The 57,671-nt window shown below is 61.5% G+C and carries 52 protein-coding genes and 1 tRNA gene (1 of these 53 running past the window's edge); 33 read left to right on the top strand and 20 right to left on the bottom strand.

What is annotated here, in order from left to right; all coding sequences use genetic code 11:
• Positions 1-284, bottom strand: partial view of a hypothetical protein gene (locus tag JO015_12365; protein ID MBV9999891.1) — the 5' portion only. Its footprint begins 604 nt before the window's first position; 284 of the gene's 888 nt are visible here — the first part of the coding sequence; its start codon is at positions 282-284; its stop codon lies beyond the left edge, outside the window.
• A 404-nt stretch (positions 285-688) separates the two neighbouring features.
• A complete protein-coding gene (locus JO015_12360) occupies positions 689-2,062 on the bottom strand; it encodes an acyl--CoA ligase (GenBank protein ID MBV9999890.1) in 1,374 nt (457 codons plus the stop codon).
• Positions 2,063-2,128: 66 nt separating this feature from the next.
• Between JO015_12360 and proB the strand changes: the two genes are divergently transcribed.
• The 6 genes from proB to JO015_12330 all read left to right on the top strand — a co-directional run bounded on the left by proB (position 2,129) and on the right by JO015_12330 (position 9,169).
• Entirely contained in the window at positions 2,129-2,890 is a 762-nt protein-coding gene (proB, locus tag JO015_12355; protein ID MBV9999889.1) for a glutamate 5-kinase, read from the top strand.
• A gap of 23 nt (positions 2,891-2,913) precedes the next feature.
• The gene (locus JO015_12350; protein MBV9999888.1) at positions 2,914-4,179 is read left to right on the top strand and encodes a glutamate-5-semialdehyde dehydrogenase; all 1,266 of its coding nucleotides are present in this window, start codon (positions 2,914-2,916) and stop codon (positions 4,177-4,179) included.
• 192 nt (positions 4,180-4,371) lie between these two features.
• Positions 4,372-5,340, top strand: coding sequence for an NAD-dependent epimerase/dehydratase family protein (locus JO015_12345; GenBank protein MBV9999887.1), 969 nt, complete (start codon positions 4,372-4,374; stop codon positions 5,338-5,340).
• A gap of 351 nt (positions 5,341-5,691) precedes the next feature.
• Positions 5,692-6,396, top strand: coding sequence for an SPFH domain-containing protein (locus JO015_12340; protein ID MBV9999886.1), 705 nt, complete (start codon positions 5,692-5,694; stop codon positions 6,394-6,396).
• Positions 6,397-6,460: 64 nt separating this feature from the next.
• Entirely contained in the window at positions 6,461-7,540 is a 1,080-nt protein-coding gene (gene trpD / locus JO015_12335) for an anthranilate phosphoribosyltransferase (GenBank protein MBV9999885.1), read from the top strand.
• 1,113 nt (positions 7,541-8,653) lie between these two features.
• Positions 8,654-9,169: a helix-turn-helix domain-containing protein gene (locus JO015_12330; GenBank protein ID MBV9999884.1), complete on the top strand. Its 516-nt coding sequence runs from the start codon at positions 8,654-8,656 to the stop codon at positions 9,167-9,169.
• A gap of 15 nt (positions 9,170-9,184) precedes the next feature.
• On the opposite strand, the gene JO015_12325 is transcribed toward JO015_12330, so the two are convergent.
• The 3 genes from JO015_12325 to aroB all read right to left on the bottom strand — a co-directional run bounded on the left by JO015_12325 (position 9,185) and on the right by aroB (position 13,944).
• Entirely contained in the window at positions 9,185-11,653 is a 2,469-nt protein-coding gene (locus JO015_12325; GenBank protein ID MBV9999883.1) for a DNA topoisomerase III, read from the bottom strand.
• A 100-nt stretch (positions 11,654-11,753) separates the two neighbouring features.
• Positions 11,754-12,824, bottom strand: coding sequence for a DNA-protecting protein DprA (dprA, locus tag JO015_12320; GenBank protein MBV9999882.1), 1,071 nt, complete (start codon positions 12,822-12,824; stop codon positions 11,754-11,756).
• Between the two features lie 25 nt (positions 12,825-12,849).
• Positions 12,850-13,944, bottom strand: a complete 1,095-nt coding sequence (gene aroB, locus JO015_12315) for a 3-dehydroquinate synthase (protein ID MBV9999881.1) — start codon at positions 13,942-13,944, stop codon at positions 12,850-12,852.
• Between the two features lie 187 nt (positions 13,945-14,131).
• Between aroB and JO015_12310 the strand changes: the two genes are divergently transcribed.
• The 4 genes from JO015_12310 (at position 14,132) to JO015_12295 (ending at position 17,416) form a co-directional block, all read left to right on the top strand.
• Positions 14,132-14,887: a nitroreductase family protein gene (locus JO015_12310; protein ID MBV9999880.1), complete on the top strand. Its 756-nt coding sequence runs from the start codon at positions 14,132-14,134 to the stop codon at positions 14,885-14,887.
• Between the two features lie 95 nt (positions 14,888-14,982).
• Positions 14,983-15,624 (top strand): DUF1211 domain-containing protein, encoded by a 642-nt coding sequence (locus JO015_12305; GenBank protein MBV9999879.1) that lies wholly within the window; start codon positions 14,983-14,985, stop codon positions 15,622-15,624.
• A gap of 93 nt (positions 15,625-15,717) precedes the next feature.
• Positions 15,718-16,143, top strand: a complete 426-nt coding sequence (locus tag JO015_12300; GenBank protein MBV9999878.1) for a universal stress protein — start codon at positions 15,718-15,720, stop codon at positions 16,141-16,143.
• A 115-nt stretch (positions 16,144-16,258) separates the two neighbouring features.
• A complete protein-coding gene (locus tag JO015_12295) occupies positions 16,259-17,416 on the top strand; it encodes an iron-containing alcohol dehydrogenase (protein MBV9999877.1) in 1,158 nt (385 codons plus the stop codon).
• Positions 17,417-17,823: 407 nt separating this feature from the next.
• On the opposite strand, the gene tatA (JO015_12290) is transcribed toward JO015_12295, so the two are convergent.
• Positions 17,824-18,090 carry a twin-arginine translocase TatA/TatE family subunit gene (gene tatA, locus JO015_12290; protein MBV9999876.1) on the bottom strand — a complete coding sequence of 89 codons (267 nt, stop codon included), beginning with the start codon at positions 18,088-18,090 and terminating at the stop codon, positions 17,824-17,826.
• 43 nt (positions 18,091-18,133) lie between these two features.
• Between tatA (JO015_12290) and JO015_12285 the strand changes: the two genes are divergently transcribed.
• The 9 genes from JO015_12285 (at position 18,134) to JO015_12245 (ending at position 24,139) form a co-directional block, all read left to right on the top strand.
• Positions 18,134-18,337, top strand: a complete 204-nt coding sequence (locus JO015_12285; protein MBV9999875.1) for a hypothetical protein — start codon at positions 18,134-18,136, stop codon at positions 18,335-18,337.
• A gap of 186 nt (positions 18,338-18,523) precedes the next feature.
• A complete protein-coding gene (locus tag JO015_12280; protein ID MBV9999874.1) occupies positions 18,524-19,216 on the top strand; it encodes a glycoside hydrolase family 16 protein in 693 nt (230 codons plus the stop codon).
• A gap of 283 nt (positions 19,217-19,499) precedes the next feature.
• Complete coding sequence (locus JO015_12275; GenBank protein ID MBV9999873.1) at positions 19,500-20,705, top strand: twin-arginine translocation signal domain-containing protein; 1,206 nt, start codon at positions 19,500-19,502, stop codon at positions 20,703-20,705.
• Positions 20,706-20,896: 191 nt separating this feature from the next.
• Positions 20,897-21,178: a twin-arginine translocase TatA/TatE family subunit gene (tatA, locus tag JO015_12270; protein ID MBV9999872.1), complete on the top strand. Its 282-nt coding sequence runs from the start codon at positions 20,897-20,899 to the stop codon at positions 21,176-21,178.
• Between the two features lie 175 nt (positions 21,179-21,353).
• Entirely contained in the window at positions 21,354-21,923 is a 570-nt protein-coding gene (locus JO015_12265) for a sigma-70 family RNA polymerase sigma factor (protein MBV9999871.1), read from the top strand.
• A complete protein-coding gene (locus JO015_12260) occupies positions 21,913-22,686 on the top strand; it encodes an anti-sigma factor (protein ID MBV9999870.1) in 774 nt (257 codons plus the stop codon). The genes JO015_12265 and JO015_12260 overlap by 11 nt, the downstream gene beginning before the upstream one ends.
• Positions 22,687-22,771: 85 nt before the next feature.
• Complete coding sequence (locus JO015_12255) at positions 22,772-23,236, top strand: chromate resistance protein (GenBank protein MBV9999869.1); 465 nt, start codon at positions 22,772-22,774, stop codon at positions 23,234-23,236.
• Positions 23,229-23,405 (top strand): chromate resistance protein, encoded by a 177-nt coding sequence (locus JO015_12250; protein ID MBV9999868.1) that lies wholly within the window; start codon positions 23,229-23,231, stop codon positions 23,403-23,405. The genes JO015_12255 and JO015_12250 overlap by 8 nt, the downstream gene beginning before the upstream one ends.
• Before the next feature lie 476 nt (positions 23,406-23,881).
• Positions 23,882-24,139, top strand: a complete 258-nt coding sequence (locus JO015_12245) for a hypothetical protein (GenBank protein MBV9999867.1) — start codon at positions 23,882-23,884, stop codon at positions 24,137-24,139.
• A gap of 66 nt (positions 24,140-24,205) precedes the next feature.
• Here the strand turns inward: JO015_12245 and JO015_12240 are convergent, their stop codons facing one another.
• Genes JO015_12240 through JO015_12225 form a run of 4 tightly spaced genes read right to left on the bottom strand, consistent with a single transcriptional unit; the run spans position 24,206 to position 30,128 of the window.
• The gene (locus tag JO015_12240) at positions 24,206-26,158 is read right to left on the bottom strand and encodes a hypothetical protein (GenBank protein MBV9999866.1); all 1,953 of its coding nucleotides are present in this window, start codon (positions 26,156-26,158) and stop codon (positions 24,206-24,208) included.
• A gap of 32 nt (positions 26,159-26,190) precedes the next feature.
• Positions 26,191-27,159 carry an ABC transporter permease gene (locus JO015_12235; GenBank protein ID MBV9999865.1) on the bottom strand — a complete coding sequence of 323 codons (969 nt, stop codon included), beginning with the start codon at positions 27,157-27,159 and terminating at the stop codon, positions 26,191-26,193.
• On the bottom strand, positions 27,159-29,114 hold the full coding sequence (locus JO015_12230; protein ID MBV9999864.1) for a sugar ABC transporter ATP-binding protein: 1,956 nt from the start codon (positions 29,112-29,114) through the stop codon (positions 27,159-27,161). The genes JO015_12235 and JO015_12230 overlap by 1 nt, the downstream gene beginning before the upstream one ends.
• 45 nt (positions 29,115-29,159) lie before the next feature.
• Positions 29,160-30,128 (bottom strand): substrate-binding domain-containing protein, encoded by a 969-nt coding sequence (locus JO015_12225; GenBank protein ID MBV9999863.1) that lies wholly within the window; start codon positions 30,126-30,128, stop codon positions 29,160-29,162.
• Positions 30,129-30,459: 331 nt separating this feature from the next.
• Here JO015_12225 and JO015_12220 point away from each other — a divergent pair, with 331 nt between their 5' ends.
• A complete protein-coding gene (locus tag JO015_12220) occupies positions 30,460-31,431 on the top strand; it encodes an SDR family oxidoreductase (GenBank protein ID MBV9999862.1) in 972 nt (323 codons plus the stop codon).
• A gap of 75 nt (positions 31,432-31,506) precedes the next feature.
• Complete coding sequence (locus JO015_12215; protein ID MBV9999861.1) at positions 31,507-32,859, top strand: MFS transporter; 1,353 nt, start codon at positions 31,507-31,509, stop codon at positions 32,857-32,859.
• 45 nt (positions 32,860-32,904) lie between these two features.
• On the opposite strand, the gene JO015_12210 is transcribed toward JO015_12215, so the two are convergent.
• Entirely contained in the window at positions 32,905-33,828 is a 924-nt protein-coding gene (locus JO015_12210) for a sugar phosphate isomerase/epimerase (protein MBV9999860.1), read from the bottom strand.
• Between the two features lie 304 nt (positions 33,829-34,132).
• Here JO015_12210 and JO015_12205 point away from each other — a divergent pair, with 304 nt between their 5' ends.
• Positions 34,133-34,612: an NUDIX domain-containing protein gene (locus JO015_12205; protein MBV9999859.1), complete on the top strand. Its 480-nt coding sequence runs from the start codon at positions 34,133-34,135 to the stop codon at positions 34,610-34,612.
• 35 nt (positions 34,613-34,647) lie between these two features.
• Here the strand turns inward: JO015_12205 and JO015_12200 are convergent, their stop codons facing one another.
• Positions 34,648-34,845, bottom strand: a complete 198-nt coding sequence (locus tag JO015_12200) for a hypothetical protein (GenBank protein MBV9999858.1) — start codon at positions 34,843-34,845, stop codon at positions 34,648-34,650.
• 98 nt (positions 34,846-34,943) lie between these two features.
• Between JO015_12200 and JO015_12195 the strand changes: the two genes are divergently transcribed.
• From JO015_12195 to JO015_12165, 7 genes are all read left to right on the top strand, one after another.
• The gene (locus tag JO015_12195) at positions 34,944-36,737 is read left to right on the top strand and encodes a HAMP domain-containing protein (protein MBV9999857.1); all 1,794 of its coding nucleotides are present in this window, start codon (positions 34,944-34,946) and stop codon (positions 36,735-36,737) included.
• Between the two features lie 5 nt (positions 36,738-36,742).
• On the top strand, positions 36,743-37,426 hold the full coding sequence (locus tag JO015_12190; protein MBV9999856.1) for a response regulator: 684 nt from the start codon (positions 36,743-36,745) through the stop codon (positions 37,424-37,426).
• Positions 37,427-37,693: 267 nt separating this feature from the next.
• Positions 37,694-37,789 carry a potassium-transporting ATPase subunit F gene (locus tag JO015_12185; protein MBV9999855.1) on the top strand — a complete coding sequence of 32 codons (96 nt, stop codon included), beginning with the start codon at positions 37,694-37,696 and terminating at the stop codon, positions 37,787-37,789.
• A gap of 29 nt (positions 37,790-37,818) precedes the next feature.
• The gene (gene kdpA, locus JO015_12180; protein ID MBV9999854.1) at positions 37,819-39,633 is read left to right on the top strand and encodes a potassium-transporting ATPase subunit KdpA; all 1,815 of its coding nucleotides are present in this window, start codon (positions 37,819-37,821) and stop codon (positions 39,631-39,633) included.
• Positions 39,634-39,693: 60 nt separating this feature from the next.
• Entirely contained in the window at positions 39,694-41,712 is a 2,019-nt protein-coding gene (kdpB, locus tag JO015_12175) for a potassium-transporting ATPase subunit KdpB (protein MBV9999853.1), read from the top strand.
• Between the two features lie 23 nt (positions 41,713-41,735).
• Positions 41,736-42,326: a K(+)-transporting ATPase subunit C gene (kdpC, locus tag JO015_12170; GenBank protein ID MBV9999852.1), complete on the top strand. Its 591-nt coding sequence runs from the start codon at positions 41,736-41,738 to the stop codon at positions 42,324-42,326.
• A gap of 326 nt (positions 42,327-42,652) precedes the next feature.
• Positions 42,653-43,780 carry a universal stress protein gene (locus JO015_12165; protein ID MBV9999851.1) on the top strand — a complete coding sequence of 376 codons (1,128 nt, stop codon included), beginning with the start codon at positions 42,653-42,655 and terminating at the stop codon, positions 43,778-43,780.
• Between the two features lie 160 nt (positions 43,781-43,940).
• Here JO015_12165 and JO015_12160 read toward each other — a convergent pair whose 3' ends face one another.
• The 3 genes from JO015_12160 to JO015_12150 form a co-directional block, all read right to left on the bottom strand.
• On the bottom strand, positions 43,941-44,327 hold the full coding sequence (locus JO015_12160; protein ID MBV9999850.1) for an XRE family transcriptional regulator: 387 nt from the start codon (positions 44,325-44,327) through the stop codon (positions 43,941-43,943).
• A gap of 6 nt (positions 44,328-44,333) precedes the next feature.
• Positions 44,334-44,705, bottom strand: coding sequence for a type II toxin-antitoxin system RelE/ParE family toxin (locus tag JO015_12155; GenBank protein MBV9999849.1), 372 nt, complete (start codon positions 44,703-44,705; stop codon positions 44,334-44,336).
• Positions 44,706-44,865: 160 nt separating this feature from the next.
• Positions 44,866-47,136, bottom strand: coding sequence for an FUSC family protein (locus tag JO015_12150; GenBank protein MBV9999848.1), 2,271 nt, complete (start codon positions 47,134-47,136; stop codon positions 44,866-44,868).
• 123 nt (positions 47,137-47,259) lie between these two features.
• On the opposite strand from JO015_12150, the gene JO015_12145 reads away from it, so the two are divergent.
• On the top strand, positions 47,260-48,201 hold the full coding sequence (locus JO015_12145) for a glutathione S-transferase family protein (GenBank protein ID MBV9999847.1): 942 nt from the start codon (positions 47,260-47,262) through the stop codon (positions 48,199-48,201).
• 96 nt (positions 48,202-48,297) lie between these two features.
• Positions 48,298-50,013, top strand: coding sequence for an MFS transporter (locus tag JO015_12140; GenBank protein MBV9999846.1), 1,716 nt, complete (start codon positions 48,298-48,300; stop codon positions 50,011-50,013).
• 168 nt (positions 50,014-50,181) lie between these two features.
• On the opposite strand, the gene JO015_12135 is transcribed toward JO015_12140, so the two are convergent.
• The 3 genes from JO015_12135 to JO015_12125 all read right to left on the bottom strand — a co-directional run bounded on the left by JO015_12135 (position 50,182) and on the right by JO015_12125 (position 52,326).
• Positions 50,182-51,300 carry a DUF4126 domain-containing protein gene (locus JO015_12135; protein ID MBV9999845.1) on the bottom strand — a complete coding sequence of 373 codons (1,119 nt, stop codon included), beginning with the start codon at positions 51,298-51,300 and terminating at the stop codon, positions 50,182-50,184.
• Positions 51,301-51,345: 45 nt separating this feature from the next.
• Positions 51,346-51,966, bottom strand: a complete 621-nt coding sequence (locus JO015_12130; GenBank protein MBV9999844.1) for a hypothetical protein — start codon at positions 51,964-51,966, stop codon at positions 51,346-51,348.
• Positions 51,967-52,252: 286 nt separating this feature from the next.
• Positions 52,253-52,326: transfer RNA gene (locus tag JO015_12125), tRNA-Gly, on the bottom strand.
• Between the two features lie 462 nt (positions 52,327-52,788).
• Here JO015_12125 and JO015_12120 point away from each other — a divergent pair.
• Entirely contained in the window at positions 52,789-53,685 is an 897-nt protein-coding gene (locus tag JO015_12120; GenBank protein ID MBV9999843.1) for a tyrosine recombinase XerD, read from the top strand.
• Positions 53,686-53,733: 48 nt separating this feature from the next.
• Positions 53,734-55,671 carry a lipopolysaccharide heptosyltransferase II gene (waaF, locus tag JO015_12115; protein MBV9999842.1) on the top strand — a complete coding sequence of 646 codons (1,938 nt, stop codon included), beginning with the start codon at positions 53,734-53,736 and terminating at the stop codon, positions 55,669-55,671.
• A 1,047-nt stretch (positions 55,672-56,718) separates the two neighbouring features.
• On the opposite strand, the gene JO015_12110 is transcribed toward waaF, so the two are convergent.
• Both JO015_12110 and JO015_12105 read right to left on the bottom strand, forming a co-directional pair.
• The gene (locus JO015_12110; GenBank protein MBV9999841.1) at positions 56,719-57,282 is read right to left on the bottom strand and encodes a Uma2 family endonuclease; all 564 of its coding nucleotides are present in this window, start codon (positions 57,280-57,282) and stop codon (positions 56,719-56,721) included.
• Between the two features lie 29 nt (positions 57,283-57,311).
• The coding region (locus JO015_12105) for a TRIC cation channel family protein (protein ID MBV9999840.1) at positions 57,312-57,671 on the bottom strand (360 nt) is incomplete at its 5' end.

Genomic DNA, 57,671 nt, shown 5'->3' with positions numbered 1-57,671 from the left:
AGCAACCGGTCAGATTCGCGAAACGGTGTAAACTCAGGATTTTCCCGGTGCACCGCCAACAGATCGAGCACCACGTTGGTGGCTTCGAGCGTATGGTTTAGATCGTGAAAAGCCGTATCGCAGGGTAAGAAACCGTCGACACACCCTTGAAAAAGGTTTGTAATGAAGTCGAGCAGCGCATCAGCCAGGCGTACGGTTTCCGCAGGGGCATACTGGAACAGCCGCTGCGAGCGGCCGCGAGTCTCGAAATAACCCTGCAGGTGGAACATTAGAGGGAGATCCAAGAGTCTCCAGCTTCAGGCGGGATGGCAACCAAAATCTACTTACGGCGTCGCCGGCCTCAATACCCGTTCCCGTTTCGCAAGTGGATTCGCGGTCCCTTTTGCGTCCGATCGTCAAGCAGAAAAACGGTTATACGTCTCAGCCAACCAAAAATCCGTCTTTTTGAAACGATTTTTGTTGCTGAGCGGCTACCTTGCTTCTATGATCTTAAATACCAGCTCGATCGGCCCCCAGAACGTGTTCCCCCTCTGGTCGAGCTGGTTTTTTGTTTTATATCCCCTGCCTTCTTTCGTCTGCTGTTCGCATCGGAAATTCCGATGTCCGTTTCCTGATCTTTCGACCAGAAGTGTCCTGACTTTAGCGGACGGGAATGACCGTAGCCCGCGAAACGATAAATCCTTACCCTTTATTCCGCTCGCGACACCTTACCGTTCGTCGTGCGTGGTAACGAATTTACCACGGTAAAAAGGACCGGCGCCATGCGCGGATCGGGAAACAGCGAGGGTTCAACCTGCCGCAAGCCGGCTGCAGCGGTTTCAACGACCAGCTGTGCACCCAGTTTGCCGGAGGTTTTATCGACGTAAACACGGCTTTCCACGATCCCCGGCAGCGCGTCCAGAATCGCTTCCACTTCTTCACAGAAAAAAACGAGGCCATCAATTGTCACCCGGCTGCGCCCTCGTCCGGCAAGGTACAGGTTGCGTTCGGGATCGAGCCGGGCGAAGTCTCCGGTCGGAAAACCGTGTTCGCGCAACAGGCAGCGGCGGGGCCGCCAGGGGTTGAGGTAGCCATCGAGCAGGCCCGGGCCGGCGACGTGCAGTTCGCCCAGTTCGCCGGCGGGAACAGGCCGGCCATCAGCTCCCACGATCGTCACTTGGTAAGCAGGCATGACCTTTCCGACCGAACCGGGCCTGTCGTGCGTTTGATCCAGCGTCAGCAAACCCGCTTCGATGATGCCGAGCGCCACATTCAATGAACGGCCAAAGCGGCTCTGGAAACCGTGCTGCACCTTTTGAGGCAGCAGTGAGGTGGTTGAAATCGCCAGGCGTACTTCGGGCAGGGCGGAAACCGTTGACGCGTTCAGATCCCGGTAAAATGCCGGGGATCCGTAGATCAGGGTTGGGGCATGCGTCTTAGCCAGCATCCGCCAGGTTTCATCGGCTTGCGGGGCCGTCGTCAGGATGGTGGCGCCCCGCGAAAGGTAAAGCAGGACTGAAACGACAAAATGGTCCGCCATTGGAAGTTGAAACCAGACCCGGTCACGCGGGGTGATCCGGAGGATCTGATCGGCTGCCGCGAGGCGATCGAAGATGGTCTGGTGGCTGAGCAGCACGCCTTTGCGCTGGCCTGTCGTCCCGGAGGTGAACCGGATATAAGCGGGGAACGCGGCTCGAAAATCCTCGTCGCGACGGTCGTCGATGGCAGGCACGTGCGCGTTCCGAAAGCCTGCCTTGCGGGCTGCGTGGAGTGCATGCAGCCCGGCTGCCCCCGCGATGTAATCGACCTCTTTGCCGGGAAGAAAGGTGCCCATGGGTACCATGCAAACACCGGCCGCGAGCAGGCCGAGGGCAGTTACCAGAAAACCCGAACCCTCGTCCAGGTACAGTCCATGCCGTTCGCCGGAGCGCACACCCTCGGCGCGAAGCTGCCGAGCGAAAACCTCAGCGTTTGCCACGAGTTCTCGATAGGTCAGCGGACCGGCCGGGTCAGTGAAATTATGGTAAGCGATCTGGTCAGGTTGTGACTCCGCTTGTTTACGGATAAGGGAGAAAATATTCACGAACGGGGTTACCTATGCGCCAAGGCTGGCATTCCGGTCAACGCGTGACAATAGTGTTGCTCTTCCATGTCTGATAAGCGCAAACGGGTGGTGATCAAGTTCGGTACCGGTATTCTCACGGCACCGGCCAGCAATACGCTTGCCACAGCGCAATTTGAACGTTTGACGACCGAAGTTGCGGAACTCATCATCGAAGGTAACGAGTGCATCCTGGTGAGCAGCGGAGCGGTCGGCGCCGGGCTCATGCTGCTGGGTTTGCCCGAAAGGCCCAAGGACCTGAGTTCCATCCAGGCGTGCGCCGCGGTGGGCCAATCCCGGTTGATGCTCCTTTACGAGACGCTTTTTGCACGGCACCAGCTGCGGGTCGCGCAGCTGCTCCTTACGCATCAGGACCTGGACAGTCGTACGCGCTACCGGAACGCCCGCAACACCCTCGAACGGCTGCTGCGGTTCCGCTCGGTGGTGCCCATCATTAATGAGAACGACTCGGTTGCGGTGGAGGAACTGCGGTTCGGCGACAATGACCGGCTTTCTGCGGAAGTGGCGGTGCTTTGCCGGGCGGACCTGCTCATCCTGCTCACCAGCGTGGAAGGGTTGCTCGACCGGGAGGGCCATTGCCTTACTGAGGTGCGCGACGTCGACAGCGTCAGCAACCTTGCTACCCGCGATACCGGTGTTTATTCCAGCGGGGGCATGGTCACGAAGCTGCAGGCGGTCAAACTCGCGGTGCACGCCGGGATCCCAAGCGTGATTGCCAGCGGGTTCCGCCCAGGGGCGCTCAGTGATATCGTGGACGGAAAACCGGTAGGAACTAAATTCACCCCGTAAGTCGTCAAACGTAGTCAAAGAAGATGGTCACTCAAATTTACCACGACTTAGACCAGATCGGATTCAGGGCTCGCCAGGCATCCCGCCTGTTGGCGCGGGTGACGGCGGAACAGAAAACCGCCGCTTTGCTCGCCATGGCTGACGCACTTGAGCAGTCGGTGCCCCAAATCCTGGATGCAAACGGCCAGGACCTGCAGGCTGCCCAGCTTGCCGGGCTGGGGCCGGCCGCCGTCGACCGCCTGCGTTTGAATGAGAAGCGGCTTCACGTCATGGCGAACAGCGTGCGTGACATCGCCGATTTGCACGATCCGGTAGGCGAAACCATCCGGCAATGGGAACGCCCGAACGGCCTGCAGATCAGTAAAGTGCGCGTGCCGATCGGCGTCGTCGGCTTCATCTATGAATCGCGGCCGAACGTCACCAGCGATGCGGCCGCGCTTTGCCTGAAGACGGGCAACGCCATTATCCTGCGCGGCGGCTCTGAGGCCATCCACTCCAACGTGGCGATTGCCCGGGCGCTGCGGGAAGGCTGCGGCCAGGCGGGTTTGCCGGTCGACAGCCTTCAACTGGTGTCCATCACCGATCGCGCCGCGGTGCAGGCAATGGCTGAGATGGACCGGTACATCGACCTGATCATCCCGCGCGGAGGCCGTTCCCTGATCGAGACGGTCACGTCCCTGGCCCGCATGCCCGTGATCAAACACTATGACGGGATCTGCCACGTGTACGTCGATCGCGCCGCCAACCTCGCCATGGCCGAGCGGATCATCGTAAACGCCAAGGCCCAACGCCCCGGGGTTTGCAACGCCGCGGAAACGTTGCTGGTCCACGAAGCGATCGCCGCCGCCTTTCTGCCATCCTGCGCGGAAGCGCTTGCCGCCAAGGGCGTTGAGTTGCGCGGGGATGAGCGGACCCGGCAGATCCTGGGAGAAAACGTCACGCCGGCCACTGAAGACGATTGGCGAACCGAATACCTCGATCTGATTCTCTCCGTGCGCGTGGTGCCGGACATTGCCGCAGCGATCGAACACATCGAGCGCTTTGGTTCTCATCACACCGACACCGTGGTGACGGAGGACCCGGAAGCCGCGGACAAGTTTCTTCGCGAAGTGGATTCTTCGGTCGTCCTCTGGAATGCATCAACCCGCTTCAACGACGGCGGCGAATTCGGGTTCGGGGCGGAGGTCGGCATCAGTACCAACCGGGTACACGCCCGCGGTCCGATGGGTCTGGAAGAGTTAACGATCTACAAGTACATCGTGCGCGGTTCCGGCCAGATCCGCTCATAAGAAATTCATCCACAGATTCTACAGATTTACACAGGTTAAGAGCATTCAGAGGAGTCTCCCGGCACTCGAGTTCAAGCAACGGATTCGCGAGCGGATATCCGCAGAACACGCAGAAGAACGCAGAAAAGAGGAATCATCCACAGATTACACAGATTGACACAGATTAAGCGGATCCCGGCGGCGACTCTAAGGTTGGCACGCGCACCCATCCTCCGGGATGCCGCTCCGAACTCCGAACTCCGAACCCCGAACTCCGAGCTCCATTCGGCGCCCGATACCCGACACTCACAGCACGCCTTGGTCATCGGTCCGGGATTTGTGGGCGGGCTGCTGGCGAGGCGCCTCGGCGAACTTGGGTTTCGGGTAACGGCCCTTACGAAATCGGTCGAAAGCGCCGCGCGGCTCGCTGCGACCGAACCCTTCCTTACCTGCGCCGCCGACATCAGCCGGCCGGAAGCATTCGCCGGTTTGCCGGAGCATTCCTACTCAATTGTGTTTCATTGCGCCAGTTCCGGCCGGGGCGGCGCCCCGGAATACCGGGCGGTATTCTTAGAAGGAACCAGAAACATCCTGCAATGCTTAAGCTGCGGGCATCTGGTGTTTTGCAGTTCGACCTCGGTTTACGGTCAGCAGGACGGTTTAACTGTGGATGAAGCCGCCCCGGCTGAGCCCGAACGTGAAACCGGCCGGATCTTGCTGGAAGCCGAGCGGCTCGTGCTGTCGCACGGAGGCACGGTGGCCCGCCTGGCCGGGCTGTACGGGCCGGGCCGTTGCATTCCACTGGACAAACTGTTCGACGGCACCGCCGTACTTGAGGGCGCTGGTGAACGCCTATTGAACAATCTGCATCAGGTTGACGCGGCAGGCGCACTCATTTACCTGGCGCAACGGGCCGCAGGCGGACTCTATAACGTTGTCGACAATGAGCCGGTGCGCCAACGGGAGTGGTTTGCGTGGGTCTGTGCCAGGCTTAACCGGCCACTGCCGCCCTTCGGGCCACGCGACTTCAACCGTAAACGCGCGTGGACCAATAAAGCCGTCAGTAACGGCAAGCTCCGGGCAGCGGGTTGGCAGCCGGTGTATCCGTCCTTTCGGGAAGGGTTGGCCGAGTTGATTGCGAGTGCCGGGTGCCGGGTAGAGTTTGGAGCTCGGCGTTTGTAGTTCTGTGTAATCTGCGTAATCGGTGGAGGTGTTCTCTTTTCTGCGTTCTCTGTAGATCCGCGGTGCCCGCCGGACCGCCGTGCCCGCTTTTTCCACTAGACATCCTCGGGGCCATCTCCGATCCTCTCCGGCGCAGGGGTCCGGGCCGAACTGTAACGAATTTTTTTGCCGTGCTCCGGCCGCGAATCCCGCTCTGATCTTCATGGCTGAACCATTTGGCGCCCTGGGCGTTATTCCCCGACTGAAAATGCGAGCCGACCTAACTGCAATTTGGCGAAAAGAGAAAAAAACGAAGATCTTCCGGCGGCTCGGGATGAGCCTTAAACCAGGTACAACCGTCTAAGTTCCGCCATGCCCTTCGGCCGTTTCTTTCATCAGGAGTTGATCCGGGAACTGCGGATGGATTGGTCCCGCCCGGACCTGATCTCGGTCCGCTACCCTTTCAGAGACCGGAAGATTGCTCCGGGAGCGGTTTTACACGTTCGCCCGGAGCAAATTGCCCAGTCGGTCTACCGTGGAGAATACGGGGACCAGTTTGGCCCCGGGCAGCACGTCCTCGCCAAGGAAACGCTGCCGATCCTCAACCGGCTGAGTATCTGGCCTTACGGTGCCGGGCAGCCGTTTCAATTTGATCTTTATTTTCTGAACACGGGTTTGATCTCGAATGTGCCGTTCCGGACCTATCAAGCCATCTTTTGGGGTAACGTCGTCCACGAACGGGTGCCGATCCGGTTTGCGGGTGATTTTGACGCACAGATTGTGCACCCGCGCCGTTTTCTGACCGAGGTCGCCGGCGCCGACCAGGCATTCTCGGTGGACGAGTTCAGTGATTCGGTCCGGTTGCGCATCGTTAACCTGATCATTAAATCGGCGCGCGACGCCCGGCTCGGCCTGGACCGATGGCACCGCGAGGTGGCGAACCTCGGCGCGCTTCTCCTGCCTGAGGTCACCGAAGCGGCGCGAAATGAGTATGGGTTTGACGTGCCCAGGTTGCGTCTGACGGAGCTGACGATGCCGCCCGAAATCGAAATCAAGCTCTCGGCGGCCGGTTCCTGATCCGAAGGCAGGGCCTGTGCCGGCCTGTGGCACGGTTCAGGTCGGTTCGGCTCAATTCAACGCGATGTCGACGCCCGATTCCATGCAGCATTCTCCGTTGGAGGGGCTTACCGAACGGTTGATCGCGGACCTGGACCTCACTCGCGAGGAAATCCGGGTGGCGGCACGCGAGCTCGCGGATGAGACGGTCTCGGAAGAGGATAAAGCGGTCTTTTTGGTGGCGCTCAAGACCAAAGGGGAGACCGGCGAAGAATTAGGGTATTTCGCGGAGGCCTTTACCTCGCTGGCGATCCGGCCAAGGTTCCCGCTGGGTGATCAGCCGACCATGGATCTGTGCGGAACCGGGGGCGACCGTCTTGAAATGATTAATGTGTCGACGATCGCCAGCTTCATCGTGGCTGCGGCCGGGGTGGTGGTCTTGAAACATGGGAACCGGGCCATCACTTCAAAATCGGGCGGCACCGACCTGCTGGAACAGTTAGGCATCCCGGCCAATTGCCCGATTCACGTCGTCGAACGCTGCGTGCAGGAGGCTGGACTCGGCTTTCTTTTTGCGCCGCTTTACCATCCGGCCTTCCGGATTGTCGCCCCGATTCGGCGGAAGCTTGCCGAGCAAGGGCACGCCACCATTTTCAATCTGCTCGGGCCGCTGCTCAATCCCGCGCGTCCGCAATACCAATTGGTAGGGGTATTTGCGCCCACGGTCCTGGAAAAATACGCGGTGGCGCTTTCCCGCCTGGGACGGCGCCGGGCGTGGGTCGTCCATGGCCATGTGCCGGCCGGTTCCGGGATGGATGAGATTTCCACCCTGGGTGAAACGCTCGTTTACGAAGTGAAGGGCGAAGCCGCAACGCCGTTCAGCCTGTTTCCGGATCAATTCGGGTTGTCTCCGGTAAGCCTGCACGAACTTCGGGCAGGGGGGCCGGTCGCGAGCGCCCAGGCAGCGCTGCAGATTCTCGGCAGGCAGGACCGGGGACCGCGGCGGGATCTCGTCCTGCTCAATGCGGGCGCCGCGCTGACGGTCGCGGGCCTCACGCCGCGCGTGGAGGACGGGTTGCGCCGGGCGGCTGAACTGGTCGACTCAGGCGCGGCGCTGGAACGGTTGCACACCGTCCAGCGATTTTATCGGGAGGAAATCGGCTGACGCGCGGGCGTGTACGAAACGGAAAGCATCCGGCTTAGAGCCATGCCACCCGGTGGTATGCCGGAATCAGAGCTTGAGCCGCCCTCTGGCGCCATGCCAGAACCGCGCTGCTTCTACAGTCCTCTCGGTTTCATTGAGGCGCTACACAATCAAGTACTTACCATGAACAATCCGGCGGATCCGGCCAGCACGCCGAAACCTTCCGCTTCTAAGGAGTGAATGCCTTCTTCAATGGCCGCCATCAATTCACCCGACTCCTCGATGCCGTCCTCTTCATAGGTCTCAAGCCACTGGCGCAGCTCCGCCCTTTCCTCAGAAAGCTTCTCAATGGCCTCTGGATTTCAATCAAACCGCTCACAACCGAAGCTTAAAGGCCTTGCCGCGAAAAGCCAAGCTTGCGCAACGCCGGCGCCGCGCTGACGGTCGCGGCACAACCGGTAAGCCACGCGTTCTGCCGCCCCTTCAGCAAATCCAACCCGGCGGGGCGAGCGTTTGTTGGGATGGGCGTACGGACGTGACGCCTTAGGAGGGCTCGATCATGATTTAACAGTTACCCAGGGTAAACCCCACCGCCATTTAGTTGCGGATACAAGGCCGGGTATTGCTTTGGTCCCGCAGGGACGGCCGAGGTTAGGCAGGTACTTTTAGTGCCTGTGAGGGCGTTCCCTGGGGTCGCGTCCCCTCGGGACGCCTGAAGGCGGGCGTCAAAGATTGGGGGGACGTTCGGGTTTTGGTAGCCGAGGGTCGCGCCGGGTTTGGCCGGCCGTTTGGGAGCCGGCACCCTGCGGGGCAGCGTTTCAGGCGTCCCGACGGGACGCGCTCCCTCTTAAATGCCCCGTCCAGGGACTGAAGTCCCTGGCTAACCTCAGCCGTCCCTTCGGGACGAGAGCGCCCCCATCCACCGGCCCTTAACTAAATGGCAGTGGGGTAAACCCTGGGCTAAGATCTCCCGGCCCGTTGGGCCTAAGACCGGTTCAACCGGGTACGGGGCACCCGCCGGCGCCGACATGCTTTGAGCCGACACTCCACCAAGATAACCGTCTGAATGGTATTAGATGGTTGCCTGGGTAAAAGTTTGGCTTTCTTTTTCGCCGGATGCTGTCATCCTGGGCCATGGCAAGACCACGAGGCGACCTCGATCCTCACGGCCAAGCCGCCCAGGTGCTCCAACGGCTCAAACGTGAACCGGCCGGCTGGCAGCGCGAGCGGCTCCTGGCCGTCAAACTCGGCCTGGAAGGCCAGTTAACTCTGGAAGAAATCGCCACCCACTTAGGCCGGGCCCGCTCTTGCATTCAGCGCTGGTTAGAGCGCTTTCGGGCCGACGGTCTTGACGGGCTGCTGCATCGGCCTGAAGGCGGCAAGGGGCCGGCTTCGGCGCTCTCGCCCGAGTTGGCCCGGGCGTTGAACCAAAAGGTCGAGGCGCGTGAGTTGCGCCGGGCCGCCGACGCCCAGCGCTGGCTGCGGGAAGAAGGTGGCCTCTCCGTCAAGCTGGCGACCGTCTACAAGTACCTGAAAAACAGCCGGCGCGCGGCTGAAGGTCCCGCGCCCGTGCCACGAAAAAAAGGACCGCGGGGCGGCCGAAAGCGACGGGCAGGCCTGCGTGGAGTTCCTGCACGGCGCGACGGTTGACGGTTGACCTGGACTTCAATGCGCCGGTGCCGGCTTTTTGGCTTTACGCGCCGGGCGCTTGGCGAATTCCCACGCGATCCGGCCCTTTTCCAGGCGCAGCGCGGCATCAAACGGGCGGCCCTTCTTGGAAATAAAGCCCTTGACGACGTCGCTCTTTCCTTGCACGAGCATCTTGCGCATCTGATCGGGCGGGATCTCGCGTTGCAGGATGGTCTTGCTCATCTTGAACGTGCATTTCTTCGAAGGCACGTTCGAGCAGACGTAACCGGTTCCGACGTCGCACACCTCACCGTCCGCGCACATCTGGCATTTGCCGATTACCAGGTGAACCTTCGGATCTACGGTCACGCTTTCCGCGCGGCCGTTTCCGTCGAAGGCGAACTCCGGTTTGTTTTCATCGTTTAACACCAGCACGGCGGAAAAAGGCCGTCCGGTCTTGCTGCGGAACCCTTCCAACGGACCCACCTTCCGGTTCCGGACCAATTCGGTCGCCTCTTCCGTGCTCAATTCACGGCTCGCGATGTTCTTGAAAAACCGGTAATCGCACGATTCGCAGTGGTAGGTGCGGTAATCTTCTTTCAGGTGTGCCGCGCCGCAGTTCGGGCAGCGCACCTCCAGCGTTACGTAATTGCCCGCGACGGTATCGCTCTCAAAGCTCTTGGCGCGGTTTACGATTTCGCGCGTCAGATCCTTGATGTTGGCCATGAAGGTGGAGCGCCCCAGCTTACCCTGCTCCATGAGCTTAAGCTTATATTCCCATTCCCCGGTGAGTTCGGCCGATGAGAGCAGGTCAATCCCGATACCGCGCAGCAAGGTGATCAATGAGATGCCCTTGGAGGTCGCGATGAGGTCCTTGCCTTCGCGGGCGATATAGCCGTCCTGCAGAAGTCCTTCGATGATCGCCGCGCGGGTGGCCGGCGTGCCCAGGCCTTTGGCGGACATGGCCTCGCGCAGTTCCTCATCTTCCATGAGCTTGCCGGCGCTTTCCATGGCCGACAGCAGCGTGGCTTCCGTAAAGCGGGGCGGCGGTTTGGTCTGGTTTTCCTTGACCTCGGCTGAGCGGGTCAGGACGCGTTCTCCGCGCACGATTTCGACCAGCGTCTCGGGATCGTTTTCGCCTGCCGCCTGGCGCCCGTACACGGCCATCCAGCCCGGATCCTTGATGACGCGCCCCTCAGTCTTGAAGGCTTCGCCTTCCACGCGGGTGATCCGGGTCGTCACCTCGAGCTGGGCCGGCGGGAAAAAGACGGCCACAAAACGGCGTGCGATCAAGTCAAAGAGTTTCTGCTGCGCTTCATCCAGGTTTCGCGGCGTTTGGCCGGTCGGGATGATGGCGTTATGGTCCGTGACCTTGGCGTTGTTGAAGATGCGTTTGCTCGGCTTGACCCAATGGCTCTGCAGGACCCGCTCGGCGTGCGGCTTGAGCGTGGGATCCTGGAGGCTGTGCAAAACGTCGCGGCTGGTCGACAGGTAATCTTCGGGCAGGTACCGCGAGTCAGTCCGCGGGTAGGTGATCACCTTGAGGCGTTCATACAGCTGCTGGGCGATCTGCAGGGTGCGCCGCGCGGAAAAGCCGAAGCGCGAGTTGGCTTCGCGCTGGAGCGAAGTCAGGTCGTAGAGCAGGGGAGGCGCCTGTGAAACCGGCTTTTTCTCTTCGGTGACGACGCCCGGTTTGCCCAGGACTTTGGCCCGGAGGGCGTTGGCCTTCTCAAGATCCCAGATGCGCTCGGGTTTACGATCCTCTTCCTGGTTTTTCTGAAAGTTTTCATCGAACCAGCGGCCCCGGTAACTGCCTGCGCCGACCTCGAAATCACCCAGCAACTCCCAGTACGTGCGCGGTTCAAAATCGCGGATGCGCTGCTCGCGTTCGGCCAGGATCGCCAGGGTCGGGGTCTGAACGCGCCCAACCGGCGTCAGCTGGAACCCGCCCACCTTGGAGTTGAATGCCGTCATGGCGCGGGTGGCGTTGATGCCGACCAGCCAGTCGCTTTCGGAGCGGCAGACTGCGGCCTCGGCCAGCGGAACCATTTCCTCATCGGAACGCAGCCGATCGAAGGCGGTCCGGATCGCCTCAGCCGTCATCGACTGAAGCCAGAGGCGGCGCAACGGTTTTTTCACCCCGGCCAGCTGGATGAGGTAACGAAAAATGAGTTCGCCTTCCCGGCCGGCATCGCACGCATTGATGATCAGGTCGACGTCGTCACGTTTCATCAGCCGTTTCAGCAGCTTGAAACGGGATTCGGTTTTCTCGATCGGCTTCAGCTGGAACTCAGCCGGGATGATCGGCAGGTTCTGGAAACTCCATTTGCCGCGCTTTTTGTCCAGTTCGTTGGGCAGGCAAAGTTCGACGAGGTGCCCGATGGCCGAAGAAATCACATACGAATCATTCTCGAAGAAATCGTCTTTTTTCGTAAACCGCCCCAGCGCGCGGCTCAGGTCGAGGGCGACGCTCGGTTTCTCTGCGATGACAAGGGCTTTTCCCATTTCTACTTCGATTCTCCCCAGAAAACGATAAACCAACGGCTGCCGGAGGTCGAGCCGGGATAGTAGAAGGCCGGAGGCCAACTCGCAAATGGAATCGTAATTATAACAGTTTCACGAAATGTTTGCCCGGAAGTTGCCGGACCAGGTTGCGCACCTCCAGCTGGAGCAGCGCGGCGGTGGCTTCGCCCGCGGAAAGCCCGCTTTGCCGGATGATCTGGTCAATGGCGGTTTCCTCAGAGCCGATCGCGTGGTAAACGGCCGCGAGTTCAGGGGGCAAATCGGCCGGGGCGCTCGGCTGCAGCGCCGGCGGGTTCGGGAAGAGGCTTTGCAGATCGTTCAGGATATCCTGCGCATCAATGACCAGCTTGGCGCCCTCCTGGATGAGGCGATTGGAACCCGTTGAGGTCGGGCGGTCGACCTGGCCCGGTACGGCGTAGACCGAGCGTCCCTGTTCGGCGGCCTGATGGGCGCTGATGAGCGCGCCGCTGTTCAGCCCGGCTTCCACCACGAGCACGCCGAAGCTCCAGCCGCTGATGATCCGGTTCCGCATCGGGAACGTCTGGCGGTCGGGTTGAGTTTCCATGGGAAACTCGCTGACCACCGCTCCGGACGAAGCGATCCGTTCCGCCAGGGGCAGGTTCTCCGGCGGATAGAGCTGGTTCAAGCCGCCGCCCAGCACCGCGATCGTCCGGCCCTTGGCGGCCAGCGCACCCTGGTGCGCCGCCGAATCGATGCCGCGGGCCAGACCGCTTACCACCGTGAGCCCGGCATAAGCCAACTGGTAAGCAAACCGTTTTGCACACTCCAGCCCGTAATGGGAAGTCCGGCGAGACCCGACCACCGCGATCGCATGGAAATCACGCGGTTCCAGCGTACCCCAAACGTAAAGCACCGTGGGCGGGTCGTGAATCTCCTTCAAGGAGGGCGGGTATTCCGCGTCGAGAATGGTGACGACGTTGACGCCGGCATTCTCGATCCGGCGCATTTCCGCCGCCAGATCGGTCTCAGTCTCCCACCCCAGCAACGATTCCATCGCCGGCGCGTTCAACCCTTCAACCCGGGCCAGATCAGGGCGGCGGGCGCGCAACACGCCTTGGGGGTCACCGAACCTGTGGAGCAAGCGCCGCACGCTCACCGGTCCCAGGCGCGGGAGCATGTTCAAAACCAGCATCGCTTCGGTTTGGGTCACACGCTGCCTACGATGATTGGAGATAAGCGATCGCCTCGACCAGATCGTCCCGGGTGACTTCGTCCGAGACGAAGGCATGCCCGATCCGGGACGCGAGCACAAATCGAATCTGGCCCCGCACGAACTTTTTGTCGGTAAAAGTTCGCTCGACGATTTGGTCCGGCGAAAGCTCCGGCGGAAGCTGGGTGGGCAGAGAAAACTTTTCCAGCAACACTTCGAGCCGGGTCACCTCTGCTGCGGACAGTCCGGCGCGCTTCCGCGAAATGCATGCGGCGGCGCACATGCCCAGGCTGATCGCTTCGCCGTGATAGAGGGCCCCGTACCCGGCCGCCGCCTCGATGGCATGGCCGAGGGTATGGCCGAAATTAAGCAGGGCACGCCGTCCCGAGGTTTCGAGTTCGTCCTCGGCCACGATGTCGGCCTTGATCTGAACGCACGCTTCAACGACACCGTCAACGTCCAAATCCGCGTCGGCTTCCAACGTCGAAAACAGGGACGGACTCCGGATGACGCCGTACTTGATGATTTCGGCAAAGCCTTCATTCCATTCGCGCCTGCCCAGAGAACGCAGGGTCAGCGTATCGGCCATGACCAACCGGGGTTGATAAAATGCCCCCACCAGGTTTTTGCCGGCCTGGAGGTTTACGGCCGTCTTGCCGCCGACCGCGCTGTCGACCTGAGCCATGATCGAGGTCGGGAGCTGGACCAGGGCAACGCCACGGTAATAGATGGCCGCGAGAAACCCGGCCAGATCGCCGATCACCCCTCCACCGAGCGCGACGACAATGCTCGACCGATCCATCGCATCTCGCGCCATTGACTCTGCCAGCCGTTCAACTTCAGCCAGCGATTTGGACTGCTCACCGGCCTGAACCGAATAAATCCGCGCCCGAAAACCGGCTGCGCCCAGCGAATCCAGCACGGTTTGTCCATACAGGTCGCGGACGTTATCGTCGGTAATGACGGCCACGGTCCCGTGCAGACCCAGCCTGTGCAGCTTCAAGCCCGCGGTTCCAAGCAGATCGGGCCCGATCTCAACCCAGTAGCGGCGGTTCCCGAGTAGAACCTGAACCGATCGCGGGGGGATGGGCGGGTTGATCATGTTGACGTAGATACAATGTGGAAACCGGATGTCCAAGCGACAGATTCAAGCCGGTTTGACGAGAACAGCCGGGGCGCCCTTCAATCAAGTGCGCTGCGTCACGCCGCTTGCCGCCGTGCTTGATCTTGCTCTTGATCTCACCTCTGCAACACTGCCGAAGATGGATAACTAAATCATGGACCCCGCAATGGAAATGCCACCGGATGCATCCGGCTCGCGACCACCGGCCTCCGACCGGCCCGGACCGATGTCCCTTGAGGCGTTTGAAACCCTGGCGAACCAGCGGCGCGCCACCCGCCGCTTTCGGCCCATCGCTCCGGACCGTAAAGTCGTGGAGCGGTTGCTGCGCATCGCCCAATGGGCGCCGAGCGGTTTCAACCTGCAGCCTACGCGCTTTATCGTCGTGGAGGACCGTTCCGTGCGACCCGCCTTACGCAGGGCGTGCATGGATCAACGGCAACTCGAGGAAGCCCCCTTCGTCGTGATCTTTGCCGGCGACCGCCGCGCCTACGAAACCCAGTTTGGTGCGATCCTCGACCAGGAACGGGCCGCAGGGACCATCACCGAATCGTATGCGGCGCACCTGCGTAGGATCGTGCCGCTGATGTTCAGCCAGGGGCCTGCAGGCTTCGGCTGGCTCTGGAAAGCCGTGCTGGTGCCGTTGGTGAGGCGATTCCGGCCGGTGCCTGAAATGATCGCCGTTCATAAACGGTTCTGGATTACCAAACAGGTCATGCTCAGCGCCATGAACTTCATGCTGGCCGCCCAGGCCGCAGGTTTGAATACTTCACCCATGGAAGGCTTTGACGCGGGCCGGCTGCGCAAAGTCCTTCGCCTGCCCCGTTCGCTCGAGCCGATCCTGGTCGTGGCGCTTGGCTACGGCGAACCTCTCGCTGCCGCTAAAACGCGCCTGCCGCTGGAACAGGTCACGATATGGCGGTAGGGAGGAATGCCGCAAATGCCACAAGCGGAAAAATGCCGCAATAAAGTGGTGGCCGCTGGCCGTTCTGCATTTGCGGCATTCGTGGCATTTTTTAAATGACGTCTGAAAAATCACAATCCGGGGATGTGCAGCGGCTGGCAGCGCTTAGCGACGGAATATTCGCGGTGGCCATGACGCTGCTCGCCTACAATGTCCACGTCCCAAACGCCCCGTTAAACGACCGGCAACTCGGCTTTGAGCTGGTCCGGATGCTGAACGAGGGCTCGGGCCTCCTGATGAGTTTTGCCGTCGCGGCCATGTTTTGGATGTCCCACTTCCAGCTCTTCCGCTCGATCCAACAGGCGGATTCCATTTTCGGGCTGATCAACTTCGGTCAGTTGTTTTCAATCGTGCTGCTTCCCATCTCGACCAGTTTTTATTTTTCATTCGGGTCGAACAAGGCGGCCGCCGTTACCTATGGAGCAAACCTCGCCCTGCTGTCGGCGCTTAACATACTTCTCTGGGTGTATGCGGTGAGGAAACGGTGGCTGCCCGGTTTTGATCCCCGTTTCCCGGGTATTCTTCTGGATCTCACTCCAGGCGTCTACTCGCTATTGCTTTTTTTAGGTGGACTCGCCGTGATTCCATGGAGGCCGGCGGCGGCTCAGGTGTTCTGGATTACCGCGTTCGGCGCACCGTTGGTGCGCCGCCTTGTCGATGCGCTGCGCGCCAGGCGGGGCCATCGCAACCCGGAGTAAAGCCTGATCAGCGGCCTCTGCGCGGCGAGCACGGTTTGAAACCGCCGGAGATTGGGTATTGTGGTATTACCGGGCCCGCAGCGCTACCTTCCCATGTATCGGCACATCCTTGTCCCGCTGGAAAATTCGGCCGCGGATGAGACCGTTATCCGGCACGTGACGCAGCTTGCCCGGATTTTCGGTTCCCGCCTGACCCTGATCCACGTCGCGGATGGTTACGTTGCGCGCAACTACAAGGAACTGAATCTGGCGCCATCGCAGGAGATGCTTGAGGACAAGGAATACCTTGAACGCAGGCAGCAAGCCCTTCTGGACCAGGGCATCGAAACTTCAGCCCACCTGGCCTGTGGCGAACCGGCTGCGGAAATCGTTCGTTTCGCCAGCGATATCGAATGCGATCTGATCACGATGGCAACGCATGGGCACCGGCTCCTTGGCGACGTCTTTCTGGGAAGCGTCACGCGGAGCGTCCGGCACCGGGTGAAGGTGCCGGTACTCCTCGTCCCGTCAGGCCGGTGAGGTCTGAATTCACTGCTCGCTGCCGGCTTTGCAACCCAGTCGAGAGACCGCGTATCTGCCGATTGCTTGCCGTCCCGGTCCGCGTATAACCTTTTTCCACCCCCTGATCCCCGCCATGAATGCATTTCAGTTTCAGACCGTACCCTCGATCGTTTCCGAGTTTGGCCTGAGCCGGCGCCTCGGGGCTTTCCTGCGTGAAAACAAATACCACCAACGCCGGGCGGCGGTTCTAACCGACCGTTTCCTGCACGAGGGCGGCGTGATCCGCCCGGCGCTCGACAGCCTGCGGGAACATGGATTTGAGATCGTCGTGGTCGACAACGTCATCGCTGATCCGCCCGAGCGAATCGTGCACGAAGCCGTGGATTGCCTGCGTGATGCGGGCATCGAACTGATCATCGGCCTCGGGGGCGGCTCCTCGTTGGACGTGGCGAAGCTGACGGCCGTGCTGGTGGGCTCCAGGCAGCCCTTGCACGAGATGTACGGAATCGGCAAGGTGGTTGGCTCCCGCCTTCCCATGATCCTGATCCCAACCACCGCCGGGACGGGTTCCGAAGTCACACCCATCGCGGTGATCACGACGGGCGAAACCACCAAGATGGGCGTCGTGTCGCCGGTGCTGTACGCTGACCTGGCCCTGCTGGACGCCGAACTTACGCTCGGGCTGCCGCCCAAGGCGACGGCGGCGACGGGGATCGATGCCATGGTTCATGCCATCGAAGCCTACACGAGCAGGCACAAGAAAAACCCGGTATCGGATGCGCTGGCCAAGGTGGCCTTGGGGCTGCTTGTGCCTAACCTGCTACCGGCTTGTCGCAATGGCCAGGACCGCACGGCGCGCGAAGCCATGCTGCTGGGCGCCATGCTGGCGGGCCAGGCGTTCGCCAATGCGCCTGTGGGCGCCGTGCACGCGCTCGCATACCCGATCGGCGGGATTTTCCACGTGCCGCACGGGCACTCGAATGCGTTGGTCTTGCCGCACGTCCTGCGGTTCAACCTGTCCGCCGCGATGCCGCTTTATGCCGAACTGGCCGACGTGATCGTGCCGGGCGTCCCGGGGGCGCCCGAGCGGAAAGCGGAGGCCTTGATCGATCGGTTGGAGGAATTGGCCGGGCAGGCCGGGATCGAGACCCGGCTGCGGCAGGTGGGAGTGGCGGAAACCGATCTGGAGCGGATGGCGGCGGATGCGATGAAGCAAACCCGCTTGCTGGTGAACAATCCGCGCGAGGTGTCCGAAGCGGACGCGCTCGCTATTTACCGCGCAGCTTGGTAAGCAGCCACACGGTCACACGGCGGGCACGGCGGATTGGGCGGGCACGACGTAAGAGTTCACACGGCGAACGCGGCGAGCCACGGCGACCACAGCGGGAGGAGAATGCCGCAGATGAGGGCGGGCTGGTCAGGCACGCCGGCAACTTGCGCCGTCTTTGCCCCGGAGCGGCGGCGAGAGTGATTGATCCCAAGGTTCCAGGCTACTACCAACCGCCGCTCCGGGGCAAAGACGGCGCAATCCTTGCCGTGGGGACCGAGTTCGGGGTCGAGCGTCAGGGGATCGGGTGATTTGGTCTTCCCGCCGTGGTCGCCGTGGCTCGCCGTGTGAACTCTTACGTCGTGCCGCTTTCTTCCCCCGTGCCCGCGGTGTGACCTTAATCTGCGTAATCTGTGGAGGTATTCTCTTTTTTACCTCGGCTCGGTTCCCGATGACGGCGGCCTCTGCGGCGCGCTCGGGGTGGGAGCCGCTTGCGGCGGGGGTGGTGATTGCGATTCCGGACGATTCACCTCTCGCTCGAAGTCTTCGCGCGCTTTCTTGAATTCATTCAGGCTCTGGCCCAGGCCCCGCGCCAGTTCGGGCAGCCGTTTCGCCCCGAAAAAGACGAGCACGATGAGCAGGAGAACGAACAGATCCGGGCCGCCCAGGTTTCCAAACCCAAATGCGAGGAAATTCATGCTATTCATCCGTTCATAGTACTCGATTAGCGGATCAGATCCGATGATTTTTGCTCCCGTTTTTGTATTCTCCGCACCGGGCTCTATCCACCTCGGCGGCCGGCCGGTTCTCCAGATCCGCCGGAACTCCGTCGCAAAGCCGCTTCGCGTCCTGCACCGGGGCGCGGTTCAGGCGGAAGGGCAGGATTTCCAAGGGGACCGGCTGCACCCCAGGCAAGCTGCCCTCTTGAGGATCCACGGTTCCTGAAAGTTTGCCGGCCGGACTGCGTTGTAATCAGTGAGACCCGGTATCCGGCAGCGAGAAAGCAAAGCGTTTATTATTAATATGCCAACCTTCACAGAAAAAGTTGAAATCGATGCGCCGAATCAAGTTGGGCCCGCTACTACACGCCCTGTTATCAGTATCGGAGAACGGAATAATGCAGAGGTTGCAGTGAGAACCATTTCATTCTCGGGATACGAGTGGGACGTGAGGGCGAAAGGCACAGGTGGACCCGGACCGAACACCTGGGACGACGCGAACGCCCAGGTGGACGACACGGGATGGCTGCATCTCAAGATCACAGGCAACACGGACCCGGAGGGAAGCACCGAATGGCGCTGCGTGGAACTCAGCACCCAACAGCGCCTGGGCTTTGGACGTTATCAGTTTCAGGTGATCGGCCGGATTGACCGGTTCGATCGCAACGTCGTGTTAGGATTGTTCAAGTATCCGACCCCGGACGTCGGTCCGGATGGCACGAACGAGATCGACATCGAATTTGCCCGGTGGGGGAGGGCAACCGCAAACAATGCCGATTACGTCGTTTACCCGGCGTCCGGGCCGCGTGTTCCCGGAGATAACGTCGAGTTCCGGGTCGCGCTGAACGGCGGCTACACGACCCATCGGTTTCTCTGGCAAAGCGATCAGGTGACGTTTCAGTCCCTTCATGGTCACCGCGACGATGACGCTGACGAGTTCGAGCGCTGGCAGTATGCTCCGGGCGACGGCCGCCTGATCCCGCAACAGCCTACCCCGGTACGCATCAATCTCTGGCTGTTTCGCGGCATGGCACCCTCTGATGGCGCTGAGGTTGAGATGATCATCAGCCAATTTACCTTCACCCCTCTCGATCAACTTCCATGAAACGGCGGGCACGGCGAGCGATGGGTTCTTCGAACCAGACCGCGCCTTGCGCCAGGCCGTGCCCGGCGATGTTAATTCCCCGGGGAATAAAACCAATCTCATTGAGTCCATATCGACGAGGGAGTTAGCCACCGCGATATCACGGCGGCCTGAAAATCAGGATCAACAACGGATAAAACGAGGGCAACTCCGGAAAATCGCAGACTTGAATATGGAACCAAAAAATTTTTCCGCTACGGCTGCATCTCAAACACCGTTTAATGCATCGCCAGCGCCGGAAGTTATTGCCGACGGACATAGTCGCGCCCTCCGGCGACGCTCCTTTCTCAAAGGACTGGGTATTGTCGGCGCAACGCTACTGCCGGGCAGCGCCTTATTGACGGCCAACGCGAGAGGCCAGACCTCGAGTTCAGGCACGCTTACTCCGGGTGATGCGGCCCTCCTCAGGTTCGCGGCGTGGGCCGAAATCGTAGAGAGCGATCTCTGGACGCAATACAATGAGCTGGGCGGGGCCACTAAGCCCAACGACGGGCCTGCCAATACGGGCAATCCGCTCTACAAACTTGCGCTCGTGAACCTCGATTCGGATATGCCCCAGTATATCACCGATAATAACGATGATGAACTGAGCCATGCCGCCTTCCTGAACGCCTACCTGCAGGCTCACGGCGCGCAGTCGGTTAACCTGGATCGGTTCCGAACGCTGAAGGGAAGCACCGCGACCGGGGTCGATACAAGCAAGATCGGCAAGCGGCTCACAAATCTGCTCAGCCTCAACGTGGACGCGAGTTGGTATACCCGGTACCGCAGCGAAGAAAATCCGGATCTGGGCGCAGTTTTCCAGAACCCGCCCGGACTCATCATGATGAACGAACCGGCCATTCCTCAGACCGACGCAGATGCCCCTCTAAATACTCCGACCAGCACGTTGACGCCCCCCATCACCTCACCTGCCGCCCAACGCATCCAGGCGATCGCCAATACGGCAGGATTTCACTTCGCTTTTATTGAGCAGGGCGGCACGAGCCTTTATCCGACGCTCGCACTCAAGGCGACCAGTGACGAAGTCCTGCGAATCCTGTTAAGTATCGGTGGGGTCGAGATCGACCATTTCTCACTGTGGCATGACAAAGCGGGTAATGCGGTGTCGCAACCTTTGGCCCCTTTGAGCGACCCCCAAAACCCAAACGGGGCCAGGTTTCCGGATCTGAATGCGGTTACTCCTGCGTCAGCGCTGGAGCTCACCCAGACCAACAAGATCCTTCCGGAGCCGTGCGACTTCCTTCGTCCCGAAGGCCTGCCTCCCTGTTCGGTGATCCGCCCTACCTCCACCCACCTGGGGGGTGCCGTAGCCACGGTCAATGCCTTCGTGGCGGACGGGCTTTTTGGACAAATCGGTAAGCCCAATGGGCAAACCGAGGAATTCATTGATCTTGCCATGCGGCTGGCGACGGCAGCGGATAATGCCGTGCGCGGGTCAGGGTACTAACCTGACTACTCCGCCGCCGGGCGAATTCATGGTGCAAGCGACGTTACAGGCCGCGTCTTTCGGGGCCACCCTTGGTGAAGGCAGGCCAGGCGGCCGGGCAAACCGATGCAGAGCAACCCCAGCCGCCTCCCGCCGGGCATTGCATCGACGGTTTTTGGGGAATAAATCGAGGTCGGATCAGTCATGTTGGTATGAATCTTCTCGCATTTGGGTTTGGGAATCTGGGCGGCCCGGATCTTTTTTTCATCCTCCTGATTGTGCTTATCCTTTTCGGAGCGAAAAAGTTGCCTGACCTGGCGCGGAGCCTGGGACAGAGCATGAATGAATTCAGGAAAGCTCGCGAGGACTTCGACCGGGAAGCGTGCGATTTAGGGATTCATCGACTGCAAGTGCGGCCGCAGGACGCACCGGCGCCGGACGTGGAGAAAGTGACCGTGCCACCGCAGCCGCCGAGCGATCGGATTGACAGGTGACCACCAGTTTCGGGAAGACGCTTGGTTCGTTGTGGACGAACTCGCCGCCTGCTTGCCCGGCGGCCGGAACGTTGTGCTCCGGGCAAGCGGTAACCCGGGATAAAGTGACGTACCTATGTAGAGCGCAGGTCCCTTCACATCATCCGCTTCAGCTCCACCGCAGCCGTGTCGCGAGATGAACCTCGATGGCAAATCCGATTCCCAGTCGTTTGCGCAGACGGGAGACAAGCAGGCGCTCTTCGAAACTCTTTTCCTGCCTCATTTAGACGCGGCGTACAACCTCGCGCGCTGGATGGTCCAACGGGATCAGGATGCGCACGACGTTGTGCAGGAGGCTTACATCCGTGCGTTGAAGGGATTTGCAGGATTTCACGGGGGCAACGCGCGTGCCTGGTTGCTAACGATTGTCCGGAACACCGCGCGGACTTGGCTCAGGCAGCAGTCGCGTTTTGCCAACATTGTCCCGTTTGACGAAAGCGTTCATGCTCTGCCGGTGGTCGATCCGGCATCCGAATCCTTCCAGGAAGGGCGAATCGAGCAGCTGCACACGGCGCTGACTAAATTACCGGTCGAGTTTCGAGAGGTCTTGCTGCTCTACGAAATAGAGGGATGGTCTTACAAGCAGATTGCATCGGCACTGGCTCTGCCGGTAGGTACAGTTATGTCCCGGCTAAACCGGGCGCGCCGGCGCCTGCAAAGAGAAATCGCGTTCGCCCAGGACGAGGAGGTACAAAATGGATTGTAAGGAGTCCGGCGACTTGTTGGATGCCTACCTGGACGGCGAGCTTGCCTGCGGGCAACGCTTTGAAGTAGAGCGGCACCTGGCGTGCTGCCCCGTCTGCCGGTCCCGCGTGCGCGACGCTGACGCATTCCGGTCCTTTTTCAAGGCCGGTGCACCCCGGTACAGGGCACCCGAACAGCTGCGCGCCAGCATCGCGGCCGCGCTGCGCTCAGAACGTACCTTGCCCGGCCACGGCCGGAAATTCTGGCGGACGACCTGGCTGTATGCAGCGGCGGTGCTGATCGTGAGCCTGTGTCTGTATCTACCTTTATCCTTGACAATCTTTTTACCTGACCGGGACAAACCTTTGTGCGATGCCGCGGTACTGGATCATGCCCGCTCTGTTGCCGGCGATCATCCGGTGGACGTTGCCTCCGGAGACCACCAGTTAGTGAAACGCTGGCTCGGCGCAAGGCTGCCCTTCTCGCCGCCGGTATTTGACCTCCCGGTCTCCGGCTACCACCTCATCGGGGGACGGGTAGGCGCCATCGAAAAGCAGCCCGTGGCGGTGGTCGTGTATAGACGTGAAAAAGAGGTCGTAAGTTTGTTCTGCTGGCCATTGGGTGACGGGACGGTGGCGGATCGCGACCGGCAAACCGGCGGGTATCGCGTCGATACCTGGAGCAACGCCCAATGCAATTACATTCTGGTCTCGAAGTTGAACGAAGACGAACACGACGCGCTGTTGGACGCGGTTCGTGACCGTCTGCCGTTGGGAACTTACTGACTCTGGCGCGATTTTCCGCCGAGAGGCCGTCATTGCGCTGTTCAATGAGGCGCGAGCCTTTCAGTACGAAAAACTACTGCCTCCCTTGAGGCAGCTCATTGCCGGCCGGAAACGTCCGAAAGGGACCTCCGGGCGGTGTGGCCGGCAGTTGAACGCCCTTCGGCAGCGATTTGAGGAAATCCGAGCAATAGATTACTTCGAATGTTCACGCGGCGAAGACGTGCAGCGGCTCCTGGAGGAAGGTGAAGCGCTGCAGCAGCCGAAGCGGGCGCCGGAGAGCAGGCTGCGTCTCCGCCCGGAAGCTTACCAGGGCAGGACGTGGGTCACCTGGCCGCGGCCGCAGATCGACCGGGTCGGTTCGGCTTGGCTGATCCGGAATTTTATCGACCCCGGCGCCCGGTTCGTTTTCGCGGCGCGAGCGGAGGTTTATCCGGACGCTCTGCCGTACGGGATCGCGGGGGCCGAGTCGGGTCGCCGGCATGACTTGTGCACCTTTCAAACCTTTGGAACGATTCGGCCTTCGCGATCGCGTCGTGCAGCGTTTGGCTGAGATCGTTCACGATGCGGACCTCGAGGATTATGCGTTTGATACAGTCGAGGGGGTTGGCATTGACCAGCTGTTTAAAGGCTGGGCCAAGCGCGGGCTGAGCGATGAAGAGGTTCTCCGGCGGGGATTTGACTGCTTTGATGGCCTGCAGGCCCAATTCGAACGGGCCTAGCCCGCAAAAATCACATGGCTTCGCCCTCGCCGATTCCCTCGTAGTCGCTCACGAAATCCGGCTGCTCGGACGTTATTCCCGCTCACCTCGATTTTTCGAATAAGGGCGATGAATCGCGTCTAAGCCTTTAGGGGTAGAGATGGGCGGCCGGAAATGTGCAAAGGTCAGGTCAGTGAGCCAATTCCGCGTTGTCCCGAAGCAGGAATAAAGATTCCGTCGTAAATATCTTAAATGTGAGGAGGCGGTTATGTTGCTGAAGACCCGGTCATTGTACTCTCGTGAACGAGCCATCGCGCTCGCGCGGAGCGGTCTGGAGGGCCAGGCAGGCGTGCTGGTTGAAAGCGTGGCAAGTCAACCCTCACTTAACTTCCTGCACCGGTTGCAACCGGGACAGCACCCGTTCATCATTATACGGCCTTTTCGGCCGCATGTTGCGGTTTAACGAGGGGAATCGGTCCTGCCGATATCCGAATGCCATGAATGTGAACGCATCCCCTTATCCACGTTGGGAGCGCCAGGGTGCGGTGAGCCGATTCCTGCTGGACCCGAATCGTTCCGTTTACGAGATTGAAGAAATGGAGCTTATCGGAGGCTCGCTCTTCGTCGCCCTGGCTTTGGACCCGGCGGATCTGGTCGGCCAGTTTGAATCTGAGCAAAATGCGAAACAGGCGTGCGCGCGCGACTTTACCAAGCGGCAATCGGCCGGGCACGCCCGCCGGCAGCGTGAGCCTTAGAAAGTGTGTGGAAGGCGCAGGCTTATGAAGTTTATAGCCATCGGCTGCCACGTACCCGCTGCACGTTCACCGTTTCGCCCGTAACCGGGCGACGGCGTACGGTCCCAGGAGGACTTTGCGATCCGTAAGGGGGCGTTCGAGCGCATGGATTGCCTCGGGTTCCTTTGCTGCGGTCTCGAAGCTGGTCGCATCCAGGATTGACGCGGCGCCGGAGAGGGGACGGTCAAAGTCGACCGATGTCTCTTCGCCGGTGAGGTTGGCGATCCAGATCTCAAGGTCGCCGTCGCGAGTGACGGCGAGCGCCTGGATCTCGCGGATGCGCGACACGCGCGTTTCGACCATGCGCAGGCCGGATAAGGCGGCAAGCCCTTTGAACACGTGGAAAGCCGGGTATAGGCCGCCGTTTTCAGCGAACCAGGGTTGGGGGTAATCCCGAGGTGTATAGAGAAATCCAAACTCCCCGACCCCCCCTCCGAGGGTGATCGCTGAGGCGCGCCCGCGGGCAAAGTGGGCCACATACCCGAGGTACCAGGCCGCACCGAATATCCCGCGCTGGCGCGGGTCCATGCGGTTCATCGCCTGGCGGATGTTGAGCGGGTTTTCCATCGGCGCGGCTCCGTAAGGGTTCATGCGCATACCGATGGCCGTCGGACCGGCGTGGTACGGCTTGGCGTCGATGAAGGCCTGAACGCTTTCGATGACGTGCGGCAGCGACTCCAGGCTTTCCATGGCCGACCGGTCGTCGCCGGCGTGAACCAGCGGCGTCGTCGAGAACGTCACGAAGTCGAGAAGCGCCACCGGCGGCCGCTTTCGATTCAGTTCGGTGAAGAAGCTGAACATGCCGCCGCCGAGCCGCGCATTCGGAAACGCCTTGCGTGCGGCGCGGTAGCAGGCGTCGAGCGGCGGGCACGGCGGCCAGGTGCTGCCCGGCAGCGTTGATTTAAGGTCCGAGGCGGGCGAGACCATGACGGTGGTGAAGGGCGAGCCGAGGTCCGCCGCAGCCCGGCCCGCCCTGTCGATGTCCTCCTCAAAGCGATCAACGGTCGGAATCACGAACTCGAGCCACGCCTCGGCGCCGAGTGCCCGGGCGGCGCGGGCCATTTGCTCGAGAACCGCTTCTTCATGGCCCCGGAGCGGATCATACGAGCAAACGACGTGCTTCGGCCCGGCAGCCTTCAGGATTCCGGCGTGATCGATCACGGCGGCCGCATCCGCCGGGTCGAGGCCGAAGCCGAGTGCGGGCATGACGGCGCCTTCTTCTCCGAGCGCAACCGTTATCGGGCCCCCGGCGGTCTCGGCGGAAGCCGTCCCGGCGCCGGTGAGGGTCAGCGTGACGCTCTGGTCGATGCCTTCGCCTTGCGGGATCACGTAAGGCCACGGGAGAGCCAGCGGGCGCACGTACGTTTTGTAGGAAGCGTCCGTCCAATTGCGTTGATCCTCCATCTCGTAGGTATCACCTTCCATTCGGCAGGTAACCTTGAGACCCGGCATGAATTCGTGCGTAAGCGCGCGCAGATCCTTCATCGGCTGGACCGGGTCGATCCGGGCGGGGAAGCAGGTTTCCTCCACGCGGCCGTCAACTCGCTCGACCGTACAGGGTGCGCCCGCCACGCCATGAATCGGGTGAAGGACGACGAACCCGGTACGATTAGTCAGAAAATCCGTCTGCGCGGTGCCTTTGGCCGCAAAGGTCAACGAGCCGTCCGCCTTTCCGACGATCCGGGCGGTGTACCGGAACTCCTGGTTAGCATCCCCGGCCACGGCATCGTAGGAAACGTGGAAGGCGTTGCCGGTCTCTTCGATGGTTTCATTGGAAATGGCCGGGTTGTACGTCCCCCAGTTCTTGTCGCGCACGATGAAGGAAACCGCGCGGATCATCTCGCGGCCGTGAAAGCGGATGTAGCGCAGATTGCCGGCGTCGAGTTCGGCCGTCAGCGGACCCGCGGTAAGTTTTCGCGGCGGACTGACGGGCTCAAGCGTGCCGAATAACCGGACCGAATCAGGGATGGTAGCTGCCATGTTGGGATTCCTCCGCAGTGGAAAATCTTTTTTTATCGGGCGGCGGATCGGCTGGAGAGAAGACGCTCGACCAGCACGGCGGCGATGATCACCGATCCGATCGCCGAACCTTGCCAGAAGGGGGACACATTCATCAGGTTTAAACCGTTTCGAATCATCACCATGATGAAAACGCCGATCAGCGTGCCGATGATCGACCCGCGGCCGCCGAACAGGCTTGCTCCACCAATCACCACCGCGGCGATCGCGTCGAGTTCAAGGCCGGTGCCGGCGAGGGGATCGATCGACATGACTTCCGCCGAGGCAAAGGTGATCGCCACGGCGGAGAGGGCTCCGGAGATGATGTAGGGAAGGATGCTGAAGGCAAGCACGTTGAGGCCGGCGGTGCGCGCGGCTTCCCGGTTGGAGCCGACCGCGTAAATGGTGCGGCCGCCCTTGGTGTAGTTCAGGTAACACCAGGCCAGGGCGTACAGGACGAAAAGCGTCAGGACGTTGCTCGGTACGCCCAGGACGCTCGTGAACACGATGTTGCCCAGGCCGGCGGGCAGATTCGAAATCGAGGTGTTTCCGGAGCAGATGTAAGCCAGGCTCCGGCAAATTGCCATCATGCCGAGGGTGACGACGAAGGCGGCGAGGCCGAAGCGGGCAATGAAAAATCCGGAGATCAGTCCGATCCCGGCCCCGGCCAGAACCGCGAGCGCGATCGACACGGGGATGCTGAACCGCTGGAGGGAAAGGCCCAGGAGGACGCCGGTCAGGCCGGCGATCGAACCCACGGACAGGTCGATGCCGCCGATCAGGATGACGAACGTCATGCCGATCGCCACGATCCCCACCACGACGGATTGATCGAGGAGATTAAGGAGGTTGCCGGTCGCGAGGAAGTGCGGCGAGAGCGCCGCCAGTGCGGCGCCCAGCAGGAGCGCCAGCCCGAGCATGCGGATCTCCAGGCGCCCCATCAGGGAGCGAAAAATGGATCGGTCGGCGGACAACGCGTTCATCAGTGCACCTGCGGGGACGGCGATGCTTCGGACGTAGTCCGAAAGAGGTTTTCGATCCGTCGCCGGACCTGTTCTGCGGGCGGTAACGGCGCGGCCCCGTCAAGGACGAGCCCGACCCAGCCCATGTCGTGGCCGAGACGGCTGCGCACCGGCACGACGAGGCTCGCCAGGTTCCGGTCCGGTTCCCGCACGAAATCATTCAACTTGGCGGCAAGGGCGTTCGGGATGCGCGTTTCGGCAAAGTGCGGGGTACCGCCGGATTGGAAGCCGGGATCGGTCCGTTCGTTGCTGACGATCGCGTTAAGGCAAAACAGCCGTTCGGAGTCGATGAGCGCCCAGAAGCCGGCGCCGTTCAGTTCTCGAACGAGTTCACGGAGAACCTCGGTGTTACGCTTCATGGACGTGCGCGGTGCCGCGAAGAAGGTAAGCTTCTCTTCATCCAGCACGGTGCTCGGCACGTCGGCGATCGACCGGCCATCACTGATCACGACGATCCGTTGACAGAGGCCGAGGAGCTCTTCGAAGTCGGAGGAAACGACGAGGACCGCCACCCCTTTGGCCGCGACCTCGCGCAGCATCGAGTAAATCGAAGAACGGGTTCCGATGTCGACGCCCTTGGTCGGCTCGTCGAGGATGAGGACGGACGGTTCGAGCAGCAACCAGCGCGCGATCAGAACCTTCTGCTGCATGCCCCCGGAGAAGTTAAGCATGTTGGCGTCCAACAGCCGGTGTGCCGGCAGGTCGAGCATCGTCAACAGTTCATCGACCTTGGCCTTGCGCTGCTTGTAGCCGAGCCCGAAGCCGCGGTGTGCAGCCAGGTGTCCGAGCAGCAGGTTCTCGCGCACCGAGAAATCGGGCACGATGCCCTGGACGCGCCGGTCCTCGGCGATCAGCCCGATCCCGGCCCGCACGGCGTCCGCCGGGCGTCCCGGGTTGAACGGTTTTCCAAAAAGCCGGATCTCCCCGCCCTGACGCGCTCTGAGGCCGAAGACGGCCTCGAGCGTTTCGGAGCGGCCGGCGCCCACGAGTCCGCCGAGTCCGACGATCTCGCCGCGGTGGACCATGAACGAGACATCGTGGACGAGGGGAACCGTCCGGAGATGCTGCACTTCAAGGACGGCCGGCGACCCGGCGGCCCCTTGCTCCGGATGGGCTGAATAGATCGTTTTGAGTTCCTGGCCGACCATGAACCGGATAATCTCCGCCTGCGTCAGCGATGAAGTCTCCCTGGCGTTTGCAACCGTCCGGCCTTCTCGCAGGATGGTTACACGATCCGTGATGGCGAAAACCTCCTCCAGCCGGTGCGAGACGAACACCAGCGTGTGCCCGGCCCGTTTGAGCTTCGTCATGACCTCGAAGAGCCGTTCGACTTCGGTGGGACTAAGGGAAGCGGTCGGCTCATCAAAGATGATCAGGTCAGAGTCAAGGGCGAGTGCCTTGGCGATCTCGACTAACTGCCGTTGCGCGGGTGAAATGGAACTAACCTCGCGATCCAGGGGGAGCGCTTCCCGCTGGCCCAAGGTCTCGAGCAACTGGCCGGCGCGTTTCCGCATGGAACCGAGAGACAACCACCCCGGCCGGCCGAGTTCGGCAAGAAAGATGTTTTCAAGCACCGTCAGGTCGGGTGCCAGAGACGTTTCCTGCATCACCATCGTGATGCCGTGCCTGATCGCTTCCTGAGAGGTTCGAAGTTCGATCGGTTCGCCTTTCCACAGGATTGATCCGGCATCGCGCCGGATCTGGCCGGAGATCACCTTGGAAACGGTCGATTTCCCGGCGCCGTTCGCCCCGAGCAGACCATGCACCTCACCGGCCCAGAGTTTTAAATCAGCGCCTTGCAGCGCGCGGGTCCGGCCGAACGACTTTTCAATCCCGGATGCCGCCAGGATCGGGATCGACGCGACCCCGCTGGTGCCGTTACCCGGCGGCGCAGCCTCGGGAGGGTGGGCCTTCATAGACTCGGCAGGAACACAAGCCTCGCGCTGCGGCCTGCCGTGAGGTCATTTCAGCTCGTTTGCGAACACGGTCTGCCTGACGGTAGGAAGCAGTTCGTCGATATTTTTGCTCGTAACGACGAGGATGGGTACCACGATTTGCTTCTCGACGCTCTCGCCTTTCAGGTGCTTGGTTATCGCTTCGCCGGAGCGAACCCCCATCAGGTAAGGCTGCTGCATCCCCGAGGCAACGATCTGTCCACTCTTGATCAGGTCGACGAACTCCGGAATGCCGTCAAACGCGGCCACCAGGACCGTGCCCTCCCTGCGAGCCGCCTTGAGCGCCCGGAGGGCGCCGATCGTCGGTTGGTCGGTCTCGATGAACATCCCCTTCATATTCGGGTTGGCCGTGACCATGTCCTGGGTGAATCTGAAGGTCTCGTCGGCGGTATAATTCTGCATCTGCTGAAGCGGCCCCTCCTTGATGCCGGCCTCTTTCATCGCCGTGCGAAAGCCTTCGGTACGCAGTTTGCCGTTGTTGCGGGTCAGCGAGATCGTCACCAGGCCGTAGGTGCCCTCCTGCATGCCCTTTTCCTTCATGGCTGCGCCGAGCGCCTTGCCCACCCCGTAAGCCCCCTCACGGTTATCGGAGATGATGAAGGAGACGTATTCCCCCGAGTTGGTGCCGATGTCGGCGATGACTACCGGGATGTTAGCTCGCTGGGCGAGCGCCAGCACGCTGGGCGCCGTGGAACTGTCAGTCGGCGAAATCACGATCGCAGCGGCGCCGCGCGAAACGGCGTCCTGGGCATTCTTGAGTTGGGTTTGGGCGTTGTTGCGGCTGTCGAGCGTCTGAAAACCGTAGCCTTCCTTCTTGGCCACGCTCTCGACGCCTGCAGCCAGGTAACGCCAGAAGGGCAGGTCAAGGCCCGGAGTCAGGTAAACGATATCCTTTGCCCGACTTGAAATTTGCGATCCGAGCAGCAGGGTCGCTGCCAGCACGGCAGCCAGCGCGCCTTTGAGGGGGCTTTTCATGGTGGTCTTCAACGTTCCTAAGTTAGACGGGTTTTGTAATCACCGGGGGGGAAGCGGTGTTTGTCGAGGGGTTCACGCAGGGCACGACGGTCAAGGAAAAAACGGGCTTCACATTGACCTCTACCCGTAGGCGGCTGTACCCTTCGCGGGAGGTTTCCACATCCATGCGGGCAATGTCAATCTTGTTTCCCTCGATTACGGCTGCAAAGGTAAGCTCACGTCCCGGTCTTCGAACGTTATGTTTCACCGCCCCGAACCGCGGCGTTTGCGGGTCCGGGAAGCTGGACAGTAAAGGCCGGCCGGCGCCGGCAATGGCTCAGGGAGGGCGGCGATGAAAGTCCTCGTGATCGGCGCAGCGGGCATGATCGGCCGCAAGTTTGTCGAAAAACTGGCCAAAAACGGCACGCTCGCCGGCAGGAAGGTGTCGCGCGTCACGATGGCCGACGTGATCGTGCCGGCGGCGCCCGCAGATGCACCCTTTGAGGTCGATACGGTGGCTTGTGACCTGTCCGCCCCGCCGGCTGCGGAAAGCCTGGTGGCCGGCCGGCCGGACATTATCTTTCATCTGGCGGCGATCGTTTCCGGTGAAGCCGAGGCCGACTTTGATAAGGGTTACCGAATCAATCTTGACGGCACGCGGTACCTGTTCGAAGCGGTGCGCCGTGCCGGTAATACGCCCCGGCTCGTTTTCACCAGCTCCATCGCCGTGTTCGGCGCCCCGTTTCCGGAGGTGATCGGTGAAGAGTTTTTTGAAACGCCGTTAACCTCCTACGGAACCCAGAAAGCCATCGGCGAGCTTCTCCTGTCAGATTACACCCGGCGCGGTTTTTTTGACGGTATCGGCATTCGCCTGCCGACCATCTGCGTGCGGCCGGGCAAACCGAACCTGGCGGCGTCGGGCTTTTATTCGAACATCATCCGAGAACCTCTGAAGGGCGAACCCGCCGTGCTACCGGTCCCGGAGGACGTGCGGCATTGGTTCGCTTCGCCGCGGTCCGCGGTGAATTTCCTGTTTCATGCCGCCGAAATTGATGGTGCGGCCGTCGGCCCGCGCCGCACTCTGACCATGCCCGGCGTTTCCGCCACCGTCGGCGAGATGATCGAGAGCCTCGGACGCGTGGCGGGCCCGGATCGGGTAAAGCTTGTCCGGCGCGAACCGGATCCCGTCATCGAGCGCATCGTCGGGGGGTGGGCGCGTAACTTCGACGCTTCACGATCGGTTGCGCTCGGGTTTCAAGCGGAAAAGAATTTCGACGAGATCATCCGTGTTCATATCGAGGACGAACACGGCGGGGCGATCTGACGGATCTTCCCGATAGCATCAGAATCCTTCGGAGATCCGAACGGTGTTGGAAACCGGCCAACCCGGCCCACTGTCATGTCATGTCCCTCTGTCCCCTCACAAGATTCGCTGGCGGAGCCTCCGGAGTTGCTTTCCAAGGTGACCCGGCGGCTCGTGCCTTTCCTGATCCTGCTCTACTTCGTCGCTTACCTTGACCGGGTTAACGTCGGGTTTGCGGCGCTGATAATGAATAAGGACCTGGGTATCACTCCCTACCTTTACGGGTGGGGCGCGGGCATTTTCTTTTTCGGGTATTTCCTGTTCGAGATACCAAGCAATCTGGCGCTGGCCAGGTTCGGCGCCCGTGTGTGGATCGCCCGGATCATGATCACGTGGGGCGTGATTTCCTCAGCCATGGCGCTGGCGCGAGGACCGGCATCGTTTCTCGTGTTCCGGTTCCTGCTCGGCCTGGCGGAGGCGGGCTTTTTCCCGGGAATCGTCTATTACCTCACTAACTGGTACCCCGCCCGCGAACGGGCGCGGGTGATGGCCCTGTTCTACCTGGCCATTCCCCTGTCGATCATCATCGGTGCGCCGGTCTCCAGTTCGCTGCTCGGTCTCCACGGCCTTGCGGGCCTGCGTGGCTGGCAATGGCTCTTTATCCTCGAGGGGTTACCCGCCATTTTGCTGGCGTTTGTCGCCCTGCGTTACCTGACGGATCGACCGGAGCAGGCCACCTGGCTTTCGCCGGACGAGCGCAGGATGCTGTCTGAAATCATGCGGGCGGATAAAGCACTGAGTGAACGCGCCTGCGGCCACATGACGCTGCGGGACGCGTTCAGCCACCCGCGCGTGCTCCTGTTAGCCCTCATTTTCTTTCTCGTGGTCATGGGTGTGTACGGCCTCGGGTTCTGGCTGCCGCAAATCATCAAGCGGTTCGGCGTGTCCGACCTGGCGGTCGGTTTTCTTACCGCGATTCCGTACCTCATCGCTGCCCTGGTTCAAGTCTTCTGGTGCCGGCATTCTGACGCTCAGGGTGAACGCCGCTGGCATTTTGCGATCCCGTGTTTGCTGATGGCCGGCGGCTTCACGATGAGCGCCCTGTCGCATTCACCTTACATTTCCTTCGCCGGGCTCATTCTCAGCGCCATCGGTCTGATGTGTGCCCAGCCGATGTTTTGGACGATGCCCAGCACTATCCTGACCGGCACCGCAGCGGCCGGCGGGATCGCCCTGATTAATTCCATCGGAAACCTGGGAGGTTTTGCCGGGCCCTATCTGGTCGGCTGGGTTGCCCAGGTAACCAAAAACCCGGCTGTCGGCCTGATCGTGCTGACGGTTGCGCTTCTGATTGCCTCCGGGTTGGTCCTGGCGATGCGGCCCGAGACGGTCGGCGAGCGACGGCGCCGGGTGACCGCCGCGACGGGACCCGCCCCGAAAACCTCATAAAGGGGTCCGGAGCAGCTTCTTCGCGACAAAAATGCAGTCAGCCGATCAACGCGGCAGAATTCGCCTCAGGTACTCCCGGTTGGTCGCACTCACGCTCAGGCCGTCGCCGCCATAATGCTCGACGTAGAATGGCGCGTTATAACCCGCCTCGATTGCCATCCGCACCGCCTTTCGATAATTGATGACTCCGAACTCCAGGGGGGCGGGAGCGGTCACGATACTGCCCGTCGCGGGATCCTCGGACCGGAAATAGTTCTTTATGTGCCAGTATTTGGCGTACGGCAGCGTTTTCTCCGCCATCGCCTCCCAGCGCTCCACCGGGCGAAGCAAACGCACGAGGTTTCCCCAGTCGGGATTCAGGCCGACGCGGGGATGGTTCACATCCCGAACGAACGCGACGGAGCTGTCGGCCGAACCAAGGTAGGTGTCCTCATACATCTCCAGGGCGATGTTTACGCCGACCTCATCCGCGTGCCGGCCCAATTCCTGGAGCCGGTTGACGGCCAGTTTCCACACCGCAGGATCATCCGGGTTCTTCGGCCCCGGGACAGTCCAAAACCAGAGCGCCTGCTGCTGAGCCGGCGTTAACGCCTGCAAAAAGCCGAACGAAACCACGCCGGCCCCGATTCGCGCGGCCGTATCCAGGACGCGATGGCTGTAGGCCAGGTAGTCATCACCGTGCTCGGGATCAATCACGCTCCGTCGAGCCGTGGTGACGGCGGGGATAGAAAGACCAACCTGGCTTACCGTCTTGAGAAACTCTTCCAGGCGCGCATCCGAAAGATCCGCGATTCGCAACCATGAATCGGTCGGGTCAAAATGGATGAAACCTGCATCCACAATTTCCTGTAAGGAGACGGCCCACTCATCCGGTCCCTGATCTTGAACTAACTCACCTTTGGATGTGACCGCTGGGTATTGCAACATTGCGGCCGCAATCGGCCAATCCAGCCTGCTGAACGGGGGCATGGCTGACCGATTCCATGGACGCTTGGTCCCGTCAAGAACAAGTGCGCAGCCCCGATCAAAAACAGGTTTCCGTAACAAGCTCCCAGATTTTGTCTCTGCAGCCCGTAACACGGAAGCGAGGAAGTCGAGATCGGTAATCTCAGGGGTAACTAACTTTGTCCTGGTAAACCGCGGATGATGTTAACAAAAGTCAAAAGTTAGTAAGATCGGCGCGCTCCCGGCACGGTGGAGGTTTCGGCTCAGGAACGGACCTTGGCGGGTATCCCTCACTGAAGCTCACGCGTTTTGTGATAAGGTGTTCCGCATGCAGCAGGTCAGCGCGGGCCTTTTGATGTACCGAAAAACCCAAACCGGTCTTGAGGTTTTTCTGGTCCATCCCGGTGGACCGGTTTGGGCAAAGAAGGATTTCGGGGCGTGGTCGATCCCGAAAGGACTCATCGACCCGGGGGAGGACAAGCTCGTGGCGGCCAGACGCGAGTTCAACGAGGAAACGTCGCTCGTGCCGGCCGAACCGTTCATCTACCTGGGGGACATCCGGCAAAAATCCGGCAAGCGGGTTTACGCGTGGGCATTTGAAGGGGACTGCGATCCATCTCAGGTGAAGAGCAATACCTTCACCTGTGAATGGCCGCCGAAGTCCGGGCAGATCAAAACATTTCCGGAAATCGACAAGGGCGAATTTTTCTCGCTGACGGATGCGCGCCGGAAGATCAACCCGAAACAGGCGGAGTTACTGGACCGGCTGGAGAAGCACCTGGAAGGAATCCCCGGACTCCGAAATTGATCGTGGATGAGGCAGGTTTGCCCGCACCCTGAACTTCAAAGGATGGGGAGATCCTGGGGTCCGAGGGTTCCTGGAGCGATGCTGCGGACCCGGACCATGCCGGTTCCAGCGCTGCTGCTGATTTCCTGCGGCTTCCCGGTTTGGCGGGCGGCATCGCTCTCGTAAAACGCGAGTTTCTTATTCCAGGAACTCGTAAATTGCGAGTTGACGGAAGCGGCGGCTTGATCCGGCATTGCGTAACTCCCTCTATAAATGAGCGCCCGATAAGCCGGTGTGAATTCCTGGCACGGGATTTGCCTTCCTGTCGATGCCGATGACAAAGCGCACGTCCATGCGGCGCCAATTCCTGCTCGGCATCCTGCCGATCTTGTGCCTGTTCGCGGTGATGGGTTTTTACGCCATCTCCCTGTTCAAGGAACTGGGCGGCAAGATCGACGTCATCCTCAAAGAGAACTACCGGAGCGTGCTGGCCGGCGAGGGCATGAAAGAAGGGCTCGCCCGGATGGATTCGGCGGTGGTTTTCACCCTGGTCGGCGAGAACGCCCATCGCGATGAGGTCTTCGTGCAGGGTAAATCGGTCTTTGAGGATGGACTCAAGCGCGAGATGAACAACATCACGCTGCCCGGCGAACGCGAACTCGCGGACCGCACCCGTGATTTGTACGGGCGTTATCTCAGTGAAGGGCAGCGTTTCTTTTCCACGCCGGACGAGGCCGGTCGCAGCCGCCTGTACTTCGGAAGCCTGCTGGCCTTAACGAACCAGATCCGCGACACCGTCCAGGAAATCATCCGCATTAACCAGGACAACATGGTGCACGCTTCCCGGGAAGCGCGCAGCAAAAGCTACGAATCGACGCGTTACATGTTCCTGACGGTGGGCGCCGGGATCATCATCTCGCTGCTGTTGGCCTGGCGGCTTCAGGCCATCATCCTGCGTCCGGTCCGCAATCTGACGGTGGTCACTCGTGAACTTGGCGAAGGCAACCTCGACCAGGTCGTGCCCGTGCAATCCAATGACGAACTCGGGGAGTTGGCGACGGCTTTCAACCGGCTGACCGGCAAACTTCGCGTCTACCGGCAGGTAACGACCGACGAGATCCTCAAGGCGCGGCAGATGACCGAGATCGCCTTCTCGGCCTTTCCGGACCCCATCCTGACGCTGTCGGACGAGGGCACCGTTACCTTTCTGAATCCTGCCGCCCACCGGTTTGCAGCCAAGGTGGGCGCCAAACCGGCGTTGCCCGAGGAGCTGAGTGCCGAATTGGACGCGGTGCTGAAAGGCGGCCCGGATTACCTGCCCAAGAGTTTTGAAAAAGCGATTCCCCTGCGCCTGGACGATCAGGAAATCTTCTTTCTGCCGCGCGTTATCGGGATGCGTGACGAAGCCGGCCACATTTTCGGTGCCGCGCTGCTGCTCCAGGACGTCACCCGCTTTCGGTTACTCGACCAGGTCAAAACCAACCTGGTTTCAACCGTCAGCCATGAACTCAAGACCCCGCTGACGAGTGTGCGGATGGGTTTACACCTGCTATTGGAGGAACGCATCGGGCCGTTAAACTCGAAGCAGCTCGAATTGGTTCTGGCAGCCCGCGAAGACGCGGAACGCCTGTTGCGCATGATCAACGACCTGCTCGACCTCACCCGGCTCGAGGCGGGCCAGGCGCGCTCCTACCTGGAGCGCATTGAAGCCCAAGCCCTGGTCAATGCGGCGGTTGAAGAATCCGAGCCTCTGGTGAGCGCGCGCGGGCAGCGATTGGTGGCCCAGGTGGCGCCCGAAATCCCGGCATTGGCAGTCGACGCGCGCCAGATCCGGCACGTCTTCAGCAACCTTATTTCCAATGCCGTCAAGCATTCCCGGCCCGGGGACGTCATAACGCTAAAAGCCGAGCCGGTCGACCATCGGGTGCGTTTTGCGGTGATCGACCAGGGAGCGGGTATCCCGGTGGAGTACCAGCCGCGCATCTTCGAACGCTTTTTCCGGGTGCCCGGCGACGAGCAGAACGGGGTGGGGTTGGGCCTGGCGATTGCCAAGGAGATCGTCACGGCCCACGGCGGCTCGATCACCGTACGCAGCGCCCCGCACCAAGGCACGGAATTCTCCTTTGAACTGCCCCAGGCAGCTTAACTCTGATGAAACGCATTCTGATCATTGATGACGAGCCGAACGCGCGGCTCAACTTCCGGATGGCGCTGGAACTGGAAGGGTACGAAGTATCGGAAGCCCCCAGCGGGGCGGCGGCATGCGAGGCGCTGTTGGGCGAGTTATTCGACCTGGCCATCCTTGACCTGCGCATGCCGGGTATGGACGGCCTGACCGTCCTTGAGCAAATGCGGGAGGAAGGCATGGCCACGCCCGTTATCATCGTGACCGCTTATGGGAGCGTGCCCGATGCCGTGCGCGCCATGAAGCTCGGCGCGATCGATTTCCTCGAGAAACCGCTGCGGCCGGACGACCTGCGCCGGTTGGTAGCCGAGGTGGTGGAACGCCACCGCGCGGACTACCGGGAGCGCACGGAGCGTGAGGACTTCGCAACGCACCTCCGCGCGGCCAAGCGGCAGGTCAACCTGCAAAATTTCACCCTGGCCGAAAAGCACCTGCAACGCGCGCTGGAGTTTGAGCCGCGCTCGGCCGACGCGCTTAACCTGCTGGGGGTGTTGGCGGAATTGGGCGGCGACTACCGCAACGCCCGCAAATATTACGGCCGCGCGATCCGGGTCAGGCACGATCACGAAGCTGCCCAGCAGAACATGCGGCGCCTCTTCGAGCTCAACGTCTTCGGTGCGACCGAGGAGCCCCTCAATCTCGGCGACTGACCGTTGTCTATGAGTCCATTGCCGGCCACACCGATTTGCAAGTTGGTCACTCCGGGTTTTACCCCGGAGGGGCGGCGGCGGTTCCTCCCTGGCAAAGCCCGGCACGGCATGGAAGCAGCCAGGCGCAACGAACCTGAACAATCGCGTAAAGCCGGTGATCGCCCAACCAAATCAGATTATGCCTGACCTCATCTACACCCTTCTAACCATTATCTCCTTTGTGCTGCTCGCCCTCTTTGTCTGGGGCTGCGCCAAGGTCTAGCCAACTTGCATAGTTTTATGGAAAACTTCATCGTCGGTTTTATTTCCATCCTGCTTATCATCTACCTCCTGGCCACGATCATCCGGCCGGAAAAGTTCTGACTGCGCCTGCGCGGAAACGGCATATACCTATGAATAATGCACAAGGCTGGTTGGAATTGATCCTTTTTACCGCAGTCCTCTGGGCCATCACCAAGCCACTCGGCCTGTGGGTGACGGCGGTTCTGGACCCGAACGGCAAGACCTTCCTGGACCCGGCGGTCCGTCCGTTGGAGCGGCTGACCTACCGTATTTTCGGTATCCGGCCTGAGGAAGAACAGGGCTGGCTCAGTTACGCCTTCTCCATCCTGATGTTCAGCGTCGTGACGATGCTGTTCACTTACGCCCTGCTGCGGCTGCAGGCGGTGCTGCCGCTCAACCCGCAAAAGCTGCCGGCCGTGGCCGATCACCTCGCCTTCAACACGGCAGCCAGCTTCACGACTAACACCAACTGGCAGAGCTATTCGGGCGAATCGACCATGAGCTACCTTTCCCAGATGCTGGCGCTGGCGCTGCACAACTTTCTTTCCGCGGCGGTCGGCATTGCGGTGGCGGCGGCGATCGTGCGCGGCATCGCCCGCCATACGGCCGCGACCGTGGGCAATTTCTGGGTTGATATGGTGCGCATCCATTACTACCTGCTCATCCCGATTTGCGTCGTGTACGCCCTGTTTCTGATTTCGCAGGGCATGATTCAAAACTTCAAGCCTTACGATACGGTCAAGGTGGTTGAGCCGCAAAAGGTCCAGGTCCAGAAGAAGGATGACGCCGGCAACCCGGTGAAGGATGCGCAGGGTAACCCGGTGATGGAAGAGCAGACGGTCGACTCGCAAACGATCGTGGAGGGGCCGATGGCCTCGCAGGTGGCCATCAAGATGCTCGGCACCAACGGCGGCGGTTACACCAACGCCAACGCGGCGCATCCGTTCGAAAACCCGAACCCGCTCTCCAATTTCGTGCAGATGCTCTCGATCTTTGCGATCCCGAGCGCGCTGACTTACTACCTGGGCCGGGCCACCAGGAATCAGCGGCACGGTTGGACGGTATGGGCGGCCATGACCGTGATGTTTCTGGCCGGGGTGCTTGTCTGCTGGCAGGCGGAAGCGGCCGGTAACCCGCTGCTGACCGGGCTTGGCGTCAATCCGGCCGGCGGCAACATGGAAGGCAAGGAGGTGCGTTTCGGCATTTTTGATTCGGCCCTGTTCGCGACGATAACCACCGATGCTTCCTGCGGGGCGGTTAATGCGATGCACGACTCCTTCACGCCCCTGGGCGGCCTGGTGCCGCTGGTCAACATCCAATTGGGCGAATTGATCTTCGGCGGGGTGGGGGCGGGCCTCTATGACATGCTCGTGTTCGTCGTGCTGGCGGTGTTTATCGCCGGGTTGATGGTCGGCCGGACGCCGGAGTACCTCGGCAAAAAGATTGAGGCTTACGATGTCAAGATGGCGACGTTTGCCATCCTGTTGATGGCGTTCTCGATCCTGGGCTTCTCGGCGTACGCCTGCGTGGCGTCGTGGGGACAGGCCGGCCTGAACAACAACGGGCCGCACGGCCTCAGCGAGATCCTCTACGCGTATAGCTCGTGTACCGGCAATAACGGCAGCGCCTTCGCGGGCCTGACCGCCGCGCCGGCCAACGGCGACCCGCACTACGATATCACGCTCGCGTTGGCCACGTTGATCGGCCGCTTCGGCATGATCCTCCCGGTGCTGGCTCTCGCCGGCTCGCTCGGCCGTAAAAGGCTCATCCCGGCCGGTGCGGGCACCTTCCCGGTAACCGGACCGTTATTCGTGGTCCTGGTCATCGGGACCATCGTCCTGGTCGGCGCCCTGACGTTTTTCCCGGCGCTGTCGCTGGGCCCGATCCTTGAGCATTTCCTCATGCACAGCGGCAAGCTCTTTTAGCCGCGCCTCGCACCCTGAGTTCTCCTTTTATCCGATTGTTCGATTGCTTCGATTGCTTTTATGGCAGCCAAAACTCATTCCATTTTCGACCCGGCCATCATCGTCCCGGCCACCGGCGAGTCGTTCAAGAAGCTGAACCCGGCCACCCTGGCCCGGAATCCGGTGATGTTCGTGACCGAAGTCGGCGCGGCCATCACGACGGTGCTGCTGTTCTTCGGGCATGGGCACGCGTTCGGTTTCTTCCTGCAGATCGCGCTCTGGCTCTGGTTCACCGTTTTGTTTGCCAACTTCGCGGAAGCCATGGCCGAGGGTCGGGGCAAGGCGCAGGCCAAGGCACTGCGCGCCACGCGGACCCAGACTTACGCCAACCGTCTGCTGGACGGCGATCGTCTCGAGAAGGTGGGCGCGGAACAACTGCGCAAAGGCGACGTCGTCCTCGTGAACGCCGGCGAGATCATTCCGGGTGACGGCGAAGTCATCGAGGGCGCGGCCACGGTGGACGAGTCGGCCATCACGGGCGAGTCCGCGCCGGTGATCCGCGAGTCCGGGGGCGATCGCAGCGCCGTGACGGGCGGCACCAAGGTTCTGTCCGATCAACTGACCATCCGGATCACGTCGAACCCCGGCGAAACCTTTCTTGACCGGATGATCGGCCTGGTCGAGGGCGCCCAGCGCCAAAAGACACCGAACGAGATCGCGCTCACGATCCTGCTCTCGGGCCTGACGATCATCTTCCTGATCGCGATGATTTCGCTGAAAGCGTACGGGATTTATTCGGGCGTCGAGTTTTCCATTCCCGTGCTGGTTGCCCTTTTGGTGTGCCTGATTCCGACCACCATCGGTGGGCTGTTAAGCGCGATCGGCATCGCGGGGATTGACCGGCTCGTGCAGAAAAACGTGCTGGCCATGAGCGGCCGGTCGGTGGAGGCGGCCGGGGATGTGGACGTCCTGCTGCTCGACAAGACCGGCACCATCACCCTGGGCAACCGGCAGGCGACCGAGTTCCGGCCGGCGCCGGGCGTGGACCGGCAGCGGCTGGCCGAAGCGGCGCAATTGGCTTCCCTGGCCGACGAAACGCCGGAAGGCCGCAGCGTGGTGGTCCTGGCCAAGCAGTTCGGCATCCGCGGCCGCGAGCTCCACGAAATGGGCGAGGCTCATTTCGTGCCCTTCACGGCTCAAACCCGCATGAGCGGCGTCGACCTGAACGGGTTATCGTACCGGAAAGGTTCCGCGGACGCGATCCGCAAATTCACGGGTGGAAAGCTGCCCGGACCCGTGGAGGAAACGGTGGCGCAGATCGCCAGTGCGGGCGGCACGCCCCTGGTCGTGGCAGCCAACGCCGAAGTCCTCGGCACGATTCTGCTTAAAGACGTCGTGAAAGGCGGCCTGGCCGACCGTTTCGAGCGGTTCCGGGCCATGGGCATCCGCACCATCATGATCACGGGCGACAACCGGTTGACCGCGGCCGCCATCGCCCGGGAAGCCGGCGTGGATGATTTTCTGGCCGAGGCCAAACCGGAAGACAAACTGGCGCTGATCCGCAAGGAGCAACAGAACGGGCACCTGGTGGCAATGACGGGCGACGGCACGAACGATGCTCCGGCGCTGGCCCAGGCCGACGTGGGCGTGGCGATGAACACCGGCACCCAGGCGGCCAAAGAAGCCGGCAACATGGTCGACCTGGACTCCAACCCGACCAAGCTCATCGAAGTCGTGGAGATCGGCAAACAGCTCCTGATTACCCGGGGCGCGCTGACAACCTTTTCCATCGCCAACGATGTGGCCAAATATTTCGCGATCATCCCGGCCATGGTGGTAGGCACCTTCCCGCAGATCGCGCCGCTCAACATCATGCGGCTGCATTCGCCGGACAGCGCCATCCTGAGCGCAGTCATTTTTAATGCCGTCATCATCGTCGCGCTGATCCCGCTGGCGCTGCGCGGGGTGAGGTTCCGCCCCCTCGGCGCGGCCAGCATCCTCACGCGCAATCTGCTCATCTACGGCCTGGGCGGGATTCTGCTGCCGTTCGTGGGCATCAAAGCGATCGACGTCATCATCACCGCCCTGCACCTTGCCTAACCTAAGACAGAAACGTTTTATCTATGAGTACTTTCCTTCGTGAACTCCGCATTTCCATCGTGGCCACCGTGGTGTTTGCGCTTTTGTGCAGCGGCTTTTATCCGGTGCTGATTTGGGGGCTGGGCCAGATCCTCCTGCCGTATCACGCGAACGGCAGTCTGGCGGAATCTGCAGATGGCACCGTCGTCGGCTCCGATCTGATCGCACAAGGCTTCAGCGGGGCGCGGTACTTCCATCCGCGGCCTTCGGATGCCGGCACCGGCTATGACCCGACCAGTTCGGGAGGGTCCAACCTCGGGCCGACTTCGCAGAAACTGATTGATACCGTGAAGCAAAACGTGGCCGCTTACCGCCGGGAAAACGGCCTTGCTGATGACGTCCTCGTTCCGGCTGACGCGGTCACGGCTTCGGCGAGCGGTCTGGACCCGCACATCAGCCCCGAAAACGCCCGGTTACAGGCGCCCCGCGTCGCGCGAGAACGGCACCTTTCGCCCGATGCGGTAAAGGCGGCGATCGAGCAGGCCACCGACCGGCCCCTGTTTGGGTTCATCGGTGGACAGCCCGGCGTGAACGTCCTGCGACTGAACCTGGCTTTGGATGGCGCTGCGAGGTGAATGTCCACGGATTAAATTGAATACCCGCAGAACACGCAGATTGACGCAGATTAAGGTCACGCGGCGGGCACAGCGATCGGGCGGGCACAACGACAGAGTTCACACGGCGAACCACGGCGACCACGGCGGGAAGACAGAATCATCCGCAGAACACGCAGAAGAACGCAGAAAAGAGGAAACATCCACGGATTACACAGATTAGGGGGACCTGGCGGCAACTCTAACGTTGACACTCGCACCCACCCCCCAGCATGCCGCGCCGAACTCCGAACGCCGAACTCCGAACGCCGAGCTCCGAACTCCGAACTCCACCCGACACCTGTACCATGGCCACCGCTGATAACGTGCAAATCCGGCCCACGGCGGATGATTTCCTTTCCATTATTCGCCGGCAGCAACAGGGCAAGCTGAAGATCTACCTGGGGGCGTGTGCCGGGGTAGGCAAGACCTACCAGATGCTCGTGGAGGGCAACCGCCTGAAGCGGCAAGGGGTCGACGTGGTAATCGGCTACGTGGAACCGCACGACCGGCCCGAAACGGCCGCCCAAATCGGAGACCTCGAGATCGTGCCGCCATTGGTAGCCCAGTATCACGGGCTCGAGTTACGCGAGATGGATGTCGACGCGGTGCTGGCGCGAAAGCCGACCATTGCGCTGGTCGACGAGCTGGCTCACACCAACGCGCCGCAAAGCCGGAATCGGAAGAGATACGAGGACGTCGAAGACCTGCTCCGGGCCGGCATCAACGTGATCACCACGGTAAACGTGCAGCACTTCGAGTCGCTCTATAACATCGTCGAGGAAGCTACCGGCGTGCGAGTCAAGGAGCGGGTGCCGGACGAGATCATTGCGAAGGCCGATCAGATCGTGAACATCGATCTGCCGGCTGAAGATCTGCAGGAGCGGCTGCAAGCCGGAAAGATCTACCCTCCGGAACGGGTCCAGGCGGCGCTCGCGAACTTTTTCACCACGCGTAACCTGACCCGTCTGCGCGAGATGACTCTGAGCGAGACGGCCAACCTGCTGGACCGCAAGCAGCGGCTTGGATCCGAACAGGATCATGAGGTCAGCGCGCTCGGCCAGGTGATGGTCGCGGTGAGCAGCCGCGGGCCGGACCCCGGGCGTTTGTTGCGGAAGACGGCTCGATTGGCGACGCAGCTGAATGCCCAGTGGTACGCAGTTTACGTCCGGACGCCTAAAGAATCGGCTACCAACATCGACGCGGAGCTTCAGCGCCGGGCATCTGACACCCTGGAAATGGCGCAAACGATGGGCGGTTTGGTGATCCTGCTCAAGCACGAAAACGTGGCGGCGGCATTGATTTCCTTCGCCCGGGAGTATGGGATCACTCACGTCGTTCTGGGCCGGTCGGGCCGGCGCCGCTGGTCGTTCAGGCCGGCGCTGCATGACGAGCTGATGCGTGAGTTGCCGGGCGTCGACCTGGTGATTGTGTGAGGGCCGGGTGTCGAGCGTCGGGTGTCGGGAAGGGGATCGGCGTCGGCAAGAGGAGCAGCGCCGCAGGGATGAGCCCTGGTGAGGGATCTCATCTTAGTTCGCTGCTTGCAGCTTTGTGGTGTTTAAGACGGGCCTGAACGCCAGCCAGCCCCTCGCTTGTTCATGCTCTACATGCTCCCGTGCCGCCCTGCGCGTGGGCAGGCGTGCGCTTCCGGCTGCTGGTTTTGGGAGCGGATTCATCCTCGGCAATACCGGACAGGATGACCGGACCACGGTCGGGAAATTCCGCCACCAGCGAGAGCTTGCCGCCGAGGGCCTCGACGTACCCGCGCAACGTGGAAAGCAGGACATCCGTGCGCTTCTCGAGGCGGGACACGCCGTCCTGGGTCATGCCGAGCTTCTTGGCCATACGGACCTGGGTGAGCTTGCGCGCGCGCCGCAGTTGCTGGCGAGTCATTTCCTCAGCCAGGATCTCGGCCGAGCGGGCCTCTATTTTCCGGCGTCGCACGGGACTCATTTCCTTCCTGATGCGATCCAAATTCTTCATGGTTGGCTATTTCCTTTTTTTCTTTTGCGATCCGGCCCGGGCGACGTGCGCCTCGAAGCGCGCGTCGGCCTTGGCGATCAGCCGACGGTAAAAGCGCCGTTCGCTGCCGCCGGATTTGTCGCCGCCGCACAAAACGATGGCCTGCCGATTGGGGTCAAAGGCAAAGGCAGAGCGCCAAACCCCACCCGCGGCGTCAAAGCGTAATTCCTTCATGTTGGCGTGACGCGAGCCATTGAGCGTATCGACGCGGGGCCGCCCCAACTGCGGGCCGATGCGTCCGAGGACTTCGATGAGGGCCAGCAACTCGTCCTGAACTTCCTCGGGCAGTTCGTCGTATTCCGGCACAAAGTCATCATGTAACTCAACGTCCCACGCCAATCATTGCATTATGATGAGGGGTACATATGTTTTCGAGATCATATTCACCCTCCCCACTCTCCCGCTTCGGACTCCTTGCGAATCTATCGGGCCGGCGAGGCACTTCGATGCTCCGAAACTTAGATTAACCCGACACCCGTTACCCGTTACCCGTTACCCGCTACCCGCTACCCGCTACCCGTTCCGTGGCATCCCGGAGGACATTTACCTTGGTGATGATCTGATCCAGTTCGATGGACAGGAACGTATTTTCGCGCACGGCGCTGACCGTGGGCGTGACCGTGTCCGCGTCAGCCGAGCGCTCCTGTAACCGGGCAAGGTGCAGCCGCTCGACCTCGGCCCGCAGGCGCGCGAACTCCTTGTCGAGTTGGAATAAAGTCGAGCACTTTTGTTTATTCTCGATGGTCTGCGCCAGATCTTCCAGGGCGCCGGCGATCGCGGCGGTGAGTTCGCTCAAGCCCGGGAGCGCGCTACCGTCGCTGATTTCCCGTGCATGTTCGGCGAGGGTGGTCGTGGAGTTGGTGAGTCCCCGGAGGTAAACGACCAGGGTTATCCAGGACTCCGCGTCGCCCCGTTGGTGGCGGGGTTCGGCAAGCAAGCGTTGCGCGGCTGCCGAAGCGTTGGCGTCTTCTACCTCCGCGGCCCGATGCACCTGGTCGATCTCGGCCGAGGCGCCGGATCGGGAGATGTAGAGGCCCATTACCTTCTGAAAATAGGTCAGGTTCGCGCGGATAGTTTTGGCGACTTGCGCCGGAAGCCGGGTTCGTTCCCAGTCGGGCAGTAAGATGTAACCGCCTGCCAGGCAGATCATCCCGCCGAGCACCGTGTAGCCGATTCGCAAAAGGCTGACGCGCCAGTCCCCTTCGTCAAGGAGGTTTGCCATCACCATGAAGAGCGGCGTCAATGCGATCGTAAAGATAGCGTAGTTCAGAGGCCTGACCGTGAAGGCGACAAATGCCAGGATCGCGATGAGAACACCCTGGAGTGCGACGCTTTGCACCCCGACGGCAAGGATCGCCGCAATCAGGCCGCCGAGCGTCGTACCAATCGTCCGTTGGATCGCACGCGAGATCGTGCCGCCGTAATCGGCTTTCATAATGATCAGCACCGTGATCGGTATCCAGTAGGAACGTTGCCAGCCAAGCAGAGACCCTGCCGCCTGCGTGGCCACAGTCAGGAACGCAACCCGGAGGGCATGCCGGAAGGGAACCGATCGCAGAGTCAGATTGGCCCGCAGGATCTGCCCGGCATTCGTACGCCGGGTGAGCGGGACACTCGCACCCGGGAACATCGTCGCCGTGTCCAACCGGATCCGTTCGGGCCGGCCCAGGACTTCGGCGAGCCGCCGGAATTGGCCGGCCAACAACGACGCATGCCGCATAAATTTCGCGAAGCTTGCCAGCGTGCGGTACTCATCCCGCTCCATGACCGTTGCGGTGCGGCGTTCGTTGAAGACGTCATTAAGATTTGCCAGGGCCGCTTCCATCGTGACAGGCGCCGCGGGGCGTTGCCGTTTCAGGATGGATGCAGCCAGTTCCCCCGCCGTCGTAGCAAATGCGGTGGTGAGTTGGAGGAGTGTGGCCCGCAGGTCAGGGAGGTCCCGCGCTATCACCCCGAGGGTTTCGATATAAGCGACCACGGAGCGGACGCTTTGCTGCGCATTCTCCTGCGCGATGAGGAGTTGTCGTTCGGACTCGCTCAGTCCGTTGCGCTTGGTGCGCACTGCCGCCCACACTTGGCGGGCCGTCTCAAGCTGCTGGGTAAATTCGCCAAGGGACTGGCTGCGCCAGGGCGTTTCATCAACGGCCGGTTCCACCGCCGCGGCGCCGTCCTGCAGAAGGGTGGAAAGGGTAATGTACAATCGGCTCACCGCTTCCCGTACGGGGCGATTGGGATGGATCGACCATACGCCCAGGGACAACAGCGTCGCCCAGGCGCCGCCCGCCAGGCACAACCCGGCTTGGAACCAGGAGTTTACCGGCCCGATCACGCCGCTCGAGATCAAGAACATCACCGAAGCGAGCAGGCTGATCTGAGCCGCCGTGGGTCCGAAAAGCGAGCCCAGACCGCCCGCCAGGACCCAGGCGAAGGTTACCAGCCAGGTGACCACGGGAATGCGGGCGGCCAATCCGCCCATCAGAATCGCCGTGGATACGGCGAGATTTCCCGCCCACATCGACCTGGCCTTCTGGCTGTAGGTGCCTCCGATGTCAGCCAGCAGGGTAAACCAGCACCCGAGGGCGGCAACGCTTCCCAGGGCCGGCGCTCCGGCAGCCAGTCCAACCGCGATCGGGACCGCCATCGCAACGGCGCCGCGGAGACCGGATTCAATTGCCGGCGCGGTACGCGTCAGCCGTAACTCTTTGCGCAGATCGAGATCGAGGCCAGGGAGGCGCAACACGTGCATGCTTGCGCCCAACCTTAATGACATTGGGAAAAAAGAACACGTGAGAAGTCGGCGCCGGGGTTCGCGCCGGATGCGCACGGCTATCGGATCAGCACCGGGACGGCCGCTTGATCCTCCCCCCGGACTGCTGTTAGCTTGGTTGACGCCATGGCCCCCAAACCACAGTTCCCCGAGGAGCAATCCACCGAAGGCGAATTCGAGCGGCAGGAAGACGCTTTTCGCGAATGGATCTCGGCGGACGGTTCGACGCCGTACCCAGCCGTTGCCGGCCGTTATCACCTTTACATCTCGCTGGCCTGCCCCTGGGCGAGCCGCACCCTGATCGTGCGCAACCTGAAAGGCCTGGAGCAGGCCGTCGGCCTGACGGTCGTCGACCCGGTTCGTGATGGGCGCGGCTGGGCCTTTCGCGACGGACCGGGCTACAGCACCGATCCGGTCAACGGTTTTGCCTTCCTCAGCGAAGCCTACACGGCCTCCGATCCTTACTTTGCCGGGCGCGTCACGGTGCCGGTGCTCTGGGATAAACAAATGCGCCGGATCGTCAATAACTCCGAGGACGACATCTGCCGCATGTTTAACGATGCGTTCGCAGCGGTAGGTCGAAGCGAGGTTGACCTCTTTCCGAAGGACATCGAAGCCGAACACGCCGAGCTTGCCGCCTTCATCTATGACAACGTGAACAACGGGGTCTACAAAGCGGGTTTTGCCACCGGTCAGAAACCTTACGAAAAGGCCTGCCGCGCACTGTTTGCGGCGCTCGACCGGTTGGAAGCGCGCCTGGCGACGCGTCGTTATCTCTTCGGAGCGCGAATCGTCGAGGCGGACTGGCGCCTGTTCTGCACGCTGATCCGGTTCGATTCGGTCTATCACGGCCATTTCAAATGCAACGTGCGGCGCATCCTCGATTGCCCGAACCTGCAAGGCTATCTCCTTGACCTCTACCAGCAGCCCGGGATCGCCGAGACCGTTAATCTCGATCACATCAAGCGCCACTACTACATCACGCACGACGACATCAATCCGACGCGTATCGTTCCCATCGGCCCGGCGCTGGACCTGACCCGCCCTCACGGCCGTGAGCGAATGTGAGTTACGACGGTCCCCGAACGCGGGTGCAGCCACAAGGGGTGCCCGCGGACTCGGCCGTTGAAAGGTGTGGGATAAAGGTCATCTTGATGCCTGCGCGTGGCTACCATTCAGAAGAAACTCAACACCTCCGTCTGGCTGGCTCTTGAAAACCGGGTGTTCGCCGGGCTGTGGGTGGCCAGCGTGGTTTCCGGCGTCTGCATATCCGCTCACGACACGGCTGCGACGTGGCTGATGAACTCGTTGGGTGCGTCACCCTTGTTGTTGTCGCTGATGGCAACCGCCGCGTCGCTTCCGTTTTTCCTTTTTACCCTGCCGGCCGGGGCGATTGCCGACCTGACCGATCGACGTAAACTTTTTGTCGCGGTTTACCTCTGGTTGGCGGCTGCGGCAGGGCTGCTTGCGGTTTGCAGCTGGATGCACCTGGTTCACCCTTACATCATCCTCGCAACCGTTTTTCTCCTCGGGATCGGCTTCGCGTTCAATGCCCCGGTCTGGGCATCCGTCATTCCCGAGATCGCCCGAAGAGAAGAACTCGCGTCCGCGATCACCCTCGGCGGGGTGCAAATGAATCTGGCCAGCATCGTGGGCCCGGCGTTGGGAGGCGTCCTGCTGCCGATGGTCGGTCCGTCGGTGCTCTTTTCAGTTAATGCCCTTGCCTTTCTCGGCGCGGCCCGGGTGATTTCGCGGACGTACTCCTACCGGCAGCGGCGAGGGCCGTATCTGGAAAATCTGCTGGAGTCGTTTGCCAGCACGGCCCGCTACGTGCGCTACACGAGCGGCATACAGGTAATCCTGGCACGGGACTTTTTGTTCGGCCTGTTCATTGCGGCGGTTCCCGCCCTGGTTCCGGTCGTGGCCTTGCAGCATTTGCGGCTGGAAGGCAGCCACCTTGGGCTGGTCTTCACCGGTATGGGGATCGGATCGCTCCTGGCTGCGACCGTGGTACTACCTTACGCGCGGGCCAAAGCTACGCCGAACCTGCTGACGATCCTGGCCGGGGTTGTGCTGGTGACGGTGCTGGTGCTGATGGCCGTGGTCCCGAACCTTTGGCTGTTTCTGCCGGTGACGGCCCTGGCGGGTCTCAGTTGGACCGTGTCCGCCTCCGAACTCTGGATTGCCGGCCAGCGGGCGATGCCTGATTGGGCCCGGGGCCGGATCAACGCGGTGCACATGATGGTTTCGCAAGGCGGGGTGGCGCTCGGCGGCATTCTCTGGGGCCAGGCGGCTACCTCGCTGGGGCTGAATCCGACGTTGCTGTGGGGCGCGCTGCTTTTGGCGGCCAGTCTGGCGTTGGCCATCCCGCTCTCGATCAACTTCGCGTATGCCCTTGAGCTTGAATCGCGGCCGTTAGGAGCCGCCCACGATTTTCCGCGGCCGCCAAGGCCGGATGACGGGCCCGTTACGGTCGTGGTGGAACTCGTCATTCGTCCGGAAGACCGGGAGGAATTTCTTACGTTGGCCGAAGCGTTTCGGCTGGTCCAGTTGCGTAATGGCGCATTTCTCTACCGGATCGAGGAGAACCTGGAACATCCCGGCACCTTCCGGACGGAGATGATGGTCAGTTCCTGGGCAGAGCACGTGCGGCAGCATGGCCGCACCACCAAAGCCGAAGTCGAACTCGCGGAACGCCTGCTCGCACTGCATGCCGGTGATCAGGCGCCGATCATTCGCCACTACCTTCCGGCCCACCGGACGTCGACTCCGCTGGGCTTTGGCCAGTTCCGGCAGCCGCTGCCGGAGGCCCGCCCGGCCGCTTCGGGCCAGACCGGCGTGGAGGGCCAACCGGTAAACATCGCCGGTCCGGAAAGTTAGAGACAGCCGATTGGAGGAGGGTAACGAAGGACCCGCCGGAACGCTAACCGTTCTGGTTGGTGAAAAGCCGGGGTTCGAAGTGTGGTTGATCCTGGCGGCGCTAAGCGCGTGCGTCGCGTTCGGGTGGCGGCAGGTGCGCTGAAAAAAAAAGCCGCCCGCCGGTTATGCTTACGGGCCATGCGGCACGTGCTCCTTGCTTTCCATCGCGCGTGCCGGGTTGCCTTCGACCGCCCGCGCTTCGGGATCGGACGGGGCCGGCGACAGGACCGGCACGGAAGCAGCCTTGGCGCGCTTGGCGCGTTGTTCCAGGTCCGCAGCGACGCGGGCCGCCAGGCTCGAACGGCCCCGGTCAAACTTGAACGTGTATCGTTGATGTTTGCCGGTGCCGCAAAGCTGCAGCTCATCGCAAAGAAACCGGGGTTCGAGCGAGACCTCAAAATCCTCGATCTCGAACATCCTGGCGGTCCCGCGAAGCCAGCTGCGCGTCAAGAAAAACACTTTGGCGCGATCTTCTTCCGTTGCCACCAGGTAACCGAATCGGTCGCGGCCAATCTGTCTGCCCTTGCCCGAGACGCAAAGCGCTGCCCAGGAGATCGTCCGGTTGCCGCCGTTCAGACGTCGAAAGATCCGGTTGAACCGCGACGGCAACCGCCGGGGGAATTCCTCACGCGGCGGGCGGGTGGGCGGCTGATTTAATTTCTGGGAGATAAACCAGATGCGGGTCCGGATCATACGCCAGACTTTGGGCAGGAAATAGATGGCGATCGAGAACGCCACGGTTAACGCGATCAGGGCAGCGATCGGGCTCGCCCAAAGCAAAGCCAGCGCGGCGACAACCATCGCTTCTTCGGCCAGGCTGACACCGACATTGGAGAAAGGTTCAGGCAACTGGTTGATCCCCAGCCGCGTCGCCGCCTTGACGCTGTGAGCGGCGAACGTCAATGATCCGGCAAAGATCCCGAAGAGCACATCGAAAACGGGGTTGGGATGGCCCAACGTTTCAACGGCGAGAAAAGCACCGCCGAACGGGCGGATGATGGTGTGGACGGCGTCCCAGATCGAATCCACCCAAGGGACCTTGTCGACAAAAAATTCAAGGAAGACAAGAACCCCCGACACAACCAGCACCGTGGTGGAGCCCAGGGCGGCCAGCGAATCATACTGGGGCGCCAGCTGGATCCACTCGAAGCGGATGGCGAGCCCCGTGACGAAAACGGTAAGGTAAAAGCTGTAGCCGGATAACGCCGCCAAGCCGAGCGCAACCGCCAAGGTTTGAAGGACTTCCATTCCCAAGAATCGCCTGCAGCTCCTCAACGGGAGCAGCGGCTCGGCTTAAAAAGCGGGACTGGTCGGGCGCACGATGCCGCCCGCCGGATTGGGCAGGATGGCGGTGCTCGAAAACCCTAAGGGCCCGACGCCCGGCGCAGCGCCGATGCCCGGTTCGGTTCCGGGGGCCGGACCGACCTTGCCGGCGTACTCCTTTCCGGCGAATTGTTTACCGCTATCGTTGAACACGGACGCATACTGCGGGTATTCCGCCGCGGCCGTCGTCACGATGCCTTCCGTGCAGTTACGGGTCGCCACTCGATCTCCCTGCGCATCCGTGACGGCGGCATCGGAGCTCGAAGAGTTGGCAATCGCCGCCTGCACAATGGCATAGACTTCGAGCGAGGTCGGGTTGGGCGCGAGGTCGCGGAGCGAAGCGCGGATGACGGCGTCAACGGCGCTGCAATCTTCCGCCCGCCGGACGGCCGCGGCCGTTATCTGCGGGGCCAATCCCCGCTCTGCGGTCACCGCACGCGTCGTCGCGTCGACCAAGGGTGCTTGCGGCACCTTGTCCATTTTTCTGTATGAGCCGGGCAGCTTCGAAACCAGCAGGTCTTCACCAGGGCTGCCAAAGGCGGTGCCGAGTAAACCTAGGCTGGCCAACAGGACGGTGGTCAGATGTTTCATGGGTCTAAAGTCCGCGAACCGTTGCCCTCCGACCTAACCGGAACCGGACGCGCAGTGCAAGGCTGAACGCCGGAAATCACGAGAAAGGAGCGGCAGTTTATAATATCAATAGCAACAATAGATTCTTCCGGTTCAGCGCCTGCCCGGTTGAACCCCGAACCGGTCACTTCCGCTGCGGGTTGGTCGCATGAACCGGAAATCGCCAGCGCATAGGCTACCCTCGTGATCGCGCTGCGCTGCGGCCCCATCGCTGGCTGCACATAAGCTGGAGCCTCATTGCCGAACCTGGAGCGGGCAACGGGAATCGAACCCGCATGGCCAGCTTGGAAGGCTGGAACTTTACCATTAAGCTATGCCCGCTTGCGGAACCAGGATTGAAGCCCAGTAAGATACAATATGAGCCCGGATCGCAAGGAAAAGTTCGACGAAGCGATACCCCCGCCTGGTGAACTCGGCGCCGGGAAATTTCCTTGCGAGTTGGAGGAGGATAGACGCGGGTCAGAAGTTTAGGGGTGCAGGCGAATCCGCAATTCCGGCAATGTTATAATAACCAGAATTTGGTATTGAGTTCAATATTGAGAAGCGCGTGAGTTCTGCCATGGTAAGGTGTTCGAGGGCAAGTTGTGAGGCTTGTCTTCGGTGAGTGTCTCTTGGCTAGGGCACTCAACGTGAGGTAATTGCTCATCTCCCGTTTGAGATGACAGCAAGCGTGGCTGGGGCCGGTTTCGGCCGGTCCCAGCTCAATTGTTTTAATTGACGGCGGGCCGGAAATTCTCATCGCCCGTGCCGGCTTCCCGGCGTACGATCGGCGCCACTTTGGAAATCGACTTCGGCGCCGCCATTGACGAGTTCATTTTGTTTCTCGCCACCGAGCGTGGCCTGTCGACGAACTACCAGATTTCCACACGCCGATCCCTGGAAGAGTTCAAAGCCTGGTTGTCCCGTCATGAGCAAATCACGCAGCCGTCCCTGGTGAGACTGGAGCACATCAGCGCCTTCCTGGCCGATCGCAAAGCCCAGGGTTTGGCGGCGGCGTCGATCAAATTGCTGGTCGTGGCGATAAAGATTTTTTTCCGGTTCTGCCGGAACCGGCAGTTTACGGAACGCGACCCGGCCGAATTACTTCCTTTGCCGCGGCTGGAAAGGTACCTGCCGGAGACGTTAAATGAAGCTGAGGTGGAACGGTTGCTGTCGGTAAATCTCAGCGGCCGTCCGTTTCCTTTGCGGGATCGCGCCATGCTCGAGTTGCTCTATGCCAGCGGATTGCGCATCAGCGAGTTGACCGGGGCACGCCTGGAAAACCTGAATCTGGACGAACGGGTGATCCGGGTGATCGGGAAGGGGAGCAAGACCCGGTTGGTGCCGGTTGGCCGCAAAGCTTGTGAGGCGATCGCGGCATACCTCACCCACGAACGGCCCGGTATGGTGACGCCCCGGTCCGGCAGCGAAATCTTTTTATCCCGCCATGGCAAAAAGCTGACCACCCAACGGGGTTGGCAAATCGTGAAAGAGGCCGCGGCGCTCGCCGGTTTCGACAAAAACGTTTACCCGCACCTGATGCGTCATTCCTTTGCCACGCATCTGCTCTCCCATGGTGCCGACCTGCGCATCATTCAGGAGATGTTGGGGCACGCCGACATCTCGACGACGCAGATCTACACCCACGTCGACCAGAGCCGCCTCCGCGCGATTCACCGGAAGTTTCACCCGCGAGGTTAACGCCCCTGGACAGCGTTTTTCGAGCAAGGTACGGTGCCGGCTTCAGCCATGAGCAGGGGCAGGTTCTCGGCATTGAGCCATCGATTGGTCTACGGCCTCTACCGGGCCGTGGCCTGGTGCCTGAAACGGATTCCGTTGGCCGGGACGTTTCGACTGGGCCAGGCGCTCGGCCTGCTCGGGTACGCTCTGGCGGGAAACTACCGCCGGCTTGCGTATCGGAACATTCGAATCGCGTTTCCGGCCTGGGCCGACGCCGAGGTCCGCCGTTGCGCCCGCCGGCATTTCCAGACCTTGGGAGCGAACCTGTTATGCGCGGTGCCGCTCGGTGAAATGCCATGGGAAGAGGTGCGGCAATACCTTGATCTCAGCGCTTTTGAAGGGCGCGTCCAGGAACTCAACTCCCAGAAAGCCGTCGTCGGGGTTTTAAGCCACATCGGCAATTGGGAACTGTTGATCCACGGGGCGCGCTGGGTGCGACCCGGACGGCACGGGGCCATTTATCAGGCTTTGAAGAACCGGTTGCTGGATGCGCACGTCCGGCAGTCACGGGAAAGGAGCGGCCTCGAACTCATTGACCGGTCCGCCGGCTTGAACCGGAGTTTGAACCTGCTGCGTGAGGGCGGGATGCTCGGCATCCTGGTGGACCAGCACGCCGGGGATCACGGCGTCTGGACGCCGTTCTTTGGCCGGTTGGCCTCAACCACCCCGTTACCGGCCATTCTGGCCAAAAAAACCGGGGCGGCGTTATTCCCTGTAACGATCTGCACGGTGGGGGTGGCACGTTGGCGCGTTGGGATTGAGCCGCTAATCGAACACCGGGAGCTCTCAATCGAGGAGGTCACCAGCCGCATAAACGAGGCGGTGGCTGAACAGGTCCGGCGGGCGCCGCATGACTGGTTCTGGGTGCACCGCCGGTGGAAGACGCCGTCCCCGCATTTTCTGCTCCGGAAGTACCGGCGGGGCGTTTACGTGCCGCCACGCTTGGCGGGTAAGCTGGCGCCGTTTCGAATCCTGGTGCGCTCGAGCAACTGGCTGGGAGACGCGGTGATGACCGTGCCCGCGGTCCGGGCCATCAAAGCCGGGCGCCCGGATGCGCACCTTACGGTCCTGACTAAAGGCAAGCTGGCTGATTTCTGGAGGTCGGTGCCGGAAGTGGACGAGGTCCTGACGATCGATAACGGCGAAAATACCTGGCGAGTGGCACAAAGGCTGCGGGAGCGACGCTTCGAGGCGGCGTTGCTCCTTCCGAATTCGCCGCGGTCCGGCCTGGAAGCGTGGCTGGCCGGTATTCCCCGCCGGGTCGGGTACGCCCGGCCCTGGCGGACCTGGTGCCTCAACCAAATCATCCCGGAAAAGAAGGCGCCGGGTCCTCTCCGGCACCAAGCCGAACACTACCTCCGGATGGCCGAACGGATCGGCGCGGATCTCGCCGACGCGAAGTTTGGCGTCCCGCGCACGCCGGTGCCGGACCCGCAGGTGTTAGGGCTGTGTCCCGGGGCGGAGTACGGGCCGGCCAAGCGTTGGCCGTTTTTCGCCGAGGCCGCCAAGCTGCTGAGCGAGCGGCACGGGTTCCGCTGGCTGATCCTGGGAACGGCCAAGGATCAGGCCGTTGCGGAGCCGATCGTTCAGGCCCTTGGGGCCAATGCCACTGATCTCACCGGCAAAACTTCGCTGGCCGAGTTGATGGACGCGCTCTGCCGTTGCCGGTTGTTGCTGACCAATGACACGGGCACGATGCACCTGGCGGCTTACCTGGGGGTGCCGGCCGTGGCCATTTTCGGTTCCACCGAGCCGGCTTTGACCGGACCGATGGGGGAGGGGAACGTGGTGGTACGCCGGCACGTCGAATGCAGCCCTTGCTTTCTGCGGGAGTGCCCGGTGGATTTTCGGTGCATGCACGAAGTCACGGTGCCGGAAGTCGTCGCCGCCGTGGAGCGCTGCGCCGGTGTGATGCCGCCGAAAGCCAATGGGCAAATCCGGGGGTAGCGGGGGTGCAGACGTTCGGCCTACTTACTGTAATCACCAGTCGCAGCAAGCTGAAATCTCCGCCGGGCCGGCGGACGACCCGCCTGGATGGCATCACTTCTGATCTTATCAGCACACAAACCTGAAAAGGACGACGCATTTGTATCGATTAGTGGGTCATTTGTCAAAGTTGTGGCCATTCATACCATTTGGATAGTTATCTTCGTTAAATGCCGGCTCAGGGGGTGCCGGAGGATGCTCCGTAGCTGGTTGAATCGGCCCTAGGTCCGAGGGGCCGGCAGACGGTTTGATGGCCTGAAGGGCCAAAGGAACATAGCCCAGGGTTCAACCTGGGCAACCGTAGAATCTCGATCGAGCCCTCCTAAGGCGTGACGCCTTAGGAGGGCTGGGTCGGGGGGGAAACGCCTTCCCAGGGTAAACCCCACTGCCATTTAGTTAAGGATACAAGGCCGGGTATTGCTTTCGTCCCGAAGGGACGGCTGAGGTTAGCCAGGGACTTCAGTCCCTGGACGGGGCATTTAAGAGCGATTGCGTCCTGTAGGGACGCCTGAAACGCTGGCCCGGCGGGTGCCGGCTCCCAAACGGCCAGCCAAACCCGGCGCAACCCTCGGCGACGAACACCCGAACATCCCCCACCTTTGACGCCGCCTGGCCTCGGCGCACGCCTTCAGGCGTCCCGATGGGACGTAACCCCGGGGGGACGCCTTCACAGGGACTGAAGTCCCTGGCTAACCTCAGCCGTCCCTGCGGGACGAACGCCACGCCCGGCCTGCCGTCCTTAACTAAATGGCAGTGGGGTAAACCCCGGGCTAAGTTCTGCCGCTCCTTCGGGGCTGAAACCCGGTCGAAATTCCGCCAAGATAACTGTCTTAAATGCTATAAGACCAATTCAACAAGGCGCGGAGCATCATCCGGTGCCCCCCTGAGCCGATATTCTACCGAAATACGTAATGTAAGTGTCTAAATGGCATAAGGGTAGGGCTTGTAAGCTGGCTAAGCCGATTTAACAGCAAACGACACCCGCCGGAACCGGACGCCGGCGGCTTTTTAGGCCCCGGGCCTATACTCTGCCGAAATCCTTCGAGGAAAATCAGGGCAGATTTTTGAGCGCTCCAGCCGTCCCTCCGGACCGTAAAAGCGCATCGTTCCGTCGAGGTCGCATAACCACACTTCCCGTACCCCAACGCCGAAGTAAGCCGCCCGCTTTGTCTTGAGCGTTTCTTCTTCATCAGGTGATAAAACCTCCACGCAGAGGTCCGGCGCAATTTTCGTTAACCGATCATCGGCCGCGGCTTCGAACCGTTGTCTCAAGCGTTCCTCACTAAACCAGGACGCGTCCGGCACTTTCACCCCCGCATGGGTCGAGACGGCTGTCTCGACGAGCGCCTCGCCTTCAGAAATCAATCGCGCGAGCTGTACCGTGATTCGATTTTTTCGGATGTCGTGATGCCATTCCGGCGGGGGGCTCATGAGGGGGTTGCCGTCTCGATCGGTTTCGATGGTTTGATCGGTTTGCGCATAACGGGGGTCAGCCCAAAGCCGTTCCACAGCCCGGCAGTTGATGGCGTGCTGCTCGGCAAAAGATCGCTCGGTGGTAACGGGAGCGCTCATGGCATGCACCCGGAAGTTATCACAGCTTATCAAGTTTCCGAACCATCGTCCGCCGTCTCGGTGTCCCTGGAAGGTCGCCTATCCGCCCGGGCGACCGGGAGCCGCCAGCCATGTTTGATCGCCATGACGCGGAGTCCGAAGCAGAGGGCCGCCCCTACGAGCGCTGCCACGCCGGAAGGCAGTTGCAGCAGGTTTGCGATCACGACAATCGCGGCACCAACCAAGGCCGCCACCGCATAAAGGTCCGCCCGCAACACGGTGGGGATCTCGGCCAACAGAACATCGCGCGCCATGCCGCCGCCGATTCCCGTCAACATGCCGAGCAAGGTTGCCATGACCGGATTCAGCTTATACGCGAGGGCCTTGTGTGCCCCCGAGACCGCAAAAAG

It is taken from the genome of Verrucomicrobiota bacterium, assembly GCA_019247695.1.
Taxonomy (GTDB): domain Bacteria; phylum Verrucomicrobiota; class Verrucomicrobiia; order Chthoniobacterales; family JAFAMB01; genus JAFBAP01.
This window is presented reverse-complemented; position numbering and strand designations above follow the sequence as displayed.

Excerpts from the sequence above, each read along its gene's own strand:
- proB (MBV9999889.1), top strand. The coding sequence starts at position 2,129 with ATGTCTGATAAGCGCAAACGGGTGGTGATCAAGTTCGGTACCGGTATT.
- JO015_12350 (MBV9999888.1), top strand. The coding sequence starts at position 2,914 with ATGGTCACTCAAATTTACCACGACTTAGACCAGATCGGATTCAGGGCT.
- JO015_12340 (MBV9999886.1), top strand. The coding sequence starts at position 5,692 with ATGCCCTTCGGCCGTTTCTTTCATCAGGAGTTGATCCGGGAACTGCGG.
- trpD (MBV9999885.1), top strand. The coding sequence starts at position 6,461 with ATGTCGACGCCCGATTCCATGCAGCATTCTCCGTTGGAGGGGCTTACC.
- JO015_12330 (MBV9999884.1), top strand. The coding sequence starts at position 8,654 with ATGGCAAGACCACGAGGCGACCTCGATCCTCACGGCCAAGCCGCCCAG.
- JO015_12325 (MBV9999883.1), bottom strand. The coding sequence starts at position 11,653 with ATGGGAAAAGCCCTTGTCATCGCAGAGAAACCGAGCGTCGCCCTCGAC.
- dprA (MBV9999882.1), bottom strand. The coding sequence starts at position 12,824 with ATGCTGGTTTTGAACATGCTCCCGCGCCTGGGACCGGTGAGCGTGCGG.
- aroB (MBV9999881.1), bottom strand. The coding sequence starts at position 13,944 with ATGATCAACCCGCCCATCCCCCCGCGATCGGTTCAGGTTCTACTCGGG.
- JO015_12310 (MBV9999880.1), top strand. The coding sequence starts at position 14,132 with ATGGAAATGCCACCGGATGCATCCGGCTCGCGACCACCGGCCTCCGAC.
- JO015_12305 (MBV9999879.1), top strand. The coding sequence starts at position 14,983 with ATGACGTCTGAAAAATCACAATCCGGGGATGTGCAGCGGCTGGCAGCG.
- JO015_12300 (MBV9999878.1), top strand. The coding sequence starts at position 15,718 with ATGTATCGGCACATCCTTGTCCCGCTGGAAAATTCGGCCGCGGATGAG.
- JO015_12295 (MBV9999877.1), top strand. The coding sequence starts at position 16,259 with ATGAATGCATTTCAGTTTCAGACCGTACCCTCGATCGTTTCCGAGTTT.
- tatA (MBV9999876.1), bottom strand. The coding sequence starts at position 18,090 with ATGAATTTCCTCGCATTTGGGTTTGGAAACCTGGGCGGCCCGGATCTG.
- JO015_12285 (MBV9999875.1), top strand. The coding sequence starts at position 18,134 with ATGATTTTTGCTCCCGTTTTTGTATTCTCCGCACCGGGCTCTATCCAC.
- tatA (MBV9999872.1), top strand. The coding sequence starts at position 20,897 with ATGAATCTTCTCGCATTTGGGTTTGGGAATCTGGGCGGCCCGGATCTT.
- JO015_12265 (MBV9999871.1), top strand. The coding sequence starts at position 21,354 with ATGAACCTCGATGGCAAATCCGATTCCCAGTCGTTTGCGCAGACGGGA.
- JO015_12260 (MBV9999870.1), top strand. The coding sequence starts at position 21,913 with ATGGATTGTAAGGAGTCCGGCGACTTGTTGGATGCCTACCTGGACGGC.
- JO015_12245 (MBV9999867.1), top strand. The coding sequence starts at position 23,882 with ATGAATGTGAACGCATCCCCTTATCCACGTTGGGAGCGCCAGGGTGCG.
- JO015_12240 (MBV9999866.1), bottom strand. The coding sequence starts at position 26,158 with ATGGCAGCTACCATCCCTGATTCGGTCCGGTTATTCGGCACGCTTGAG.
- JO015_12235 (MBV9999865.1), bottom strand. The coding sequence starts at position 27,159 with ATGAACGCGTTGTCCGCCGACCGATCCATTTTTCGCTCCCTGATGGGG.
- JO015_12230 (MBV9999864.1), bottom strand. The coding sequence starts at position 29,114 with ATGAAGGCCCACCCTCCCGAGGCTGCGCCGCCGGGTAACGGCACCAGC.
- JO015_12225 (MBV9999863.1), bottom strand. The coding sequence starts at position 30,128 with ATGAAAAGCCCCCTCAAAGGCGCGCTGGCTGCCGTGCTGGCAGCGACC.
- JO015_12220 (MBV9999862.1), top strand. The coding sequence starts at position 30,460 with ATGAAAGTCCTCGTGATCGGCGCAGCGGGCATGATCGGCCGCAAGTTT.
- JO015_12215 (MBV9999861.1), top strand. The coding sequence starts at position 31,507 with ATGTCATGTCCCTCTGTCCCCTCACAAGATTCGCTGGCGGAGCCTCCG.
- JO015_12210 (MBV9999860.1), bottom strand. The coding sequence starts at position 33,828 with ATGCCCCCGTTCAGCAGGCTGGATTGGCCGATTGCGGCCGCAATGTTG.
- JO015_12205 (MBV9999859.1), top strand. The coding sequence starts at position 34,133 with ATGCAGCAGGTCAGCGCGGGCCTTTTGATGTACCGAAAAACCCAAACC.
- JO015_12200 (MBV9999858.1), bottom strand. The coding sequence starts at position 34,845 with ATGCCGGATCAAGCCGCCGCTTCCGTCAACTCGCAATTTACGAGTTCC.
- JO015_12195 (MBV9999857.1), top strand. The coding sequence starts at position 34,944 with ATGCGGCGCCAATTCCTGCTCGGCATCCTGCCGATCTTGTGCCTGTTC.
- JO015_12190 (MBV9999856.1), top strand. The coding sequence starts at position 36,743 with ATGAAACGCATTCTGATCATTGATGACGAGCCGAACGCGCGGCTCAAC.
- kdpA (MBV9999854.1), top strand. The coding sequence starts at position 37,819 with ATGAATAATGCACAAGGCTGGTTGGAATTGATCCTTTTTACCGCAGTC.
- kdpB (MBV9999853.1), top strand. The coding sequence starts at position 39,694 with ATGGCAGCCAAAACTCATTCCATTTTCGACCCGGCCATCATCGTCCCG.
- kdpC (MBV9999852.1), top strand. The coding sequence starts at position 41,736 with ATGAGTACTTTCCTTCGTGAACTCCGCATTTCCATCGTGGCCACCGTG.
- JO015_12165 (MBV9999851.1), top strand. The coding sequence starts at position 42,653 with ATGGCCACCGCTGATAACGTGCAAATCCGGCCCACGGCGGATGATTTC.
- JO015_12160 (MBV9999850.1), bottom strand. The coding sequence starts at position 44,327 with ATGAAGAATTTGGATCGCATCAGGAAGGAAATGAGTCCCGTGCGACGC.
- JO015_12150 (MBV9999848.1), bottom strand. The coding sequence starts at position 47,136 with ATGTCATTAAGGTTGGGCGCAAGCATGCACGTGTTGCGCCTCCCTGGC.
- JO015_12145 (MBV9999847.1), top strand. The coding sequence starts at position 47,260 with ATGGCCCCCAAACCACAGTTCCCCGAGGAGCAATCCACCGAAGGCGAA.
- JO015_12135 (MBV9999845.1), bottom strand. The coding sequence starts at position 51,300 with ATGGAAGTCCTTCAAACCTTGGCGGTTGCGCTCGGCTTGGCGGCGTTA.
- JO015_12130 (MBV9999844.1), bottom strand. The coding sequence starts at position 51,966 with ATGAAACATCTGACCACCGTCCTGTTGGCCAGCCTAGGTTTACTCGGC.
- waaF (MBV9999842.1), top strand. The coding sequence starts at position 53,734 with ATGAGCAGGGGCAGGTTCTCGGCATTGAGCCATCGATTGGTCTACGGC.
- JO015_12110 (MBV9999841.1), bottom strand. The coding sequence starts at position 57,282 with ATGAGCGCTCCCGTTACCACCGAGCGATCTTTTGCCGAGCAGCACGCC.